Annotated in this window: 52 protein-coding genes and 1 tRNA gene; 28 read left to right on the plus strand and 25 right to left on the minus strand. The window is 59.0% G+C overall.

What is annotated here, in order from left to right:
- Positions 1-226 precede the first annotated feature (226 nt).
- Together LEPTO7104_RS33600 and LEPTO7104_RS0111735 are read right to left on the minus strand one after the other, a co-directional pair.
- The gene (locus LEPTO7104_RS33600) at positions 227-526 is read right to left on the minus strand and encodes a hypothetical protein (protein WP_017298767.1); all 300 of its coding nucleotides are present in this window, start codon (positions 524-526) and stop codon (positions 227-229) included.
- Positions 527-586: 60 nt separating this feature from the next.
- Positions 587-2833 (minus strand): glycoside hydrolase family 10-like protein, encoded by a 2247-nt coding sequence (locus LEPTO7104_RS0111735; protein ID WP_017298769.1) that lies wholly within the window; start codon positions 2831-2833, stop codon positions 587-589.
- A 317-nt stretch (positions 2834-3150) separates the two neighbouring features.
- Here LEPTO7104_RS0111735 and LEPTO7104_RS0111740 point away from each other — a divergent pair, with 317 nt between their 5' ends.
- Both LEPTO7104_RS0111740 and LEPTO7104_RS0111745 read left to right on the plus strand, forming a co-directional pair.
- A complete protein-coding gene (locus LEPTO7104_RS0111740; RefSeq protein WP_026072614.1) occupies positions 3151-3402 on the plus strand; it encodes an AbrB/MazE/SpoVT family DNA-binding domain-containing protein in 252 nt (83 codons plus the stop codon).
- Between the two features lie 15 nt (positions 3403-3417).
- Positions 3418-3759 (plus strand): type II toxin-antitoxin system PemK/MazF family toxin, encoded by a 342-nt coding sequence (locus LEPTO7104_RS0111745; protein WP_017298771.1) that lies wholly within the window; start codon positions 3418-3420, stop codon positions 3757-3759.
- A gap of 206 nt (positions 3760-3965) precedes the next feature.
- Here LEPTO7104_RS0111745 and LEPTO7104_RS0111750 read toward each other — a convergent pair whose 3' ends face one another.
- Positions 3966-5201: a PAS domain-containing sensor histidine kinase gene (locus LEPTO7104_RS0111750; protein ID WP_017298772.1), complete on the minus strand. Its 1236-nt coding sequence runs from the start codon at positions 5199-5201 to the stop codon at positions 3966-3968.
- Positions 5202-5607: 406 nt separating this feature from the next.
- Here LEPTO7104_RS0111750 and LEPTO7104_RS0111755 point away from each other — a divergent pair, with 406 nt between their 5' ends.
- From LEPTO7104_RS0111755 to LEPTO7104_RS0111790, 6 genes are all read left to right on the plus strand, one after another.
- Positions 5608-6417, plus strand: coding sequence for a response regulator transcription factor (locus tag LEPTO7104_RS0111755; protein WP_017298773.1), 810 nt, complete (start codon positions 5608-5610; stop codon positions 6415-6417).
- 157 nt (positions 6418-6574) lie between these two features.
- Positions 6575-8209 carry an ABC transporter substrate-binding protein gene (locus LEPTO7104_RS0111760; RefSeq protein ID WP_026072615.1) on the plus strand — a complete coding sequence of 545 codons (1635 nt, stop codon included), beginning with the start codon at positions 6575-6577 and terminating at the stop codon, positions 8207-8209.
- A gap of 95 nt (positions 8210-8304) precedes the next feature.
- Positions 8305-9144: a nitrate ABC transporter permease gene (gene ntrB, locus LEPTO7104_RS0111765; protein WP_017298775.1), complete on the plus strand. Its 840-nt coding sequence runs from the start codon at positions 8305-8307 to the stop codon at positions 9142-9144.
- Positions 9141-10025, plus strand: coding sequence for an ABC transporter ATP-binding protein (locus tag LEPTO7104_RS0111770; protein WP_026072616.1), 885 nt, complete (start codon positions 9141-9143; stop codon positions 10023-10025). The genes ntrB and LEPTO7104_RS0111770 overlap by 4 nt, the downstream gene beginning before the upstream one ends.
- 236 nt (positions 10026-10261) lie before the next feature.
- The gene (gene cynS, locus LEPTO7104_RS0111780; protein WP_017298778.1) at positions 10262-10705 is read left to right on the plus strand and encodes a cyanase; all 444 of its coding nucleotides are present in this window, start codon (positions 10262-10264) and stop codon (positions 10703-10705) included.
- Between the two features lie 208 nt (positions 10706-10913).
- Positions 10914-11381 carry a nuclear transport factor 2 family protein gene (locus LEPTO7104_RS0111790; protein ID WP_017298780.1) on the plus strand — a complete coding sequence of 156 codons (468 nt, stop codon included), beginning with the start codon at positions 10914-10916 and terminating at the stop codon, positions 11379-11381.
- Positions 11382-11400: 19 nt separating this feature from the next.
- On the opposite strand, the gene LEPTO7104_RS0111795 is transcribed toward LEPTO7104_RS0111790, so the two are convergent.
- The 3 genes from LEPTO7104_RS0111795 to LEPTO7104_RS0111800 all read right to left on the minus strand — a co-directional run bounded on the left by LEPTO7104_RS0111795 (position 11401) and on the right by LEPTO7104_RS0111800 (position 12796).
- Complete coding sequence (locus LEPTO7104_RS0111795; RefSeq protein WP_225886969.1) at positions 11401-11760, minus strand: DUF5615 family PIN-like protein; 360 nt, start codon at positions 11758-11760, stop codon at positions 11401-11403.
- Positions 11738-12121: a hypothetical protein gene (locus tag LEPTO7104_RS38195; RefSeq protein WP_071527224.1), complete on the minus strand. Its 384-nt coding sequence runs from the start codon at positions 12119-12121 to the stop codon at positions 11738-11740. The genes LEPTO7104_RS0111795 and LEPTO7104_RS38195 overlap by 23 nt, the downstream gene beginning before the upstream one ends.
- Positions 12122-12193: 72 nt before the next feature.
- Complete coding sequence (locus LEPTO7104_RS0111800) at positions 12194-12796, minus strand: Uma2 family endonuclease (RefSeq protein WP_017298782.1); 603 nt, start codon at positions 12794-12796, stop codon at positions 12194-12196.
- 147 nt (positions 12797-12943) lie between these two features.
- On the opposite strand from LEPTO7104_RS0111800, the gene LEPTO7104_RS0111805 reads away from it, so the two are divergent.
- A complete protein-coding gene (locus LEPTO7104_RS0111805) occupies positions 12944-13849 on the plus strand; it encodes a M48 family metalloprotease (protein ID WP_040696554.1) in 906 nt (301 codons plus the stop codon).
- Positions 13850-14084: 235 nt separating this feature from the next.
- Here the strand turns inward: LEPTO7104_RS0111805 and LEPTO7104_RS0111810 are convergent, their stop codons facing one another.
- The 5 genes from LEPTO7104_RS0111810 to LEPTO7104_RS0111830 all read right to left on the minus strand — a co-directional run bounded on the left by LEPTO7104_RS0111810 (position 14085) and on the right by LEPTO7104_RS0111830 (position 19765).
- Positions 14085-15893, minus strand: coding sequence for a hypothetical protein (locus LEPTO7104_RS0111810; RefSeq protein WP_017298784.1), 1809 nt, complete (start codon positions 15891-15893; stop codon positions 14085-14087).
- 309 nt (positions 15894-16202) lie between these two features.
- Positions 16203-16276: transfer RNA gene (locus LEPTO7104_RS0111815), tRNA-Val, on the minus strand.
- A gap of 59 nt (positions 16277-16335) precedes the next feature.
- Entirely contained in the window at positions 16336-17553 is a 1218-nt protein-coding gene (locus tag LEPTO7104_RS0111820; protein WP_017298785.1) for a SpoIID/LytB domain-containing protein, read from the minus strand.
- 172 nt (positions 17554-17725) lie between these two features.
- A complete protein-coding gene (tftA, locus tag LEPTO7104_RS0111825) occupies positions 17726-19084 on the minus strand; it encodes a hormogonium tapered terminus morphoprotein TftA (RefSeq protein WP_017298786.1) in 1359 nt (452 codons plus the stop codon).
- A 183-nt stretch (positions 19085-19267) separates the two neighbouring features.
- Complete coding sequence (locus LEPTO7104_RS0111830) at positions 19268-19765, minus strand: GNAT family N-acetyltransferase (protein ID WP_017298787.1); 498 nt, start codon at positions 19763-19765, stop codon at positions 19268-19270.
- A gap of 125 nt (positions 19766-19890) precedes the next feature.
- Here LEPTO7104_RS0111830 and LEPTO7104_RS0111835 point away from each other — a divergent pair, with 125 nt between their 5' ends.
- Entirely contained in the window at positions 19891-21417 is a 1527-nt protein-coding gene (locus LEPTO7104_RS0111835) for a DNA recombination protein RmuC (RefSeq protein ID WP_017298788.1), read from the plus strand.
- 314 nt (positions 21418-21731) lie between these two features.
- Positions 21732-24569, plus strand: a complete 2838-nt coding sequence (locus LEPTO7104_RS0111840) for a tetratricopeptide repeat protein (RefSeq protein ID WP_225886970.1) — start codon at positions 21732-21734, stop codon at positions 24567-24569.
- A gap of 535 nt (positions 24570-25104) precedes the next feature.
- On the opposite strand, the gene LEPTO7104_RS0111845 is transcribed toward LEPTO7104_RS0111840, so the two are convergent.
- A complete protein-coding gene (locus LEPTO7104_RS0111845; protein ID WP_026072620.1) occupies positions 25105-25482 on the minus strand; it encodes an endonuclease domain-containing protein in 378 nt (125 codons plus the stop codon).
- 440 nt (positions 25483-25922) lie between these two features.
- On the opposite strand from LEPTO7104_RS0111845, the gene LEPTO7104_RS0111850 reads away from it, so the two are divergent.
- The 5 genes from LEPTO7104_RS0111850 to LEPTO7104_RS0111870 all read left to right on the plus strand — a co-directional run bounded on the left by LEPTO7104_RS0111850 (position 25923) and on the right by LEPTO7104_RS0111870 (position 30935).
- Positions 25923-26162, plus strand: coding sequence for a hypothetical protein (locus LEPTO7104_RS0111850; RefSeq protein WP_017298791.1), 240 nt, complete (start codon positions 25923-25925; stop codon positions 26160-26162).
- Between the two features lie 663 nt (positions 26163-26825).
- Entirely contained in the window at positions 26826-28304 is a 1479-nt protein-coding gene (locus LEPTO7104_RS0111855; RefSeq protein ID WP_026072621.1) for an alpha-amylase, read from the plus strand.
- 140 nt (positions 28305-28444) lie between these two features.
- Positions 28445-29614 (plus strand): acyl-CoA dehydrogenase family protein, encoded by a 1170-nt coding sequence (locus LEPTO7104_RS0111860; RefSeq protein WP_225886971.1) that lies wholly within the window; start codon positions 28445-28447, stop codon positions 29612-29614.
- Positions 29608-30357, plus strand: a complete 750-nt coding sequence (locus tag LEPTO7104_RS0111865) for a PIG-L deacetylase family protein (protein ID WP_017298794.1) — start codon at positions 29608-29610, stop codon at positions 30355-30357. The genes LEPTO7104_RS0111860 and LEPTO7104_RS0111865 overlap by 7 nt, the downstream gene beginning before the upstream one ends.
- Positions 30354-30935: an SAM-dependent methyltransferase gene (locus LEPTO7104_RS0111870; RefSeq protein WP_017298795.1), complete on the plus strand. Its 582-nt coding sequence runs from the start codon at positions 30354-30356 to the stop codon at positions 30933-30935. Before LEPTO7104_RS0111865 ends, LEPTO7104_RS0111870 begins: the two co-directional genes overlap by 4 nt.
- Here the strand turns inward: LEPTO7104_RS0111870 and LEPTO7104_RS0111875 are convergent.
- From LEPTO7104_RS0111875 to LEPTO7104_RS33605, 4 genes are all read right to left on the minus strand, one after another.
- Entirely contained in the window at positions 30932-32107 is a 1176-nt protein-coding gene (locus tag LEPTO7104_RS0111875; RefSeq protein WP_017298796.1) for a glycosyltransferase family 2 protein, read from the minus strand. The genes LEPTO7104_RS0111870 and LEPTO7104_RS0111875 overlap by 4 nt on opposite strands.
- 419 nt (positions 32108-32526) lie before the next feature.
- On the minus strand, positions 32527-33414 hold the full coding sequence (gene truB, locus LEPTO7104_RS0111880) for a tRNA pseudouridine(55) synthase TruB (protein ID WP_026072623.1): 888 nt from the start codon (positions 33412-33414) through the stop codon (positions 32527-32529).
- A 131-nt stretch (positions 33415-33545) separates the two neighbouring features.
- Positions 33546-34211 (minus strand): peptide-methionine (S)-S-oxide reductase MsrA, encoded by a 666-nt coding sequence (msrA, locus tag LEPTO7104_RS0111885; protein ID WP_083887173.1) that lies wholly within the window; start codon positions 34209-34211, stop codon positions 33546-33548.
- A 94-nt stretch (positions 34212-34305) separates the two neighbouring features.
- Positions 34306-36354 carry a DUF4347 domain-containing protein gene (locus LEPTO7104_RS33605; protein WP_083887057.1) on the minus strand — a complete coding sequence of 683 codons (2049 nt, stop codon included), beginning with the start codon at positions 36352-36354 and terminating at the stop codon, positions 34306-34308.
- Positions 36355-36598: 244 nt separating this feature from the next.
- Between LEPTO7104_RS33605 and LEPTO7104_RS0111895 the strand changes: the two genes are divergently transcribed.
- Both LEPTO7104_RS0111895 and LEPTO7104_RS0111900 read left to right on the plus strand, forming a co-directional pair.
- Complete coding sequence (locus LEPTO7104_RS0111895) at positions 36599-37306, plus strand: GntR family transcriptional regulator (protein WP_017298800.1); 708 nt, start codon at positions 36599-36601, stop codon at positions 37304-37306.
- Between the two features lie 86 nt (positions 37307-37392).
- Positions 37393-37680 carry a small RNA NsiR4-regulated ssr1528 family protein gene (locus LEPTO7104_RS0111900; RefSeq protein ID WP_017298801.1) on the plus strand — a complete coding sequence of 96 codons (288 nt, stop codon included), beginning with the start codon at positions 37393-37395 and terminating at the stop codon, positions 37678-37680.
- Between the two features lie 158 nt (positions 37681-37838).
- Here LEPTO7104_RS0111900 and LEPTO7104_RS0111905 read toward each other — a convergent pair whose 3' ends face one another.
- The 5 genes from LEPTO7104_RS0111905 to LEPTO7104_RS0111925 form a co-directional block, all read right to left on the minus strand.
- Positions 37839-38732 carry an ion channel gene (locus LEPTO7104_RS0111905; RefSeq protein WP_017298802.1) on the minus strand — a complete coding sequence of 298 codons (894 nt, stop codon included), beginning with the start codon at positions 38730-38732 and terminating at the stop codon, positions 37839-37841.
- 339 nt (positions 38733-39071) lie between these two features.
- Positions 39072-39815: an SDR family oxidoreductase gene (locus LEPTO7104_RS0111910; protein ID WP_017298803.1), complete on the minus strand. Its 744-nt coding sequence runs from the start codon at positions 39813-39815 to the stop codon at positions 39072-39074.
- Positions 39816-40007: 192 nt separating this feature from the next.
- Complete coding sequence (locus LEPTO7104_RS0111915; RefSeq protein ID WP_017298804.1) at positions 40008-40661, minus strand: glutathione S-transferase N-terminal domain-containing protein; 654 nt, start codon at positions 40659-40661, stop codon at positions 40008-40010.
- 105 nt (positions 40662-40766) lie between these two features.
- Positions 40767-41534 carry a phosphoadenosine phosphosulfate reductase gene (gene cysH, locus LEPTO7104_RS0111920; protein WP_017298805.1) on the minus strand — a complete coding sequence of 256 codons (768 nt, stop codon included), beginning with the start codon at positions 41532-41534 and terminating at the stop codon, positions 40767-40769.
- A gap of 122 nt (positions 41535-41656) precedes the next feature.
- The gene (locus LEPTO7104_RS0111925; RefSeq protein ID WP_017298806.1) at positions 41657-42544 is read right to left on the minus strand and encodes an alpha/beta fold hydrolase; all 888 of its coding nucleotides are present in this window, start codon (positions 42542-42544) and stop codon (positions 41657-41659) included.
- An 83-nt stretch (positions 42545-42627) separates the two neighbouring features.
- Here LEPTO7104_RS0111925 and LEPTO7104_RS0111930 point away from each other — a divergent pair, with 83 nt between their 5' ends.
- From LEPTO7104_RS0111930 to LEPTO7104_RS0111965, 7 genes are all read left to right on the plus strand, one after another.
- Positions 42628-43215, plus strand: a complete 588-nt coding sequence (locus LEPTO7104_RS0111930; RefSeq protein WP_017298807.1) for a TetR/AcrR family transcriptional regulator — start codon at positions 42628-42630, stop codon at positions 43213-43215.
- A gap of 253 nt (positions 43216-43468) precedes the next feature.
- Positions 43469-44056, plus strand: coding sequence for a TetR/AcrR family transcriptional regulator (locus LEPTO7104_RS0111935; RefSeq protein WP_017298808.1), 588 nt, complete (start codon positions 43469-43471; stop codon positions 44054-44056).
- A gap of 75 nt (positions 44057-44131) precedes the next feature.
- A complete protein-coding gene (locus tag LEPTO7104_RS0111940; protein ID WP_017298809.1) occupies positions 44132-45019 on the plus strand; it encodes an SDR family oxidoreductase in 888 nt (295 codons plus the stop codon).
- Positions 45009-45470: a DUF1772 domain-containing protein gene (locus LEPTO7104_RS0111945; protein WP_017298810.1), complete on the plus strand. Its 462-nt coding sequence runs from the start codon at positions 45009-45011 to the stop codon at positions 45468-45470. Before LEPTO7104_RS0111940 ends, LEPTO7104_RS0111945 begins: the two co-directional genes overlap by 11 nt.
- A 145-nt stretch (positions 45471-45615) precedes the next feature.
- Positions 45616-46353, plus strand: a complete 738-nt coding sequence (locus LEPTO7104_RS0111950) for a Uma2 family endonuclease (RefSeq protein WP_017298811.1) — start codon at positions 45616-45618, stop codon at positions 46351-46353.
- 162 nt (positions 46354-46515) lie between these two features.
- On the plus strand, positions 46516-47616 hold the full coding sequence (locus LEPTO7104_RS0111955) for a hypothetical protein (RefSeq protein WP_017298812.1): 1101 nt from the start codon (positions 46516-46518) through the stop codon (positions 47614-47616).
- A 246-nt stretch (positions 47617-47862) separates the two neighbouring features.
- On the plus strand, positions 47863-48795 hold the full coding sequence (locus tag LEPTO7104_RS0111965; protein WP_017298814.1) for a c-type heme family protein: 933 nt from the start codon (positions 47863-47865) through the stop codon (positions 48793-48795).
- Positions 48796-48918: 123 nt separating this feature from the next.
- Here the strand turns inward: LEPTO7104_RS0111965 and LEPTO7104_RS0111970 are convergent, their stop codons facing one another.
- From LEPTO7104_RS0111970 to LEPTO7104_RS0111985, 4 genes are all read right to left on the minus strand, one after another.
- Positions 48919-50955, minus strand: a complete 2037-nt coding sequence (locus tag LEPTO7104_RS0111970; RefSeq protein ID WP_155523608.1) for a DUF8082 domain-containing protein — start codon at positions 50953-50955, stop codon at positions 48919-48921.
- A 96-nt stretch (positions 50956-51051) separates the two neighbouring features.
- Entirely contained in the window at positions 51052-51213 is a 162-nt protein-coding gene (locus tag LEPTO7104_RS40045; protein WP_017298816.1) for a hypothetical protein, read from the minus strand.
- 64 nt (positions 51214-51277) lie between these two features.
- Positions 51278-52189 (minus strand): phosphate/phosphite/phosphonate ABC transporter substrate-binding protein, encoded by a 912-nt coding sequence (locus tag LEPTO7104_RS0111980; RefSeq protein WP_017298817.1) that lies wholly within the window; start codon positions 52187-52189, stop codon positions 51278-51280.
- 197 nt (positions 52190-52386) lie between these two features.
- Entirely contained in the window at positions 52387-52968 is a 582-nt protein-coding gene (locus tag LEPTO7104_RS0111985) for a thioredoxin family protein (RefSeq protein ID WP_017298818.1), read from the minus strand.
- Positions 52969-53028: 60 nt separating this feature from the next.
- Here LEPTO7104_RS0111985 and LEPTO7104_RS0111990 point away from each other — a divergent pair, with 60 nt between their 5' ends.
- The 3 genes from LEPTO7104_RS0111990 (at position 53029) to LEPTO7104_RS0112000 (ending at position 55615) form a co-directional block, all read left to right on the plus strand.
- Positions 53029-53478 (plus strand): protein tyrosine phosphatase family protein, encoded by a 450-nt coding sequence (locus LEPTO7104_RS0111990; protein ID WP_017298819.1) that lies wholly within the window; start codon positions 53029-53031, stop codon positions 53476-53478.
- A 158-nt stretch (positions 53479-53636) separates the two neighbouring features.
- The gene (locus tag LEPTO7104_RS0111995) at positions 53637-54347 is read left to right on the plus strand and encodes a J domain-containing protein (protein WP_017298820.1); all 711 of its coding nucleotides are present in this window, start codon (positions 53637-53639) and stop codon (positions 54345-54347) included.
- A gap of 299 nt (positions 54348-54646) precedes the next feature.
- The gene (locus tag LEPTO7104_RS0112000; RefSeq protein ID WP_017298821.1) at positions 54647-55615 is read left to right on the plus strand and encodes a pseudouridine synthase; all 969 of its coding nucleotides are present in this window, start codon (positions 54647-54649) and stop codon (positions 55613-55615) included.

Here is a 55615-nt window from a genome sequence, read left to right on the forward strand (position 1 = left end):
CCACGCGGGTCTTCTAGTTCAGCAAAGTGTGATTCCCACTGCTGCTGAATGGAGTTAGCATCGGTAGCCGCGCTCAAGGGTGGCTTGGTCTGACCGGCTTTAGCCGTCTCTTCATTGGGAGCAAAGCCTTGGCTCATGGGGACTCGCTAAGGGTCGCAGTGATAGCATGCCCCTAGCATGTCACAGACCTATTTTTCTTGCGCTTACCCTGCCACGGATGAACCCATTACTTTCCCATGAGCTGAGAAAACCTGAATTCATGAATTCTCTTTACTAATCTTTGTTGCGCATTTTCAAGAATATTGCGCGCCTCATTTAGTGCGTCCAGGAAATCATTGAAGAGAAATTTCGGTGAAAAACTAGTAGTAATATAATCTACCAAAATCTCTATTTCTATTAGATTATTGCCTCTATCCTTGTTGATTTGAGCAATCTGCTCTCCTTTGTACGAGATTTCAACAGTAATTTTTTCGTATCTTGAGTCACTAAAGCGAATAATTTCGAAGCCCGAATCCATAATGACCATGGCGCTGCTTACCTCTTTGATCTAGGATTTTTTGTGGCGATCGCCCAGCGCACCTCATCTCTATGGTTCAGTTCTCTCCCCGTAGGTCAGCAGCTGCTCGATCGCAGTCAGTCGGTACTGCCACGATTGCAGCCGGTAGCTGCTGTTTGCGGTATCGATCAAAATCCCCTGCTTGAGGGGGGCACGCACCCTGGCCAGGCCGACTTCGACGGTTTCTAAATGCCGCCGCGACGGCTCCTGGGCCAGGGTTTCAAACTCGCGGCCCAGATCGTTCACCGCCCCGATCCAGGGAGTCAGGGTGTCGCGGTCCATCCACAGGCGATCGTTGGCCAGCAGCCAGCTCCACTCGCGCTGGAGCGCCTGATAGCGGCTCAGGGCCATGGCGTAGGGCGTCGTAGGGCCGGGTTCTTCACGGCTCTGGGTCTGCCCCAGCACGGCGCTCAGTTCGGTGTTGAAATCGTTGGCGGCAAACAGGGCGTAGCCGGGGGTGGGCAGGTCGCGGCTGGCCTGCATTTGGTCGAGGGTGGCAGCATTCGACAGGTTTAGCAGCCGAATGGCCGGTATGAGCAGGGTTGAGCCAAAGGATTCATCCACCAGCCAGGGGGAGACGATCTGCTCAAAGCGGCTGGTGTCGCCCGCGTAGCTCATCAGCACAATCCAGTCGAGGTAGCCAGCCCTGGCCCAGGCGCCCCAGTCTTGCTGAATGCGCTGGAGGCGGTCGTGCTCGCCGATGGGAAACACCGCTGCCGACAGGATTAGGTCGGGGCGGTGCCGCCGCAGGGTGCTGGAGATGGTTTCCACAAACGAGGTCACCTGCTGCACCCGGAACCCGGTCCAGCGATCCCACAGCACCTGTTGCTGAATCTGCTGGTTGCGGTCCAATTCACCGCTGGGGCGCGGACTGAGGGTCATCGGATCGACCCCGCTAATGCTCTGGAACCGCCAGCGAGCAACTTCGCCGTAGCCGTAGGTGCGGTTGGCCCCAGGGTCCTGAAAGGGGTAGCGAATGTAGTCGAGCTGGAGACCGTCGACATCGTAGTCGGTGACAATTTCGGTCATCAGCCGGGTCAGGTAGCTGCGCACCTCGGGGTTGGCGGGGTCTAGAAAAGGTTTGTCTTGCCCGCGCGGAATGGGACTGCCGCTGTTGTCGTAGGCGGCCCAGTCGGGGTGGCGAGACAGCACCGGGCCGAGGTAGTCGGCGGGCTGGTTGAGCAGCCGGTTGTGGCGCTGGTTGCCCGCCGCAAACACCCACACCCAGGCGTGCAGGGTCATGCCCCGCGCGTGGGCCAGTTCAACGGCGGCGGCCAGGGGGTCCCAGCCGCGGGTGAGGGGGTTTTGCTCGGGGGCTACCTGGCTGGGGTAGATGGTGTAGCCCGCATTGACGGTTTCAAAGAACACGGTGTTGATGCCAGCGGCGGCCAGCTGATCAAACACGCGGCTGAGTCCCTGGGGCGACTTGGCCCCGACAATGGTGCCGCGATCGAGCCACACGGCGCGAATTTCTCCCTCATCCACGGGGCGATCGGTGGGGAAGTTGTCCCACAGGGCGGTGCGGACGGCCAGCCAGCGATCGCGCACCTCGCTGTGCTTGCCCGCCGCCAGCAGGCCATCCCACTCGTTCAACAGCTGCTGGGCCTCCCCCAGGGCGGGGTGCAAAACCGTTCCCTGGCCACCGCCAATATTGACCCGATCGGCGGCAGCGGTCAGCACGGGCTGGTGCTCAGGCAGCGTTAGCACCGTTGCCGCCTCGAGGGAACGGGCCATAATCAGGGCGCTTTCAAAGCGGCCAATCAGGTTTTTGAGCTCCTGCTCCATGGCCAAAAACACCACCGGGCTGGGGGGTCGCCCGGTGGGCGACAGCTCAATGACCGCCGGGGCAACCTGCTCGGCGGGGTCGCCTGTGGTGGGGCCGGAAGACTCTGCCCCATCGCCTGGGGCGGCAGGCTGAACTATCTGGGGCCGCTGGGAGGGCGGCGGCGGAGGAATGGCCGGCACATGGGTAGGCCGTCGACCGGGCCTGGTTTCGGGCATCGCGGCAGCCCCCGCTTCAGCGGCAGGTAGTGGCGGCACCTCACTCTCCTCAAGGGCGCGGCTGTCTTCAGGGCCAATCTCTTCAGGGGCGATAGTGAAGTCCGGCCCTTCTGAATCCACCCCCCCGGTGGGGGCATCAGTGTCGGCAGGCTGCTCAAGCGCGGGGGCGTCGGACTGGGCATAGGCCGGTAGCTGGGGCATGCCCCAGCCGCCGACTAACCCTGCGATTGTCACCAGCAAAAGGCCCTTAACCGGCTGCTGTGTCCCTGGCTGCATCACTATCTCATCCCTCCTCACACGGCGCTAATTGTGGCACAGGCCAGCTGATCTGGCGCTGAATCAGGGGGGAGGCTGGCCTCAATCTCTGACCGATATCACATCCTCCGCTGGGTTTGGGTGATGTAGTGGCTCCACACACTCTCCCTCAGTCCAGAAAATGCCCTTAGCCCCGTACCACCTCTTTAGTCAGCCCACTACGCTGACAGACTAACCATAAGGAAGCCCCTACTCCTACCCGGCTAGTGACCTAAATGGCGCCCTGCATTTGGTGAGAAATGCTAAGGTATTATACAAAGTATAACTTGGCCATCGGTATGGATATTCAACTGAAAAAGTGGGGTAACAGCTTGGGACTACGCATTCCCCATCGGTTGGCGGAGAGTTTTGGCTTGGATGAAACCTCTACGGTAGAGATACTGGAGGCCGATGGGGCGCTGTTGATTCGAAAAAAGATGGTAGCGGTCTCTTTAGAGGAGCTTTTAGCCAGTATTCCTGAAGATTTTCGTTATTCCACCGATGGGGATGACTTTACAACTAGTGGGCCACAAGGGCAGGAATTGCTCTAGGAAAGGGGATCTGGAATGCAGCTTCGTCGGGGTGAAGTGATTCGTGTCAATTTGAACCCCATCCAGGGGAGAGAGCAAATGGGCGAAGCGCGCCCCTGTTTGGTGTTGAGTCAGACAGCCTTTAATGCGGCTAGGAATGGCCTGGTGATTGTCTCGCCCATTACCAGCGTGGTTAAACCTGAAATAAAGACGCTGATTCCAATTCCGGAGGGGTTTCGGGTCAGAGGGTCGGTCATTGCTGAACAGGTTCGCACGCTGGATCTGAACCACCGCTGGTGGCGCAGTACTGAGGAATGTTTGCCATCTGCCGTGGTGGATCAGGTGGTGGCAACGCTGCATTTGCTCATTGGGGCCTAGGCCACAGATTAAGCTGTACCCTGCCATTGTTCGGTGGGCAGCCTGGCTCGTTGAACCGCAACTGGCCAATGGAAATCGGCACATTGGCAGGCAAGTTGAGCTAGCCCTGGGCTGGGCTTTGAGCTGCTGTAGGTGTTCGGGCAGGGCGCTGCTGCTTGAAAATTCATAGCGTCAGTTGTTGATGGGCGGTGCCGCCAAAATAGCCGCTACTGGCTCACGACTACCGGCAACCGCACCGTAAACGTCGTGCCCTGATCTACCCGGCTGGTAACCTTGATGGTGCCCTGCTGGAGCTGCACAAACTGCTTCACAATGCTCAGCCCCAGGCCCGTTCCCGGAATATTGCTGACGTTTTGGCCCCGATGAAACGGCTCGAACAGCAGCTTGCGATCGCCGGTCGGAATGCCAATACCCTCGTCTTGCACCTTGATAATGACCTGGCCGCGCTGCTTGGTGAGCCTGAGCCAGATCGGGTTTTGGTCTGGGGTGTAGCGAATGGCGTTGGACAGCAGGTTGCTGAGGATCGATCGCAGCAGTCGCTCATCCAGGCAGGCCAGCACCTGGCGACTGCGGCACGCCAGCTGAATCGGCACGGGTCGCCGGTAGTCGCCCTCGGCCAGCAGGTCCTGGCAAAAGGTGACCAGATCGAGGGGGCGCGGGTTCACCGCCAGCACCTTGGCCTCGATTTTGCCGATCACCAGAATGTCGTCGATCATCTGGGTCATGCGCTCGACGTTGGCGTTGATGGTGAGCAGGTAGTCGGTTTTTTCGTCGGGGCGCAGCTGGGTGTCGTAGCGGTTCAGCGAGGACACCGTCAGGGCGATATTGTTGAGCGGGTTGCGAAACTCGTGGCAGACCATGGAGACAAAGCGCGATCGCATGTCGCTCAGCTGCCGCAGCTGTTGATTTGCCGCCTGAAGCTCGGCAGTGCGCTCCTGCACCTTTTGCTCTAGCTCCTCGTTGGCCCGCTGCAAAATCTCCTCCGCCCACCGCCGCTGGGTAATGTCGCGGAAGGTCACCACCGTGCCAATCAGCTGCCCGTCCTCATCGCGCATGGGCGTGCTGATATACTCCACCGGAAAGCTGGTGCCGTCTTTGCGCCAAAACACCTCGTTGGTAATGTGCTTGATGCCGCCGTCTTGAAAGGCCGCGTAGATGGGGCAGTCCTCGCGCTGGTAGGGGCTGCCGTCGGCGAGGGAGTGGTGCAGCACCGCGTGCATCGACTGGCCGATCAGCTCCTCCATCGACCAGCCGATCATGGCAGCGGCGGCGGGGTTGACAAAGGTGACATGGCCGTCGAGATCCAGCCCGTAAATGCCCTCCCCCACCGCATTGAGAATCAGCTGGTGCTGACGGCGCAGGTGCTCTAGCTCCTGCCCCAGAGGCTCTTCGGCAGCGCTGGGGGAGGCATCTCGCTGGGGCAGCCAGTAGGTTTGGGCCATTGGGGCAGAGATAACGGCAGGTGGAGAAATTTAAGGTTGCAGCTCGGCCAACTTGGGCTAGAAGCAGAGGGTTGACCCCGGCCCCAGTTGGCACGGAATGTATTTCTGTATACAACAACCCGTCTTCTTACAGTTTACTAAGAACTATAGGGCAACGAATCACACTCAAATAGTAAGCGTTTATGGACGCCTTTTTTAGGTTGCTCTAGCTGAGGGATAGCCTCCAGATTGCAGCCGGTCTTGGGCCAGCATAACGGCGTTGGGCAATAGCTGTAACAGCTATAGATTGGCGCTATCGATCGACATTTGATCAACTTTTCTCAGCCGGGTCTAATTCCAAAGCTGAGCCATAAGACGGTGGGACGCAAGCAAATAATTTAGCACAGCAGTAGGTGCTGCCCCTGGGATGAAAACCATTTTAATCATTGAGGACGAGGCCCAAACCCGCAACCTTTTTCTAAAGTGTTTGGAGTTTGAAGGCTTTCGCGCCGTAGGGGCCAGCAACGGCACTGCGGGGGTCAGTCTGGCCCAGCAGCACAGCCCCGATCTGGTGGTCTGCGACATCATGATGCCCGATATGGACGGTTACTCGGTGCTCTCTACCCTGCGCAAATCGCACCGAACAGCGCTAATTCCCCTGATTTTTCTCACCGCCAAGGTGACCATGGCCGACCTGCGCCGGGGCATGGACCTGGGGGCCGACGACTACCTGACCAAGCCCTGCACCGTAGAGCAGTTTTTGGCCGCCATCGACGGTCGCCTCAAGCGCCAGGAGCAGCTTTCGCAGATCTACGGCACGGGCGATCGCGATCGGGAGACGCGATCGCGCCCCGGTCCCCTTCCCCAAGCGAACCCGGCCCCAGCGCCCAGCATTTTTCCGGTCTGCCCCAGGCTAGCCAGCGTGTTTCGCTATATTGAAGCCCACTACCGCCAGCCCATCAGCCTCAGCGACGTGGCCCAGGAAGCCGGATACTCGCCCGCCTACCTCACCAATCTGGTGCAGGAACTCACCGGGCGCACCATCAAACAGTGGATTATCGAGCGGCGCATGGCCCAGGCCAGAACCCTGCTGGCCACCACCACCCAGTCGGTGCGCCACATTGCCGAAACCTCAGGCTATAGCGATGCGGGCTATTTCACCCGCCAGTTTCGCCAGTTTCACAACCTTTCTCCCCAGGACTGGCGGCGACAATCTGTAGCAAAAACAACAGATTAGCCCCTATTTTGAGCACCAAAACTAACTTGCTAAAGAAAATCCTACTAGGTTCAAAAATTGATCCAATGTGGTTCTAAAGAGAGCCTGCTATGGTCCTAAATAACTAACTTGTTTGATCGCAAACAAAGCAGTTTTGTCGCATTCAGGCTGGCGGTTTATGGTCATAGCAACAGCAGCAAAGTCACTCAGTGACTGGGGTAATTTATCGAGTCATCGTTCAGCGGCGGCGCTGTTGGGGCAGCCCTGTCAAACCTGCGGCGTCGTGCATTTTTCCCGCGACCACTCGCAGTTTTTAGAAACCATGCCCCAGGACCCCGTAGACATGGTGGACGACCTGGTCAAGATGGGGCTCTACAACGGCAGTCAGCTTCGGGCGGCCAATTCGGTCAACGCCTACGAGCTGAGAAAGGCGCTGTTTCTCAAAAATGTAGGCCGCAACGACCCCAGCCGCGAGCGGCTGATTTTGGCCCTGTGCAAGCAGGCCGGGGGGCTAGAAAATGCCTTTGCTGCTGCCTTCGGCCCCCAGGCCGGGCTGTTCTTTGCCGACTCGGTGCGCAACAGCGGGGCCACCCGGCGAGAGTTTTTGCGCAACATGGCTGTGGGGGCGGCCCTGGTCAGCCTGGCGAGCTGCGCCAGCGGTCCCGCCACCGACGCCGAGGCCGAGGCTCCGGTGGAAACCGGCGATCTGGAGAAAACCGATATCCAGGTGGGCTTTATTCCCATTACCTGCGCCACGCCCATCATCATGTCGGAGCCCCTGGGCTTTTACAAGAAGTACGGCTTCAACGCCAAGGTGGTGAAAATGCCCAGCTGGGGTGCGGTGCGTGACTCTGCGATCGCGGGCGAACTCGACGCCTACCACATGCTGGCCCCCATGCCCATCGCCATGACCCTGGGCCTGGGTTCGGCGGCCTTTGGGGTCAAGCTGGCCAGCATTGAAAATATCAACGGCCAGGCGATTACCGTCGCCGAGCGCCACAAGGGCCAGGTCAACGGTCCCGAAGACTTCAAAGGCTTTGTAATTGGGGTGCCCTTCCCCTACTCGATGCACAACCTGCTGCTGCGCTACTACCTGGCCTCGGGGGGCCTCGACCCCGACGTGGACGTGCAGATTCGCCCGGTGCCCCCGCCGGACAGCATTGCCCAGCTAATTGCGGGCGACATCGACGCCATGCTGATGCCCGACCCCTTTAACCAGCGGGCCGTATACGAAGGGGCAGGCTATATCCACATGCTGACCAAAGAGCTGTGGGATGGCCATCCCTGCTGCGCCTTTGCCGCCAGCGACCAGTGGATTGGCGAAAACCCCAACACCTTCCGCGCCCTCAACAAAGCCATTATTGAGGCGGCCGCCTACGCCCAGGAGCCCACCAACCGCCCCGAAATTGCGGCGGCCATCTCCGATCGCGCCTTCCTCAACCAGCCCACGGAAGTCGTTGAGGCGGTGCTCACCGGCAAGTTCGACGACGGCAACGGCAACAGCCTCGACGTGCCCGATCGCATCGGCTTTGACCCCTACCCCTGGCAGAGCTTCGCCAAGTGGATCTCCTCACAGCTGGTGCGCTGGGACTTGCAGGGCGACGGCAAAGCCGCCCAGGAGATTACCGATGACACCTACGCCAGCGTCGGCAAAGACGTGTTTTTGACCGACCTGGCCCGCGACCTGGCCAAGGAGCTGGGCCAAAACCCGCCCACCGAAACCAACCGGGAAGAAAAACTGGCCTTTGACACCTTTGACCCCAACGCCCCCAGCGCCTACGTCAAAGCGCAGATCGACAAGTTTGGCGTGTAGGCAGAGGGCGATCGTTCCCTGGTATCTGGCCTGAGCCAGGGGCCAAGCCAGGGGAACCTGCACCGCTGCGGACGCATTAAAAGGAGGTATTCACTATGGCGGTAACCAACGCCACACCGGGTTTAGTAACCAACGAGAGGCAGGAGTCTCTGCTACAAAACGAGAACGTGCAGGCCTTTGGGCTATTCATGCTCTCCCTGGGGCTGTTTCTGCTGTTTTGGGAGGTGGGGGCCAGGGCGGGCTGGTTTGTGAAGGGCGTGCCCACCGCCAGCGAAACCCTGAAGGAGTTTTGGTGGTGGGTCACCAACCCTTTTTACAACAACGGCCCTAACGATCTGGGCATCGGCTGGAACCTGTTGATCAGCCTGCGCCGGGTGGCGATCGGCTACATTCTGGCCTCGCTGGTGGCGGTGCCCCTGGGCATTTTGATCGGCATTTCGCCGGTCGCCTACAAGGCCTTTAACCCCTACGTGCAGCTGCTCAAGCCGGTGTCGCCGCTGGCCTGGCTGCCCCTGGGCCTGTACCTGCTGCGCGACTCTGAAAAGACCGGGGTGTTCATCATCTTTATCTCCAGCATTTGGCCGACGCTGATCAACACCGCTTTTGGGGTGGCCAGCGTGGATAAAGACTACCTGGATGTGGCCAATACCCTGGGGGCCTCCCGCCTGCGCACCATCGTCAAGGTGATTATTCCGGCGGCGCTGCCCAACATTGTCTCGGGGCTGCGGATCAGCATGGGCATTGCCTGGCTGGTGATCGTGGCGGCGGAAATGCTGCTGGGCACGGGCCTGGGTTATTTCATCTGGAACGAGTGGAACAATCTGTCGATCGCCAATATTTTGGTGGCCATTTTCATCATTGGCCTGGTGGGGCTGCTGCTGGATAGCCTGTTTGCGGCCCTGGAGAAGTTTGTTGCCTTTGGTCGAAACTCATGAGACTTGCACCCGTGAATAGCGTTGCTTCCTTAGATCAACCCTCGGCCTCGTCGCAGCTGTCGGTGCGCCATGTAACCAAGGTCTTCCCCGGCAAAAAGGGCCTGTTTAACAAGCTCTCGGGCAAGACCAGCCGCGACTTTGTGGCCGTTGAGAATATCAGCTTGGACATCGAGCCCAACACCTTTGTCACCATTATTGGCCCCTCGGGCTGCGGCAAATCGACCCTGCTGAACATGATTGCGGGCCTCAGCCCGATTTCTGGCGGCGAGATTTTGCTGAACGGGGTGCCGATTACCGGGCCGGGGCCTGACCGGGGCATGGTGTTTCAAAACTACGCCCTGATGCCCTGGATGACGGTGGAGGAAAACCTGCGGTTTGCGGTAGAAACCGTGGACCCCAAGACTTCGCCCAAAAAGCGCGATCGCATCCTCAAGGAGCACATTCAGCTGGTCGGCCTCACCGGGGCCGAGCGCAAGCACCCCCACGAGCTCTCCGGCGGCATGCGCCAGCGGGTCGGCATCGCCCGCGCCCTGGCCATCAACCCCCAAATTCTGCTCATGGATGAGCCCTTCGGTGCCCTCGACGCCCTCACCCGAGGCTTCTTGCAGGACGAGATCGAGCGGATCTGGGAACAGCAGCGCAAGACCGTGATCATGATTACCCACAGCATCGAAGAGGCGCTCTTGCTGAGCGATCGCATCGTCATGATGACCCGCGGCCCCGCCGCCCGCATCGACGAAATTCTGGAGGTGCCCTTCCCCCGGCCCCGCAACCGCGAGACCATCGAGCAGCACCCCGCCTACCACGCCCTCAAGGCCGAGATGGAGAGCCACCTGTTCCGCGAAACCCGAGCGGTAGAGGCGGCGCGGGTGGGAGGATGAGGGAGACGGGGGAGATGGGGGGATGGGGGAGATGGGGAAACCCCGGACACCCCGTAGGGTGGGTTAGGCGATCGCTCAATCCTGGCTCCCTTTACACCATTTTCGCTCCGCCGTAACCCACCATCCCCCTCGCCCCAACCCCGTAGGGCGGGCATTGCCCGCCATCCCTTCCCCGGCACAAACCAACTTTTCCCAAGTCGTATCCAACCCAAGACGTATCCAAGAGGATCTGAACCATGGCTATTTCCCCCGTTACCGAAACCCTGCTGGCCGCCAAAAAAGCCGCTGGCCTCTCCTTTGCCGACCTCGAAGCCAAGGTCGGCTGCGACGAAGTCTGGATCGCGTCGGTGTTCTACCGCCAGGCCAGCGCCTCGGTGGAAGAAGCCACCAAAATCATCGAGGCGATCGGGGCCGATGCCTCTCTAATCGAGGCCCTGACCGAGTTTCCCGTCAAGGGTGGCCTCGACCCGGTGGTACCCACCGACCCGCTGATCTACCGCTTCTACGAGATCATGCAGGTCTACGGCATGCCGATCAAAGCCGTGGTGCACGAAAAATTTGGCGACGGCATTATGAGCGCCATCGACTTCACCATCGACGTCGAAAAAGAAGAAGACCCCAAGGGCGATCGCGTCAAGGTGATCATGAACGGCAAATTCCTGCCCTACAAAAAGTGGTGAGGTCGATTGCCGATTTTGGATTGGCGATTTTGGCCGGAGCCAGCCTGCGATCGCAAGCTCTATACGGTAGCAAGGTTTGGTCGGTGAACAAACTGGCCTAAAGTTTCTCTCCGCGTCCTGACTCACAACTCCTAAGGCTGTTGGCCAAGGCTGACAGCCTTTCCTATACCTTCCCCACCTTCCCCATCTCCCCCACTCATCCACCCCTATGCCCACTCCCATCGTCCCCCCGTTTACCCGAGAAACCGCGATCGCCAAAGCCCGCATGGCCGAAAACGCCTGGAACAGCCGCGACCCCGATCGCGTCGCCCTGGCCTACACCGAAGACAGCCACTGGCGCAACCGGGCCGAAATCTTCCAGGGGCGCGACGCCATTCGCGAATTTCTGCGCCGCAAGTGGGACAAAGAACTCGACTACCGCCTGGTCAAAGAAGTGTGGGCCTACGCCGACAACCGCATCGCCGTGCGCTTTCAGTACGAGTGGCACGACGACGCCGGGCAGTGGTACCGCGCCTACGGCAACGAAAACTGGGAATTCGACGAAAACGGCCTGATGCGCCGCCGCGAGGCCAGCATCAACGACAAGCCCATTGCCGAGTCAGACCGCCGCTTCTTCTGGGATACCTCCGGCCCTCGCCCAGAGGATCATCCGGGGCTAATTAACTCGCCGGTTTAATCCGCTAGCGATGAGACGCTCAATAGTTCCACTGATTTAGCACGATAAACTGATTGGCCATAGGTACTCCTGAAGCTTCGAGGTTGCCTATGGCCGCTGCGATCGCCTGATAGCTCATATTTTTATCGGGTTCAGCATCTTGATAGACAGCCAATATGCCGAAATGAGTGGTTATAGACTGATGCAAATCCAGAAAATCATTGCAGTTTCGGGTTAACAATACTCGGCGTTGCTGGGCGGCATAATCCAGTACCACATCATCCGCAGCACCTCCGATGCCAGCCTCATTAATAGTTCGAATATCATGACCTGCTGCCCTTAAAAGGTTAACCAAGAATTTCGCCTGACTATCTTCGTCAAGCAGCAGGGCTAGGCTCAAGAGAAACTCCTTTTTCCTGCATGCGGTGGCGCTCTTCTTCTGCTTCAAATCTCAGCAGATCTTGGTGAGCCTCACAGTACTGAATGGCTTCCTGGATGACCACAAGCGGTAAGTCCCAATTGTCTGCAGCTTGCTCTGGAGTCATACCGTTAGTCAGCATATCTCGCCAAATACTAGACGCCAACAGCTTACGCCCTTTAATAAAAAGTTGCTTTCGCCATGGATGGGGGCGAGCTACTAAAAATTGCCAATCTTCTGGCTGAGGCAGCCCCTGGAGCGATTGAATGATAGTGCTCACTAGCTCAAGTCGATCTTGAGCTGGCAATTGGGTAATTTGTGTTTTGAGATCTTGAAGCGACATGGACACTCCACAGAAGTTTTTATGCTCAAAGCTACGAAATATAGGACTTGTAAACCTTCAAAAGAAACTCATTCACCAAATTCTAGCCGTTTGCAATGCAAAGCCTGGCAGCTGAGGGTCTGCGGAAACGGTGTCGGGGTTCTCTAAAATTTCCGCTGCTTGATTGGGGCGGTAGAGGTGAACCTGGCGGGTTTTGCGATCGATTAACCAGCCCAGAGAGGCACCATTGGCTAGATATTCTTCCATTTTGGCCTCAAGCCTGCTGAGGGCATCGCTGGCAGACCGCAACTCCACCACAAAGTCTGGGCACAGGGGCGCAAAGGAAGACTTTTCGGCTTCCGTTAGCGCATTCCAGCGCTCTAAGCGCACCCAGGCGGCATTGGGGGAACGGGTGGCACCATTGGGCAGGGTGAATCCGGCACTGGAGTCGAAGGCTTCGCCGGTACCATCTACGTCGGCCCAGTTGGCCAACTGCTGAGCAATTTTGAGGTTGCGGTTGCCGGTGTCAGAAAAGGCAGGCGGCATGACAATCACCTCTCCTGTCGCCGATCGCTCAATCCGCAGATCGCGATTGGCCTGGCAGAACGCATAAAATTCTGCTGTTGTCATTTCAGCGCTGGTCGGGAAGTTGACCTTTAGGGGTACGCTTTCAGTCTGAATCAGCAGCGTGGTCATCGGTCGCCCCAGTCTCTGCAATGGGCCAATCATAGCCTAACCGCATGGGCCGTCGGTTTGTGCAGCTTTTCTTTCCCTGGATAGACCTCAGCGGTGCCAACCTCTGGGATGCTAGAGGGCAAACATCGCACACGGTGGGGATTTTCTATGGCGGCAATGAATCAGTTCAGAACCTTAGCACTGCTGGCGCTACTCAGCGGGCTGATCGTGCTGGCGGGCTACCTGCTGGTGGGCGATGAAACCGGCCTCTACTACGGGCTGGGCTTTGCCGCCGTGAGCAGCTTTGGCTCGTGGTACTACTCCGACAAGGCAGCGCTGGCGGCATTTAAGGCCCAGCCCACGCCGCGAGAAGAGGCCCCAGAGCTGTTTGAGCGACTAGAGCGGCTGAGCGATCGCGCCGGCATTCCCACCCCGACTCTGTATCTGGTGCCGTCGGAGTCGCCCAACGCCTTTGCCACTGGGCGCGACCCCAACCACGCCGCGATCGCCCTCACCAAAGGCATCGTTGACCTCTTGCCTGACGACGAGCTAGACGCCGTTATTGCCCACGAACTCACCCACGTGCGCAACCGCGACACCCTGACCCAGGCGGTGGCGGGCACCCTGGCCGGGTCGCTGACCTTTTTGGGCCGCATTCTCACCCTGGGGGCACTGTACTTTCCCATGGCGCGGGCGGGCGGCAGGCGCGGCAACAACCCCATCGCGATTCTCTTTCTACTGGTGGTGGGGCCATTTGCCGCCGGGCTAATTCGCATGGCTATTTCACGGACGCGGGAGTACGCCGCCGATGCCGGGGCCGCCGAAATTACCGGCAACCCCCTGGCCCTGGTGCGCGCCTTAGAAAGACTGGAGGAGATGGGGCAGAAGGTGCCCATTCACGGCAACCCCGCCTTTGCGCCGCTGTTCATCATCAACCCGCTCTCTAAGGATGGAATGATGACGCTGTTTATGACCCACCCCTCCACGGACGATCGCGTTCAGCGCCTGAAGGCAATGGCCGCTGAAATCGCTGGCAGCACCGCCAATACTAAAGAGCTAAGCTCAAGTGTTTAGATGACCCAGGAGATAGGATAGCGTGCACTGTACATCAGCCACGGCATCGAGTATGAGGGATGTTCACTGCCCCAAGCTGCACAGATTGCTGGTCAGACCAGCACACGTATGGTGGCAGAAACCTACGGACACATGCTAAATCAACCTAGATTACCCAAATTCTAAACAAAAGACTATTTTCTTGGTTAGTAAAGACTCAACGGGTTAGGAAAAGAGTCGCAGATGTATTCCATCACTAATCAACCTGATTTTCTAAATCAATCCCATACAAATTTTGAACCCTTACTCTATTGATATTGCTATCTTTTGCAAATAATTTAAGGGCAGATTTAAGGTTTTCAAGAATAAGCCTGTATTTTGCATTAGTATCATTATCCTGACCTTTGCTACGAAAGTAGGTCAGAGCATCATATAGTTTCACAACAAATAGTTGTTCCTCGATATTTACATCTTCACCTGAATACTGCGCATTCATCCTATTTATCCAATCCAAAATATCAGATGGACTCAGAGAACAGAGAAAATCTATTTGTTCTATACGGTGGCTTTGTTTCTGTGTAATATGAGTCAAAACACTATCAAGGTTACTGTATTCATACATTTCGATTCGAGCGTTCTCAACCTTTTCTGAAAGAAGCTTATTCTTAATGTTGCTCCGACCGAAAGAAGGGTCAGAAGCTATGTCTTTAATAACATCTGGATTAACTTGACAATATTCTTCAATATACGAGTCTGTGTTCTCCTCTAAAAGATCTAGCAATGTCATTAACTTTGAAAAGTCACTAAAGAATATTTTCTGTAGTCCTATAGCCAAAAGATCATGAGATGCTTGCACTATTTCTTTCTGGTTATCACGTAGGGAGTATTGATACATTTCGAATACATTCTTGACACGCTGCCTGTATTGGTATTTCTTTTCCTTTTCGTTCTCTTCCGATATGTTTTTAATAAAATCGTCTTCATCCAATAAGTATCCGTATTGAATGAGATTAATGATATTTTCATCATACTTAGCTTCACTTATCGGCAGATTGAGGAGGACTTCATCCAGCCAACGCTTTTCGTGTTCCGTATACCCAGAGTCATCTGGGTCTTTATATATATTTGCTAGCATGTAACCATGCGAGCCTAAACTTTGTTTCACAAATGGCAGAGATAGTTGTTGGTCAGACTCAAGAAAAGCCCACGAATAAAGAGCTAGATGAGCTGCCATCTCTACCTTTACAGCATCTTCACAAGGATTCGTGTATTCCTGAATGTGCTCTATCGCCCACTTGAATCGCTTAAAAATCCTGATATTAACAGAGCCTAGACACTTAAAAATTTGCAGTATTCTCTCAAAGTAAAGCTCTTCTCCAGAAAAAACTTTTAGGATATTTTCTTGTATGCTCGGTGAATATCTAACTTCAACATCAGCAGTTTTTTCTCTATATTTTTTGAAGTCAATAGCATTCTCTTCGTCTAATTTTTCTTCGTTTAGAATGACAACGACTTTGCACTTCCTCTGAAGGCTTAATTCATTGATTAGCCCCATCACTTGACCAACTTCTAAATCATTTTGCTTCCGCTCGAAATCGTCAATACAAACAAGGTAGTCAAAGATGAGGCTTTCTCTATATTGCCCGTAGAATTCCGAAATAAACCCTAATTGAAGACCTCCCCATCTCGCACCATTTAATACTTTTATAATAGTCGCAAGTTTGGATTCTAGTTGCCTCGCTTTTTTCCCATATAGGAGCTGAAATACCTGGTTCTGCTCGTTTGCAAATTCTTCTATTTTCTTTATTGATGATCCACTGTTATCTATGATTTTGGCGGAACTCTGAATCCTTTCTCTCAACTGGTTTATATTAGACACTCCAAATAAAGAGACGTATGAATAAGCTAGATTTTCGACTTCTTTTTGATTTAACTTTTCGCTGATATAGCTTTCCCAAAAATAGGTTTTCCCTATCCCCCATTCACCTCTCATGAATAAAACATTCGTCGTTTCATTTTTTAGAAATGAGTTTAATGTTTTCTCTATTTTATCTGTTTCACTCATGATTTGAATTTGCTCTGATTTCTGTTTTTTGCCATCTTGTCGATTGGCTGCACAATAAGATCAATCGCATTAATGACTAATTGAAGTCCTATTCTCAGGGCTAATGCAAGATATTGGCTAGTTATAAAGGAGACGGCGTCGAATAGAAAGCCACCTTTTCACTTGCAGGCTGGTCACTACCTAGATAGCCTGCTTTGTCCCATGCACACAATCTGCACACAAAAAACTATCTCAAGAAGCTCCACCAAGTATAAGCAAGACTACATAGAAGTTGCCTGAAAGCTTGGATATAAAGGCTATAAGCCTTAATGGACGTAACTGGACTCGAACCAGTGACCCCCACGATGTCAACGTGGTGCTCTAACCAACTGAGCTATACGTCCTTGCAGAGGATGAATTTAGCACATCCCCGGGCGCGATCGCAACCTGCGATCGCGTTTTGCTAATGGGCTAGGGCGGGCTGAACCCCGATGGGGTTTAGCAGCAGCGGCCCATCCTGCTTTTGCGCCGTGGTCACCTGCAGGGCCGCCAGAGCCGTGCCCTGGTAGTAGTAGGTCAAAATCTGCTGGTAGGGTCGGCCCTGGAGCGCCAGCGCCCGCGCGCCCCATTGGCTCATGCCCAGGCCGTGGCCATAGCCGCGCCCGTTAACTTGCAGGGTGTCGCCCGCCAGGGAGACCGAGCACAGCGCGCTGCGTAGCCCCAAGGCCTGACGAAACTCGGTGCCGGTCAGGGTGCGGGTGCCCTGGCTGCCCTGGAGCCGAATGGACATAATCCGACCATGGGGAGTGGCCCGCTCGGTAGCGACGCTTTGCAGGCGGCCAATGCCGGAAATGCGCTGACCAATCTGCTGGGTGGAGAACGTCGCCGACCAGTGAAACGTCGGGGCATCTTGATCAAAGTCGGGCACGGCGCGCAGGTAGGGGGTAGGGCGCTGCCAGACATCCTCAGAATTTTCGGTATAGCCGCCAGAGGAGGAATGAAACACCGCCTCAATGATTTGCCCGCCGTAGGTCAGCACCTGGCCCTGGGTCGCGTTGACGGCAGCCTGCACCGCCGGGGTTTCGCCCGCCAGCCCCTCGTACACCTGGCTGGCGGTGGTGCTGGCAACATCAAACAGATCGCCCTGGGTGCGATCGCGGCGGTACAGCGCGTAGGAGCGGGCCGCCACCGCCTGGGCCTTCAGAGCCTCCTGGGGCCAGCTGGCAGGCATTTCACCACCGACTACACCGTAGAGGTAGGCCTCCAGATCGACCCAGTTGACGGCCGTAACCTTGCCGTCGGTGGGCACCACCAGCACCCGACCCCGATACCATTTGTCATTGATAAAGACATAGCCGCCGCCGGTTGGCTCCACCCAAAAGGCCTGACCTTGCCAGTCGGCCAGGCGCAGCCCGCCCCCGCCGGGGGTAATGGTAACCGCGCGCCCCTGGGGAATTTGGCCCACCCCCTGGCCCGATGCATTTTTGATTACCGCCGGGGTAGAGCTGCCGACCACCGCCTGGTTCAGGTGATCGCCAATGGCCACCCGCATTTCGACGATCGCCTGAGCGGGCAGGGCCGCCAGCCACCACACCACCGACAGGCCGAGGCCGTGGGCTAAAAAGCCTCGGGTGCGGTTGACCAGCGGCCTAAAGAAAGAGGGTTGGCGAAGTAGGGTCATCGGCGGAGGCAGAACGTAGAAGAACTCGTGCGGACGTGGAACAGCCGGACATCGGACAACGTTTTTTACGGTATCATCGATGCCTGGGCCTGGCACAACAGGATCCAATACCTGCCTATGACGGCGCTGCCGCTGGTGGGTTGCCGCCCTAAGGCCACTTTTACCGCTGGCCCTAGGGCGGCACGATAGAGTCGTAGAGCCGCCGCAAAAAGGCCAGGATTTTGCGCCCATACTCCGGGTCGGCGCTCCAGCGACCGCTGAGCTGATCCACCAAGGGCGCTACCCCCCGCACCACGAACAAAAAGCGGGGGTCTACCTGGCGCTGCACCAGCGGGTCGAGGCTGGCGTAGGCCTTGAGGTGCTGAATTTGGGCGCGCGTCCCCACCCGCGCGCTGGGAAAGGACGACCCCTCCGGCCCGCCCGTGGGCGAGCCGATACCGCCAAAGTTGTTTTGGGCCGGATTCAGGCTGCCGCCAAAGTTGAGGGAGTTGGTCTCCACCAGCATTTGGCAGAAGGCGATGTCGTGGTTGACCCCTTCGATCGCGGCCTCTTCGCGATACAGCTTGGGCAGATCGCCGTAGGTGTTGACGGCGGCGGGGTTGACGCTTTGCAGAAACAACTTCAGCTGCGTCTCCGAGGTGCTGCCAATGCCCATGATGCGATCGATCGAGCCGGGGCAAAACTGGGCGCCCGTGCGCGATCGCAGCCGCAGCGTGCGGGTGGCCGCATCCCAGGTCACCGATACGTTGTAGGCTTGCAGGTCGACCGCCTTCATGTAGACCACGTTGGCGTAGCGAATGCGGTTAATGTTGGGGGATGTGGCCGCATCGACGCCCAGCAGGTCGGCGATATCGATGGGAATGTAGGAATTGTTGTTGACGATAATGCCGGTTTCGGGATAAATGCCGCCGTTGAGATTGATTCTAAATTCGGGCAGGTTGCCCCCCGGCGCGGTGGGAATGTCGTTACCCACGGCCCGGCTCCAGGAGGCCAGCCCGTCGGCAATGCCCAGGGCCACATCGCGCCGCTGCCGCTGAATAATGGCCAAATCTTGAGGGTTACTCAGGTAGCCCACCTCCATCAGCAGCGAGGGGCAGCCCAGGTTGCGGCAAAAGGGCAGCATGCCCGTGGGCGATTCGGTGTCGGGCTTTACGCCCCGGCTGGGCAGCTGCGTCACCCGCCGAATCAGGGCCAGCAGCACCAGCTCGGCATGGGTGCGGCGCACGTCGTTTTTGGCAATGTAAAACACCGCCGCACCCCGCACCCCTGGGTCGCTAAAGGCCCCGGCGTGAATTTCGAGAGCCACATCTTCGGGGCGGCAGCGGGCGTTGATCCAGCTCAGGGTTTGGGCGGCACTGAGGTCGTCGGGCACAGAGAGCACCGAAAAACTGCGCGACCTGAGCTCAGCCACCACCAGGTCGCGAATCTGAATCATCTCCGCCGCCTCGGTAGTGTTGGGCAGCACAGCACCGGGGTCCACCACCCCATCCTCAAAGCCCCCGTGACCCGCCGAGATAAAAATCTGTGCCATATAGAACCGAATGCTTAGACGCTCTGGGCAGAATCATACCTAGGAAATGGGGAAGTGGCGTGGGTAGTGAGGGAGGGGAAGGTGGGGAGGATGGGGAAGATGAGGAAAGCAGGGGGCTGTTCTCCCCTCATCCCCTCATCCCCTCATCCCCTCATCCCCTCATCCCCTCATCCCCTCACCCCCTCACCCCTCCATTCCCCCAAACGCCTCCAACGCCTCCCCCGCCACCCGGCAGATCTGCCACTCGGGCTTAATCTCAGCGCCCATGCTCTGGTAAAACTCGATCGCGGGGGTGTTCCAGTCCAGCACGTTCCATTCCAGGCGGCCACAGCCTCGCTCCAGGGCCAGTTTGCCCAGGTACACCAGCAGCGCTTTGCCAATGCCCTGGCGGCGGTAGTCGGGGTAGACAAACAGGTCTTCGAGATAAATGCCCGGCTTCATTAAAAAGGTTGAAAAGTTGTGGAAGAACAGGGCCAGGCCTGCGGGCTTGCCGTCGACCCAGGCCAGTACCGCCTCGACGTAGGGGCGATCGCCAAACAGAGCCGCCGCCAGATCGTCGGGGCTGCCGGTGACTTCGTGGGCCAGCTTTTCGTAGTCGGCTAGGGCTTTGATCAGCGCTACCAGGGCGGGCAGGTCGGCGGGGGTAGCGGGGCGGATGGCGAGGGTGGATGGGGTAGGCATGGTGGAGATGGGTGGGCGAGTGGGTGGGTAGGCGGGTGGATGGGTGGATGGGTGTAGTATACGTGTACCTTGATGGGGCAGTGGCCTGGGATGGGTGGGGCGGAGTTTAGTTTAGGAGAATGGGGATGCCAGCGGCAATCGGCATAATTTTAGGACTGGTGCTCGGCGCTGGCGTTGCGGGTTTACTGTTGGCCAGCCGTCTGCAAACCGTGCGGGAGCGGACCAGGGCCGAAATGGCGGGCGATCGCGCCAGCCTGATCGAGCGGCTGCACCACAAAGACCAGCACATTGAAGAACTGCGGACGGTGCAGCGAGACCTCCAGGGCCAGCTCGACTACAGCCGCCACGAGCTGCGCGACGAAGCCAGCCGCCGCGCCACTGCTGAGGCCCAGATGGGTCGACTGGGGGAGCTGGAGCAGGCGCTGGGCGATCGCGCCACCCAGCTATCCCACACCCAGCAGGAAAATTCGCTGCTGCGGGCCAAGCTGGCCGAGCTGCAAACCCAGCTGGCCCACGCCCACAGCGCCACTCAGGAAAAAGTCGCCCTGCTCGACCAGGCCCAGCAGCGGCTGGCCCATACGTTCCAGGCGCTGTCTGCCGATGCCCTGGCACGCAACAACCAGTCATTTTTGGAGCTGGCCCAAGCGACACTATCGAGCTTTCAGTCCCAGGCGGAGGGCAGTTTGAATCTGCGCCAGCAGGCGATCGACTCGCTGGTGGGGCCGCTGAGGGATTCTTTGGAAAAGGTGGATGGCAAGCTGCAATCGCTGGAGCGCGATCGCGTCTCGGCCTACGCCAGCCTCACCGAGCAGGTCAAATCGCTGGCCATTAGCCAAAACCAGCTCCAGGGCGAAACCGCCAACCTGGTCAAGGCGCTGCGAGCCCCCCAGGTGCGGGGCCGCTGGGGTGAAATGCAGCTGCGCCGCGTGGTCGAAATGGCGGGCATGATCGAGTACTGCGACTTTGTCGAGCAGCCCACGGTGGAGGCCGAGGGCGGGCGGCTACGCCCCGATATGGTGATCAAGCTGCCCAACGGACGGCAGATTATTGTTGACTCAAAAGCGCCTTTGCAGGGGTATTTGGAATCGCTGGAAGCGACCGATGAGGCAACCCGGCGCGATCGCCTCGCCGCCCACGCCCGCCAGGTGCGCACCCACCTCACCCAGCTGGGGGCCAAAGCCTACTGGGACCAGTTCGACGATTCGCCGGAGTTTGCGGTGCTGTTTTTGCCGGGCGAAACCTTCTTTAGCGCCGCCCTGGAGCACGACCCGCAGCTGATCGAGTACGGCGTCAGCCAGAGCGTAATTTTGGCCACGCCGACCACGCTAATTGCCCTGCTGAAGGCGATCGCCTACGGCTGGCGGCACGAAAAAATGGCCGAAAACGCCCAGATGGTCAGCGCCCTGGGCCGCGAACTGTACGATCGCATGGCCATTCTCACCAATCACATGGTGAAGCTGCGCCGGGGGCTGGATGCCTCGGTCAAGGCCTTTAACCAGACGGCGGGCTGCCTGGAGAGCCGGGTGCTGGTGACGACGCGCAAGTTCAAAGAGCTGGGGGCGGCTGGGGGCGAGGCGATTGAAACGCTGGAAGGGTGCGATCGCATCCCCCGCCGCCTATCGGGGGAACCCGCTGACGCCGAAGACGCATAACTTTTCAACCGTTGTAGGGTGAGCACTGCTCACCATTCCCCTAGGTATGTCAGTAGGGTGCATTCGCGGCCTAAAGCAAACCCTGCAATATGCAACGCTCTTTGCCCTGACCGCAATGCACCGCCAGCGTCAAGCGAGAGGCCCGACATTGTGAGCGGTGCATTGCGGCCTGAAAGCTCAATCTTGGGGGGGCCATCCTCACCACTCACAAGGATGCGGTGCGATCGCGCCTAGGTTGCCTTTCTGGTAGTCAAGGCTAGAATCTGAATGATTTGCCCTATAAAAAAACCTCTAGCCCCCTTTGTGCGTTTGGCATGGATGAAACCGACCTATTTGAGAGGGCTACCGCAATACTCAAGACAGCGTGGGAAAATCCCGACTGGTTTATTTATGGGCTGACGGTGCTCTCGGCGTCTGGGTTTGCTGCTTGGCGGTGGCTACTACCTCGATTAAAGTCATCTACACCGCCAGCACCTATCGACCCATCATTTCCCTTTGAGGTGATTAAGCCCAGGAGCGAGGGTGTCTTAAAAAGACTGATGGGTTCAGAGCAGGCCGATGGTGACCCTTTAGCCGATTTCAACATTCCCTACCAGCAGCGGCGGCCAGAACTGTCGATACAGCAACAACTCGAAGGATTGTTAGAGGTGCACCGCTGGCTGCTGATCTTGGGTCGCACGGGGCTAGGCAAAACCCGCGAAGCAGGTGAACTAGCCACACGCCTCAATAGCGAAGGCTGGACGGTGCTCAAACTCAAGAACCACGAACAACTGACGGTGCCAACCCAGTTTCCGGCAGAGGTGGTGGGCCACCAACCCAAACTAATCTTTTTTCTCGATAATCTGAACCAGGCCATGAACCTGGGCGCTGAGGCCAGTCGTGACGCTCAAGGCAACTTGCCCAGTGCCCTGAAGCAGCCTCTACAAGAGCGCCTGCAAGAAACCCTAGAATTTTTTGAGCGCAGTTGCGGCAATGACCGCATTCGAGTGGTTGCCACAGCCCGTGATGAGACTATTGCCGAAAAGCCGGGACAACCCAGCGAGTGGGATAAGTTAGCGATCGAAAAATATCCTCAATTCTGGAGCCAGTTTTGCCAACATCCACTGCCAGTGCCTGCGGAAACCGCCATTGAGGCGGTGCTGGCCCAAACTACTGAGCGGGCCAGCTTGTCTGCCAAAGTCGAAGACTTTGCCCCCATCGCCCAACGCAACGATGGCACCTTTAGAAACGTCGTCGAAAACCTGGAGCGAGCCAAAAGCCGCAGCTTGGTCGTTTCTACCGCCACCTACAAAGAGACCCTGAGAGGAACCTGGCAAAGCCGCTATCAAGCAGCCACTAGCCGCGATAAAACCGCAGGGTGTATTTACGATGCCGTTGATCTACTGCGCCAGTGCAATGTGGAGCTGCAAGATATAACGGTACTGCCCACCGCAGCCCTGCTGGCCCAGAAAACTAGGCTATGGCAGTTTTGGCCTCGCTACAAAATTCGTCAGGGTTTGCAGCGTCTAAAGGATACAGAGCGTATTTTGCAGCCCAGAGATGGGCAAATAGAAGCCAAGGGCTACACAGTTGCGGTGAACGAAAACTTAGCCAGCCTTGGCAAGCTGCTAATTGACCTCTCAAGACGATACCCAAATCAGCTAGAGAATGCTTTGACAGGTTTTGTGGTAGCTGCTGTAGGGTTGGAGCGGTACAAAACAGCATTACTTGCCAATAGTCGGTTGACTAAACTTCAGCCCCAAAGCGACGTTGTTTGGTACAACCAGGCCTGGCTAAAAAACTCAATCGGCCAAAAAGAAGCGGCGATCGCCTGCTGTGACGCAGCCCTGGCGATCAAACCCGACTATCACGAAGCGCTCTACAACAAAGGGGTAGCGCTGTCTGCCTTGGGCCGAAAGCAGGAGGCCATTGCCAGCTACGACGCGGCCCTGGCGATCAAACCCGACCTTCACGAAGCGCTCAACAACAAAGGGACTGCGCTGTCTGCCTTGGGCCGAAAGGAGGAGGCCATTGCCAGCTACGACGCGGCCCTGGCGATCAAACCCGACTATCACACAGCGCTCAACAACAAAGGGACTGCGCTGTCTGACTTGGGCCGACAGGAGGAGGCCATTGCCAGCTACGACGCGGCCTTGGCGATCAAACCCGACTATCACGAAGCGCTCTACAACAAAGGGAATGCGCTGTCTGCCTCGGGCCGAAAGGAGGAGGCCATTGCCAGCTACGACGCGGCCTTGGCGATCAAACCCGACTATCACGAAGCGCTCTACAACAAAGGGGTAGCGCTGTCTGACTTGGGCCGAAAGCAGGAGGCCATTGCCAGCTACGACGCGGCCCTGGCGATCAAACCCGACCTTCACGAAGCGCTCAACAACAAAGGGACTGCGCTGTCTGCCTCGGGCCGAAAGGAGGAGGCCATTGCCAGCTACGACGCGGCCCTGGCGATCAAACCCGACTTGCACGACGCGCTCAACAACAAAGGGACTGCGCTGTCTGCCTTGGGCCGACAGGAGGAGGCCATTGCCAGCTACGACGCGGCCCTAGCGATCAAACCCGACAAGCACGACGCGCTCAACAACAAAGGGACTGCGCTGTCTGCCTTGGGCCGAAAGGAGGAGGCCATTGCCAGCTACGACGCGGCCTTGGCGATCAAACCCGACTTGCACGAAGCGCTCAACAACAAAGGGAATGCGCTGGATGACTTGGGCCGAAAGGAGGAGGCCATTGCCAGCTACGACGCGGCCCTGGCGATCAAACCCGACTATCACGACGCGCTCAACAACAAAGGGTTAGCGCTGTCTGCCTTGGGCCGATACGAAGAGGCGATCGAATGTTGTGACCAGATTCTCTCAGCCAACTCTGACTATTTCTCAGCCTGGGGAATTCGAGGAATGGCATTAGCTAGCCTTGGTCGTTTTGAAGAAGCTCTTTCTAGCTACGACAAAGCTTTGTCAATTCAACCCGATAGCAGCTACGCCATTTATAAAAAAGCCTGTTGCTACGGTCTCCAGGGCAATGCCGACAACGCGCTCCCCGCTTTGCAAGCTGCCATTGCCCTAAACCCCAAATACCGCGATATGGCCAAAACTGACACCGACTTCGACCCCATCCGCCCCAACGCGCGGTTTCAAGCGTTGTTGGAGGGGGCGTAAGCGTTAGTACCCCTTGCTGATTGGGAAAAACGTAGTTATCCAGCCTCGCCAAATCGCTGCCATGGGGTGGGGGACGGCATGGAAAAACGAGTTCTATCGTGCCAACGCTCTAGCGTTGATACCATTTCCCCAGATGCTCCTGCATCTACTGAATACGGGACGCAGGAGCGCTATCGTGGGCATTCCAAAGCCACTCGCATACCCACCCCTGCCCCTCCCAGGAGGGGATCTGCGCCACCATCCCCTCCTGGGAGGGATGCCCGCAGGGCGGGGTGGGTCAGTCTCAGCCATAAGAGAAGTTTCCCGCATCAAAAGCCACTCGCAGACCCACCCCTGCCCCTCCCTGGAGGGGATTTTCGCCATCATCCCCTCCCAGGGAGGGGTGCCCGCAGGGCGGGGTGGGCCAGTCTCAGCCATGCGAGAAGTTTCCCGCATCAAAAGCCACTCGTAGACCCACCCCTACCCCTCCCAAGAGGGGATTTGCGCCATCATCCCCTTTTGGGAGGGGTGCCCGCAGGGCGGGGTGGGTCCAGTTTCAGTTATGAGGAGGATTCGTCACCCATGCTGCGATCGCCTGAAGCACAGCCTCCGTCTGATAAATAACCTCATCATCGCGGAATCTTAAAAATCTGATGCCGTAGGCTTCTAGCCTAGCCTGGCGGTACTGGTCTTGCTCCTGGGCTTCTTCGCTGTCATGGGAGGAACCGTCGATTTCAATGGCTAGCCATAGCTTCTTGCAGTAGAAGTCAACGATGTACTCATCAATGGGCTTCTGGCGATCGAAGTCAAAGCCATGCATTTGCTTGCCTTTCAAGTGTTGCCACAAAATCACTTCCGAACGGGTCATGTTTTGCCGCAGTTGGCGGGCAATTTGCTTTAACTGTCGGTTGTAGGGCAAAAAGTTAGGGAACATGATGCAAATGACTTGTTCTGCACTGAAAATGCCCAAAATGCCCCACCCCTGCATCTCCTTGAAAGGGGTCTATAACAGTGGGACGGGCGGCTGTGGGGCCTCACCCTGGGGCTCATTGGCACCGCCTGGACGGCCTCTTCGCGGCCTCGGCGGTAGTCATCACCCGCATTTTGTCGGCGGGCAATTAGCAATCCATTCTCCTTGCGCCTGTACGGTTGTTCTACAAGAGCACTTGCTGTACCGTATCTTTGCGGGGAATGTAATCTAGGACGGGCGTAGGGGAAGCAGCAACTTCCCCTGCGCCCTAAGACATCCCAGCTTAAACCGGGTAAGTGAGATGCCCTAGGTGCATTCTAGGAGCTAGCGTCTTCGTTTACCGTTCTTTGGGACAGCGCTAGAGCGTTCCCCGTTTTCCTTCACCCGAAAACGGAGACAACCGCATGACTTTTCAACCCTTGGGGCAGCCCGGCCTGCCCGCCTCGTTTGCCCTGCCCGCCCATCGGCCCGATCGCCTCACGCACATACTGCTGGGCGACTACGCCGCCGTCATCGAAGCCATCAACCGCATGGAAGTGCTGCGCTACTGCGATCGCGTGGCATGGATTGAGCCCATCCCCACCGGCCGCAGCGGCGAATACATCAGCGTGATGACCCGCCGCCTGGTAACCCCAGACGACTAGGAAATCTCGTAGGCTGGGTGAAACGAAGCGGAACCCAACAAGGGTCATCGATGTTGGGTTCCGCTAGCGCTTCACCCAACCTACCGTCGGCAAAAAATAGGCTGGTCTCACGTTTAGCGAAGCCAGCCTATAAAGAGTTTTCAGTTTACAGACATTTGAGTAGTGCTCCCTAACGGTTGACTCTCCTGAATTGCCCAAATCCCTAGGCCATTCTCACGCGGTAAAAGAAGGTGCTTTAAGGCGTTCTACTTCAGGATTAAAACCGTTCCGATCCCCCCGGCTCCCCTTAAAAAGGGGGGTGATGTCTATTCAAAGTCTCCCTTTTCAAGGGGGATTTAGTAGGGTGGGCACTGCCCACCATTCTCCTCAGCGACCAGCCGAAATCCTCAATCGGTCTTTCCTAGCCCTGGCCATAGCCCAACCGTCATCAGGCTACACCTCTGCGGCGCTTCTTGGCTTGGCCTAATAGCGTTTTTAGGTGGCTTTTAGAATAGAGGACGTGATTTAGAAGAAAAGCGGTTAAATGCGGAGGAAAAAGGATTTAGTGGTGATCAGCGCCCACCCTACTTACCTTGAAATATGCCGCAAGGTAGACCGAGAAATCTGAGAAAATCTGCCATAATCCCGGAGCCACCATTATTTTTCCAAAAGGAACCTACGGGTATGTCAGAGCCTAACGGCGTGATGATGCAGTATTTTCATTGGTACATTGAGCCCGATGGAAAGCTTTGGCAAGAGTTTGCCGAAAACGTCAAAGATCTGGCCGATGCTGGTATTACGTCTGTATGGTTACCGCCCGCCTACAAAGGCAATGCTGGCGGTTTCGACGTGGGCTACAGCGTTTACGACCTGTACGATTTGGGCGAATTTGACCAGAAAGGCAGCGTTCGCACCAAATATGGCACTAAAGACGAGTATATTCAGGCCGTAAAAGCGGCTAAAGAGGCGGGCATTCGGGTCTATGCCGATGTGGTATTCAACCACATGGTCGGCGGTGATGAAACCGAAGAGGTGGAAGCTACCCCCCTCAACCCCGACAACCGCAACGAAGCCATTGACGAAAATCGCACCGTCAAAGTTTGGACGCACTTTAAGTTTCCCGGTCGCCAGGGCAAATATTCCGATATGGAATGGCACTGGTGGCATTTTGATGCCGTGGATTACGACGAATACAACCCCGATTACAACGCCGTTTACTTGTTTAAAGGCAAGTCCTTTGACGAGAATGTTGACCTCGAAAAAGGGGCCTTTGACTACCTGATGGGCTGCGACCTCGATATGGAATTCGACGAGGTGCGCGACGCGCTGAAAGCCTGGGGAGCCTGGTATACCGACATCACTCAGGTCGATGGTTTTCGCTTTGATGCCGTGAAGCACGTGCGGGCGGGCTTTTTTCCCCACTGGCTTCAGCACTGCCGGAAGGAGGCGGGGCGCAGGCTGTTTGCGGTGGGTGAGTACTGGTCTTACGAAATTGAGGCGCTGCACCACTTTATCGATGTCACCGGGGGCGATGTGCACCTGTTTGATGCCCCGCTGCACTACAACTTCAGCGAGGCCAGCAAAGCAGGCGGCGACTACGATCTCACCACCATTTTCGACAACACCCTGGTGAAAGAGCAGCCCGCCCTGGCCGTTACCCTGGTTGACAACCACGACTCCCAGCCGCTGCAATCGCTGGAATCGGTAGTAGAACCCTGGTTTAAGCCCCTGGCCTACGCGCTAATTCTGCTGCGGCAGGATGGCTACCCCTGCATTTTCTACGCCGACTACTACGGCGCTCACTACAAAGACAACGGCAACGACGGCGGCGAATACGAGATCTGGCTCGACAGCCACAAATGGCTGATTGACAAGTTCTTGCACGTGCGCCGCACCTACGCCTTTGGCGACCAGTACGACTACTTCGACCACCCCAGCACCATTGGCTGGACCCGGCTGGGCAGCGAAGAGAACCCCGGCGGCATGGCGGTGGTGCTAACTAACGGCGACGATGGCCGCAAGTGGATGGAGGTGGGCCAGCCCAACCGCACCTACTACGACATCACCGAGCATGTGAGTGAGCCGGTTACCACCAACGACGAGGGCTGGGCTGAGTTTAGCTGCCAGGCCGGGTCGGTCTCGGTGTGGGTGCCGAAGGAGTAGTGAGGTGAAACTCGACTCACCCCCATCCATCGACAATTTATGACCAATTTGTAGAGGCATTGCGCTGCGATGTCTCTGCAAACTGGAGTTATCCAGACAGGTTTTTCTGTCGATATAGGTCTTGGCCTAACGAAATGTTTATGCTCCAGACTCTCGCAACCTCTACGACGACCTTTGTGCAGCGAGCGGCCCAGATGGCCGATACGTTTGCCCAGGAAGCTGCTTGCACTGACTACCCCGGTGGGTTTCCGGTAGAGGCGTTTGAGCGGCTGGCCGAGGAAGGGTTTCTGGTGGCTCCGCTGCGTCAGGCGCTGGGGGGGTGCGGGTTGGGAATTGAGGCGGCGTCAACCCACGACCTGCTGCGATCGCTCAAGCACATTGGCCGGGGCAATCTGGCGGTGGGGCGGGTGTATGAGGGCCATGTCAACGCTCTGCAGCTGGTGCAAACCTTTGGCACCGCAGAGCAGGTTGAGCGCTACGGGCGAGAGGTGCGCGATCGCCACAAGCTGTTTGGCGTATGGAACGCTGAAGATGCCGAAGGCTTGACGCTAGTTCCCCTGGGGGATGGTTGCTACCGGCTGGAGGGCGCTAAAACGTTCTGCTCTGGCGCGGGCTATGTGGAGCGGCCCTTTGTCAACGGCAAGCTGCCCGATGGCCGCTGGCAGATGGCGATTGTGCCCATGGATGAGGTCAGCACCCGGTGGGATCGCGACTGGTGGCAGCCGATGGGGATGCGGGCGACCGCCAGCTACAAAATCGACTTTACCGGCGTCGAGATCGGGGCGAAAGACTTGATTGGCCAGCCCGGCGACTATCTGCGGCAGCCCTGGCTGAGCGCCGGAGTGGTGCGGTTTGCGGCGGTTCAGCTGGGCGGGGCTGAGGCGATTTTTGACCTGACGCGGCAGTACCTGCAAGCCGAGCAGCGCACCGAGCACCCCTACCAGCAGGAGCGGCTGGGGCAAATGGCGATCGCCCTGGAGGCGGGCCAGCTCTGGCTGCGCGGGGCGGCAGACCACATTGCCGCCTACGACGCTCAGTTTGGCGGCAGTCCGCAGGTGGTTCATCCCCACCAGGCAAAGCTTCTGGCCTACGCCAACATGATGCGCACCGCAATCGAGCAAATTTGCATGGAGACGATGCAGCTCTGCCAGCGATCGGTGGGTACGCGGGGGCTGCTGCCCAGCCACGCCATCGAGCGGGTGATTCGCGATTTGACCCTGTACCTGCGTCAGCCCGCCTACGATGCCGCGATCGCAGGCGTGGGGGCCTACGTGCTGGCCCAAACCACCCCGGCAGATAGCCTATGGTAGCCGCCAGCGTCTCCCCCCTCAGCCATCCAGACATTCTGCCGCTGCGATCGCTGCCTACCGAGGCCCCAGTGCTGGTGGTCGCCCCCCACCCCGACGACGAAACCCTGGGCTGTGGCGGCGCGATCGCGGCTCTGCGCGCCCAGGGGCAGTCGGTCTCGGTGCTGGTGGTCAGCGATGGTACGCGATCGCACCCCCGCTCCCGGCTGTACCCTGCGCCCCGGCTGGCCCAGGTGCGCCAGGCCGAAACCCTGGCGGCCCTGAGTCTGCTGGGGGTGGCGACGAGCCAGGTCGTGTTTTTGGGACTGCCTGACGGCGCGGTGCCAGCGGGTGTATCGCGCGACAATCCACTGGCTCAGGTAGCCCTGGATCGATGTCAAAACTACCTGGCCCAGGTTACTCCCGGCACTGTTTTTCTGCCCTATCGCCACGACCCGCATCGCGACCATCGGGCCACCTGGAGCCTGATGCAGGCCGCGATCGCCGGTCTCCCCGAGCCGCCCCGCCAGATCGAATATCCAATCTGGGACTGGGACCCGACGCAGCGCCAGCCCCTAGAGGGTCGCTATCGGCCCTGGCGGCTGGAAATCGCCCCGTTTGTAGACCTCAAGCGCCGGGCGATCGCCTGCTACCGCTCCCAGACCACCGACCTGATTGCCGACGACCCCACCGGCTTTCGCCTGTCGCCGGAACTGATCGCCAATTTTCTCCATCCCTGGGAAATTTTCTTGGAGCCTGTCCCATGACCCAACCCTCCCTCGGCGCCGACTTTTTTGAGCAGCTCTACCGGGCCGATGCCGACCCCTGGCAGTTTGAAACCAGCCCCTACGAGGCGGCCAAATATGCCGCTACCCTGGCGGCCTTACCCCGGCCCCGCTACGCCTCAGCCTTTGAAATTGGCGGTTCCATCGGCGTGCTGACCGCCCAGCTGGCAACCCGCTGCGACTCGCTGCTGTCGGTCGATCTCTCGACGGTGGCCCAAGCCCAGGCCATTCAGCGCTGCCAGCACCTGCCCCAGGTGCGCTTTGAGATTATGAACGTGCCCCACGACTACCCCAGCGATCGCTTCGACCTGATTTTGCTGTCGGAAGTGGGCTACTACTGGAGCTGGGCCGACCTGCGTCAGGCCCAGGCGCAGATTTACAATTCCCTGCTGCCCGGCGGCCACCTGCTGCTGGTGCACTGGGTTCACGATGCGCCCAGCTACCCACTACGGGGCGACGACGTCCACGAGGCATTCAAGGACTTTGCCGCTTCCCGATTCCGCCACCTGCACGACGGGCGCACCGAAGACTATCGGCTCGATCTCTATGAGCGTCTCTAGCTCAGGCCGGCGGCGATCGGGCTCTGCTGACGCAGGCGATACAGTCGCAGGCGCAGGTCGGCGATCGCCTTGTCGATCGCAACGCTGCCCCACTGCTGTTGCCAAAGGCCGACGGTCTGCCGCTCCTGCTCGATCTGCTGATCCAGCTCCATAAAGGAGGAGGATTGCTCCACCGCCTGCTGTAGCCTCGTCAGGGGCACGGCCAGATGAGTGGCCAGAGTCGCCAAGGATGGCCCGACCAGCACGGGTCGGCCGGTCGAATAGCATCGCCAGTAGCGGCGCAGGTCGCGCCGCGCCCGCAGTTTTGCCTCCACCGCCGCCCCCGGCTCCACCAAAAATACCTGCTGCCGCTGGCTGAGATGCTGAAACTGGGCCAGGCGATCGGCGAGCCCCAGGCTGGCGCGGCCCTGCTGGCGGGCCGAGGTGGTCGCCCGCATCAAAACGCTGTGGCGAACCCTAGCTCCCAGGGCCAAGAGCGCTTTGTGAAACGCCACATCCTCACCCGTGGGCAGGGGAGGCAGCCCCCCGGCTAGGGCATACATCTGGTAGGTAACGGCGAAATTGGCCCCAAAAAACTGATAGTGCCGGGGCGGACAGTCGAACGGGTCGGGGTCTAAATGATCTTCCAGCTGCTTGATCAGGTATCGATAGCCCACAAACCGAAGGTAGGTCGCCCGCGTCTGAACATCCAGGGCATGGCGCTCGGCCCGCTGGGTCACGGTGCGGCCCCCCACGGCATCGGCCCCCCGCTCAAACTCGTAGAGCATCGCCGCGATCCACCGCTTGTCCACCGTGCTGTCGCCGTCGGTAGAAGCGATGATACCGACGGACTGCCCCACCCAGCAGCGGCGGCGATAGGCCTCATCCATCAAAATTTGGCGCACCCGACCAATGTGGGCATCTTCAGGGGACAGAGACTGCTCAATGAGATGAAGCTGGAACTCAGGATGCTGACGGGCAAACTGGCGAACAATCGCCGCCGACTCATCAGTACAGTTGTTAGCAAAAACAATCACTTCGTATTGGCTTGGGGGAATAGGATGGCCCTGAAAATCGACCTGATGGGCCAGAGCCGACAGGGTCATGCGCAGGGTTTTTGCCTCATCGCGCACGGGCACAATGACAGAAATCAGGCTCTGGGGCAGCGGCAGCCTGCGGACTAAAAGAGGCACCGAAAAAGTGGCAGTTAGATGTAATTTATTCGGCCAAAAATCAGGAATTGCTTCTTTGCAATTACTTTGCATACCAATCCTTTTCGGAAATCAATTTTAGGCGCAGCCCTAAGAACTTTTCAAAAAGCTTCTGGGCGCACTACAGGATTCCTTCAGGGTAGGTTTTGGCTATAAAATTTGTTATCTTTCTTTCGGGAGGTTTGCTGTTTTTTGCAGGATTTTCAGGTCTTCCCCAGGATATAGCCCTAGTCACATTGGTTATAATATCCAGAAACCCTATCAACGCTCAAACGCTTGAACGTTCCTAGGAGACATGGTTTAACCAGGCTGGCTACAGCTACAGATGGGCAGCAAGGCTCACTTAAATAAAACAGTAAGTTACAGTTTTTTTCTATTTCTTTAGGCCGAAAAAAACCCCACTAAAGCACCATTTTTGCCTTTAGAATTGGCCCTGTTTCCCGCTCTTCGAGTTGTGCAATGCCTAGGAACGTACCCCGATCCAGGGCAACGATTCGATAGGGCTGCTCTGGAGCTATGGGTTCGGTCGGCGGAAACTTCTGCCCCTGCTGCCAGCGCAGGGCTAAATCGGCGGGCAGGGCGATCGCGGGCAGATGCACCAGCGCGATCGCCGGGTCAACCAGCTCAAAGGCCTGCTTGTTAACCAGATCCGCCACTGTTTCTAGGCTGAGGCTGGCCGCTAGGTCAAAGCCGCCGCTGCGGGTGCGGGTGAGGTGGGCCAGGGTGGCCCCGGTGCCGAGGCGATCGCCCAAATCCCGCGCGATCGAGCGAATGTAGGTGCCGGGGCCGCAGTCGATATCGAGGGTAAGCTCGGGCTGGTCGCCGGGCCGCCAGTGCTGGGCCGTTAGCTGGTGAATGACCACTGTGCGGGTGGGCGGGGTGACGGCTCGGCCCTTGCGGGCCAGATCGTAGAGCCGCTGCCCCTGCACCTGAATGGCGCTGAAGGCGGGCGGCACCTGCTCGATCGCGCCCTCAAACTCGGGCAGTACGGCGGCGATATCCGCCGGGGTGAGGTGTTCGGCAGGACGCTGGGTGAGGGTGTCGCCTTCCAGGTCATCGGTGGTGGTGGTGAGGCCAAAGCGAATGACGGCCCGGTAGGCCTTGCCCTCGGGCAGGTAGGGCAGCAGGCGCGTCGCTCGCCCCACCGCAATGGGCAGCACCCCTTCGGCCAGGGGGTCGAGCGTACCGCCGTGGCCCACTTTTTTAATATCCAACAGCCGCCGCACCGCCCCAACGCAGTCGTGGGAACTCATGCCCTGAGGCTTATGGAGACTCAAAAATCCCTGCACGTAAATCCCCGCACGCTATTTAATCCTGCGTTGCTCCCCACTCTTTAGATTAAGGCCCTGGGCGATCGCGGTGCCCAAATACCGATGCTTGGATTTACTGGTTCTCCTAATTATCCAACGATTACCCAGCGCTAAAGATGACCAGCGGCCTCGCCCCAGACCTCCGCCAGGCGGCGATCGCGCCCGCAGGCCGTGCGATAAAACTTGTAGCGCACCGGATGAGTGAGGTAGTAGTTCTGGTGGTAGTCTTCGGCGGGGTAAAAGGTCTGGGCGGGTTCAATAGTGGTGACGATCGGATTGTCCTGGAACTGGGGTTCGGCATTCAGCGCCTGCCTAGAGGCTTCGGCGAGCTGTTGCTGCTCCTCGCCATTGACAAAGATTTTGGCCCGGTACTGGCTGCCCTTATCGCAAAACTGGCCGCGATCGTCCAAGGGGTCGATATTGCGCCAAAAAACCTGGAGCAGCGTGGCGTAGGTAACTCTGGCTGGGTCGTACACCACGTCTACCGCTTCCACGTGGCCAGTGCCCCCGGCAGAGACTTCTTCGTAGGTGGGGTTAACGGTGTCGCCGCCGGTATAGCCGGAGGTGGTAGAGAGCACCCCGTCGATCTCGTCAAAGGGTTTTTCCATGCACCAAAAGCAGCCCCCGGCAAAGATGGCGGTGGACTGATTCTCGGTGGAAATCTCGTCCGCTGCGGGCATTGAGTCAGCGGTGGCGTGGAAGGGCAGCGCATCCCAGGCCAGCCCCAGCGCGGCCACCACAAGCAATCCCAACACCAATCTGCGTATTGTCGCCATCACCACAGTCTATGTCTCTTTACGTCATGTATCAGCTTACGCCAACGGTCTGAGAATCTCCTGAACCGGGAGCCCAGGGCCTAGGGGCTGTGGGCTAGCGGTTAGGCCTAGAGGCCCCAGCGCTGAGGCTAATCACGCCGTACCAGTCGGGGTTGTCGGTGGCGGTGGCGGCGGCATCGGCGGCGTAGTTATCCATAAAGGTGGGCCACTGCCCCAGGGCGCGGGCCTGGGGAAACCTGGAAGGATTGCGGTCGGCGATTGGGCCGCCGGAGCGATCGGCAAAGGTCTCGCGCAGCGCCGCCGGAGCGGGCACAAAGAGGGCACCGCCCTTGCCCTGGCCTGGATTGGCCCCCTCGCCTGGAATCGCGCCGTTGCCCTCAAACACCGTGTTGTGCAAAATCAGCCGCCCCGCCTTGAGGAAGATCGCTCCCCCCAGGCCGCCGCCACCGCCGCCCTGGCCCACGGCCCCAGCGCCACCGCCAAAGCCACCGCTCCCCGGCTTGCCGGGGGTGCCGGGCAGGCCGTAGTAGCCGCCGTCGCCGCCCCAGCCCCCAGCCCCGCCGCCGCCGCCAAAGCCGCCGTTGCCGCCGTTGCCGCCGCCGCCGCCGTTGCCGCCCGTGGCCGTGGGTGCCTCGGCATTGCCGCCGCGCCCGCCGTTGCCCGCGTTGCCCACCCCGCCCAGGCCGCCACCGCCGCTGAAGGTGGCCACCCCCATGGTGCCCAGGTCGCCCGCCGGGCCGCTGCCGCCAAACATGCCGATACCGCCGTTGCCGCCATCGCCGCCGTTGCCGCCGTTGCCCCCTTCGGCCCCGCCGTTGCCGCCGTTGCCGCCGTTGCCCGCATTGCCCAGGCCGCCAAAGCCGCCGCCGCCCGCAAAGGCGATCGTGCCAATGCCGCCGACGCCAATGCCGTTGATGCCCGCCATCGCGCCCCGGTTGGCGTTGAAGCGATCGTCCACGGTGTCGATGGTGAAGCCTTTGGGGGTGAGGCCCTTGGGGGAAGTGGGCAGCGAGTCTTCCTGGTGGATGCCGATGCCGTTGACGCCTGCGATCGCGCCCCGATTCAGCGTATATTTCTGCTTTTCTAGCCGAATTGCGGTGTTTTCAGGCTCCTGGGGAAGAATGCTGTCGCCGCCCACCGCCTGATTATCCACAAAGCGCATGTTGGCCAGGGTGACCTTGCCGCCGTTGATCAGCAGGCCGCCCCCCATCCCGGCGCTGCCCCCGGCCCCAGCCTCCCCGTCGTCGCCAGCGGCGAGGCCATCGGCCACGGTGAAGTCGCGCAGGGTGACATCCCCCGCCTCGACCACCAGCACCCGGTGGGCCTGCTGACCGCTGAGAATGTCGTCGCCGTCGCCGACCAAAAACAGGCCGCCGCGAATGGGGGGCAGGGTGCTCTCCAGGGCAATGGTGCCCCTGATGGCTGCCAGGGAAATCAGATCGTCTTCGGGGGTTTGGTTGGCCAGTTCAATGGCCTCCCGCAGGGTGCCGGGGCCTCTATCGGCGGTGGAGGTAACGGCGACTTGCTTGAGAACTCCTGCGATCGGGGCGGATAGCCAGGGCACCGGGGTTTCGATCTGGCCAACGGTGGTTTCGAGCTGCCAGTCGCCGCCCTGATCGGGGTTGCCGCTGACGGTGGTCGAGGCCGCAATATCGGCGCTGGTTGCCTGCTGAAGCTGCTGCAAAAAGGCTTGCCCGATCGCTCCCTGACCCACCTCACAGCCGTAGAGCAGGACATCGGCCCCGGCTGGCAGGGACGTTTGCCAGCGGGCCAGATCGTGGCGGTAGGCGGCCAAATTGGCCATATTCAGCGTGGCATGCCCCAGGGTCAACTGCCCGGGGCTGCCGTGGCTGACCAGGTGCAGGGCGGTGGGATGGTAGTGGGCCAGGGCTCGGGTGATGGGGGCAAGGCCCTGGCGATCGCCGACAATCACTAAATGCTGATGGGGGGACAGGCGCGATCGCCAGGCGGCCGCGCCTGCCTCAGCCACGAGAGCCTGGTCCACGGCCACAATCTCAGACGGCGCAGGTGGCGCGATCGCCCCCATCCAACCCAGCGCGACAGCTAATGCTGCGGCCAGCCACAGCCCCTGCCAAGGCCGTTTATCTGCGTTGACTGCCCCTGCCCGCCCATGCTTACCCATAGATTGAGGAAAAAAACATCCCTAACGGTAAAAATACTGATCTGCCGTCGCTAAGGAAAGGCTAACTTGAGCAATTCTTTAGCGATCGCAGATTTATTCCGGTATTTCTTCAGCTTGAGAACTTTCTCAGCCCGCTTTAAGGACCAACTTTGTATGATTAGGAAATGTCGCCGTCGCGGCAGTACCCTGCGTCACCTGAGTTCCATGGGCCCATGTTCCCCCTGCCCCAGAGGTTAAGCCCCCTGTGATTTTATCGTCTCCGCCTACCATTAACCGCAGCAAGTCTCTGTATGAGCAGGTGTACCACGCGCTGCGATCGGCTATTTTAACCGGCGCGCTTTCCCCCGGCGATCGCCTGGTAGAAACCCAGCTGGCCGAGTGGCTCCAGGTCAGCCGCACCCCCCTGCGCGAGGCCCTGCGCCAGCTCCAGCAGGACGGCCTGGTCACCGCCGATGTCAGCGGCGGGCTGCGGGTGACCACCATTACCGCCGCCGATGCCGAAGAACTCTACGACTGCCGGCTGGCCCTGGAGGCGCTGGCGGTAGCCGGGGCCTGCGCCTACGCCACCGACGCTCAGCTGGAGGCGATCGAGGCCTGTGTGGCCAAGGCCGAAGGGGCCACCGCCAACAGCCACGGCAGCCTCTCCCACGAAAGCCTGCTCGATGTCGACTACCAGTTCCACCACCTCATTGCCGAAAGCTCGGGCAATCGGCGGCTGGTGTCGCTGCTCGACACGCTGTTTGACGCCATGGCCCTGCTGCGAATCCAGACCCTCCAGCAAAACCCCAACGTGCTGGATATTCGCCTGGAGCATCGCCAGATCTACGAGGCCATTCTCGATCGCGATCGCGACGGGGCGGTGGCGGCCATTACCCAACACCTGCGCGCCAGCAAAACCCGCGTGATCAAAGAAATTGAAGGCCTCGTCCCGGCGGCGGCGGTCAAACCCTAAGGGGGGTCTTTTGCGCCCCCCATCGGCAGCGGGGATCGCACTCTGGTACGATTTTGAGGCCCCTACACTGAGCAGGAACAGCCGCTATGTCTGAGCCTTTAACCACCGGAGCTGATGCCGTCGATGCCGCGATCGCGCGCGGCATTGACCTCGACGGCACCCCCATTCCCGCCGCCAAGCTCGATCTCTACCACACCGTCATGGGCAAAGAAGCCGGGCGGCAGCGCAGCGGTGTCTCTAACTCGATGCGATCGCGCATCGTCCGCATCGGGGCCAAGCACTTTTCCCAGGATGACCTCAACGCCATGCTGCAAGAGGCCGATTTTGCTCCCCTTAAGGACAAAGAGATCGCCTATTTCTACGGCGGTAAGTAATGCGGGTTTCTTTGGGCAGGGCTATTTGGGAGTGGGGGAGTACGGGAGTGGGGGCGAGGTCAGTAGCTGGGATCGAGGGAATTGGGGCTGGGACATCGGTTCAGAACCCGGTTCCTGGGCCGGAAGGTGTGGCGCAATGGCCTGTCCAGCAGTTCCTATCAGTCGGTCAACTGCTCTACCTGGTGAAAGTTGCCGTAGTCGATCGATCGCCGCCCGTCGGGGGTTTGGCCCAAAATATCGGCAAACCGATGATCCCAGAGAATTTCGCTCGCCAGAAACGAGTGGCGGGCGTGGATGGTCTGGGATCTGGTTTCATCCATGCCGGTGAGAATAATGATGATCTCACCGTTGACCTCCCCCAGGGAGGCTGATGTTTCGCCGTAGAGCGGGCTTTCGGGGGTAATGGCGTGCATGGCCGTCCAGCTGAGGGCAAACAGCGGCGTTTGGGCTCGCACCAGGGGCAAGTCGTAGAACCGACGAAAAAACTCGCCCTCGGCAGTGGTTTCGTCGCGCACCAGAGTCACCCACAGGCGGGCTTCGAGGATGCGGTTGCGGCGCTGGTTGGCGGTGCGAAACATCAGGGTTGGGGTGCCGTTGTGGGGCGCGATCACCGCATAGTTGCTGAACAAAATCCGAGCGGTGGGCAATGAGAACCGGGCAAAGCAGAGGCCCGTGGCCATGGCCAGCCAAATTAGCCCAACCAGGGCCTCTAGCACCACCAGCCAGTTGGCGTAGTTGGTCTGGGGGTACATGGCCCCGTAGCCAATGGAGGCCATGGTCTGCACGCTAAAGAACAGCGCATCGACAAAGGAGCCGGGGTGGGCGTGGGCGATATCCCCGGCATGGGCCAGGTAGGCCAGGGCAAAGGCGGTGTTAATGGCCAGATACGAGAGGGCCAGCATCGCTATAAATGCTGGCCACGAAAGCTTGAGCAGGTGGTGATAGAGGTCTCGCCAGGGCGATCGCACCTCCCCCAAAATGACAATGTTGGGGGTCTCACCATCGCGCGCAACGAAGCGTGGGGGGGAACGCCGTTTGGGCTTCAGCAGCATGGCAACTAGCGGTTGGAGAAATGGCTCCGGCACCTATCAGCATACCTCCCACAATGAAGCCCCAGGTTCTGCCGTCGGGAAGCCAGACGCCTGGGCTACCGAACAGAGAACTCTGAGACCTCTACAGAATTGGCTGGCCCCGTGCAGTACAGCCCAATGCTTGCAGCCCAAAGGCTTTAGGGCAAACGGTGTATAGCCATAATTATGCTGGTTAGTACATCCACAAACCCCATGAACGTTCAAACGTTTAAACGTTCATAACAGATCTGTCTTAACCAGATTGACTACAGCCATACCCCACCAGCGGCAAAACCGCAGTACCCGCATGCCAGCGATCGCCTAGCCTTCCGCCGAGCTGGCTTCGACCACGTTGGCGGCAAAGCTGGCGTAGGCGGCGCCCACTTGTTTTGCCACCGTGTCGGGAAAGAGGTGAAATTTGCCGTCCTTCAGCGCCGTCACGACCCCCTCGCCAACTAAAGACGGCGGCTCGGCGATTTCACCCAGCCCGGCGTCGTTGGCCATATCGGTGGCAATGGGGCCGGGGTGCACGCTGACCACAGTAGTCCCCTGATCGGCCAGCTTGTCGCGCAGGGCCTGGGTAATCGAGTAGGCCGCTGCCTTGGAAGCGCTATAGGTGGCAAAGTCGGCAAAAGTTCTGAGCGAGGCCACCGAGTTGAGCTGCACAAAAGCGCCGCCGCCGTTGGCTTTCAGCACCTGGGCAAAGGCCTGGGCCATGCGCAGCAGGCCAAACACGTTCATCTCAATTTCGAATTGCAGCGCCTCGATCGCGTCCTCGGCCAGGGGGCCAGCGTTGCGCAGCACCCCGGCGTTGTTGACCACCAGTTCCACATCGGTCGCGGTTTGGGCCGCCTGGGCAATGGTGTCGGGCTGAGCCAGATCGAAGGGAATGGGGACGACGCGATCGCCGTAGGCCTCCACTAGGGCCTGGGCCGAATCGAGATTACGCACGGCAGCGTAGAGCTTGGTGGCCCCGTGCTGGAGGAGAGATTCTGCGATCGCTTTACCAATGCCACGGTTGGCCCCGGTTACCAGAGCGACTTTACCGCTTACGTCAAATGTCATGGGATTACCTTCAGAGGGAAAAAGAACAGTACCTGACAGAAGAAATCTAAAGCTTGGGCCTGAAAATGCGCTGAAGAAGCTTAAAACGAGCTGAGAATGTCAGGGGTTGGCCTGCTGCTGTGCGGAGATCAGGTGGGCAACGCCCACCCTATGGAACTACGGATCGGCTGTTTAGAGCATCACGGCCCAGGTTTAGCCCTGGGCTACGGTGCCAAACTGGCTCTGGAAGTCTGCACCCAGCAGATTCATGCCAACTTGCACGGCGGGGCGGGCCGCGATCGCATCCACCCAGCGCTGCACGTTAGGGAACTCGTCGAAGGTCAGCCCCATGTAGGGCGTGGTGGCCGCACTCACCCAGGGATAGGTGGCGATGTCGGCAATGGAGTAGTCGCCCGCCAGGTAGGGGGTTTTAGCCAGCTGGTCCTCCATCACGCCCAGCAGCCGCTGCACTTCTTTTTCGTAGCGATTGATGGCGTAGGGCAGCTTTTCGGGGGCAAAGTTGCGAAAGTGACCAAGTTGGCCAAACATGGGGCCAACGCTCGCCATCTGGAACATCAGCCACTCAATTGTTTTAATCCGCGCCGCTGTTTCCGTCGGCAGCAGCTTGCCGCCCTTCTCGGCCAGGTAGATCAAAATTGCCCCGGACTCAAAGACCGCCAGATCGTCATGGTCGCGATCGACAATGGCCGGAATTTTGTTGTTGGGGCTAATGGCCAAAAACTCGGGGGCAAACTGTTCGTCTTTAGTAATGTTCACCGAGTGAATGGTGTAGGGCATTTGCAATTCTTCCAGCAGAATGGCGGGCTTGCGCCCGTTGGGGGTCGTAAACGTATACAGATCAATCATTGGGATACCTCCAGAATGGTGTTGCTTGTAGGGGTAAACAGTTGTTTGCCCCTGTCTAGGTCATGCCGAATTTCAAAAACATCCAGACGCCTCAAGTAGCCGTCATTACGCTAGGTGAATGCCGCACTCCTGCTTCAGCCCGTGGAAGCGGGTGTCGCGCTCATCCAGGTCGCTGGCCATAAGGGGGCGGCTCGAATGCCAGTCGCCCACGGTGACATAGCCCTGGTCAAAGAAGGGGTGGTAGGGCAGGTCGTGGGCTTGCAGGTAGTCGTAGATATCCTTCGAAGTCCAGTGCAATATCGGCAGAATTTTGTGGATACCGTACTGATGGCCCACAATATCGAGGGTTTTGCGGTGGTCGGTCTGCTGCGATCGCAGCCCCGCCAGCCAGGCCGTCGCCCCCAGTTCCCGCAGCGCCCGCTGCATCGGCTCGACCTTGCGAATTTGGTCGTACTGGTTGAGGGCTTCCACGCTTTCTTCAGCCCACAGCTTGCCGTATAAGGCCTCCATATGGGCCGGGCTGAGGAGCGATTGGTAGACCTTCAGGTTCAGCCCCAGCCGCCGGGTCAGCGCGTCGGCAAAGCGGTAGGTTTCCTCGGGCAGGTAGCCCGTATCAACCCAGATGACGGGGATATTGGGCACCGCCTGGGTGGCCAGGTGCAGCATTACCGCCGCCTGAATGCCAAAGCTGGTGCTCATCACCAGGCCCGAGCCAAAGGTGTCGGCGGCCCAGGCCACAATGGCGGCGGCGGTTTTGGGCGTGGCCTCAGCGGCGGGCGGCTGCACCCAGCTCAAATTTTGGCCGGAGTTCAAGGCGCGAACCCCGCTGGGCAAGAGGTCTGCGTCGGGGGATGGGGCAAGGGTAGCAAGCATGCAAGCGCCTCCTCAAAAGGCTGAAATTCTAGGGTGTGCCGGGCACAACCTGTATAGAACGGTCTGTCTATGTTGATTATGTAGACAGGTCTGTCTATTGTCAATCCTCTCTCAGCAACTTCTTAGCTGCGCGGCTGGGCAAAAAACTCCAAAACCGCCTGGCAAAAGGCCTCCGGGGCGTCCTGCTGCACCCAGTGGGAGACTCCCGCCAGGCCGTGGAAGTGGGCGGTGGGAATTTCGCTGGCGAGGCGCTGGCCGTCCTCGGCCTTTTGCCAGGGGTCGTCCAGGCCCCAGAGCACCAGGGTGGGGGCGGTAATGCTGCCGTGGCGATCGACCAGGGCCATGGTCTGGTTGGCGTTGAGGGCGGCAGCATTGCGAATCAGGCTGAGCTTGCCCTCTTCATCGGCCCAGGGAGCAATGATCCCGGCCCGAAATTCAGGGGTGAGCTGAGCTGGATTCGACAGACCCGCCGCCAGGGTTTCCTCCAGGGCCGCCACCAAATCCGCCACCGGGCGGCCCTTCCAGCGCAGGGGATGGCCAAAGTCGAGCATATCGTCGTCAAAGCGGTCGTAGCAGACCGAGTTCGTGATTACCAGCCGCCGAACTAGACTTGCGTGCTCGATCGCCAAAATCAGCGCCACCGCGCCGCCCGTATCGTGGCCCACCACATCCACCCGGTCTAGCCCCAGCGCGGCCAGCAGGGCCACCACCATACGGGCCTGGTCCTGGAAGGAGCGATCGAAGCGATCGCGTCGGTCGCTCCAGCCGTGGCCCAAAAAGTCGGGAGCCAGCACCCGGTAGCCCGCCTGCACCAGGGGCGGAATTACCCCATGATAGAGATAGCCCCAGGTGGGAATGCCGTGCAGCAGCAGCACCGTGCCCCGCTGGGCCGCGCCCGCGTCAATATAGCGAATGGTGACGGGGATGTGGGCCACCTGCGACAGCACAATTTCCCGCTGGGCGGCTCTAAACGCTTGCCAGGTGGACCAGGGACGGACGGTTGCGGGCATGGCAAAACTCTGTAACGCTGGGCAGACGGGCCGCCGGAGACTAGGATAGTATATAGACAGACCTGTCTATATGGTAAGTTTTCATGGCTCGTGCTTCGTCCGCTTCTCGCCCCTGCGCCCGCGATCGCATTCTGGCGGCGGCCTCTGAGCTGTTTTATAACGAGGGCGTCCACAGCGTCGGCATCGATCGCATCATTGCCGAGTCGGGGGTGGCCAAAATGTCGCTCTACAACCATTTCAAGTCCAAAGATGCGCTGATCGCCGCCTGGCTCGACGAGCAGCACCGGGGCTGGCGCCAGTGGTTTCAGGAGGCGATCGCCCGCCACGCCGAAGCCTCCGGCGAGTCGCCCCTGCTGGCCATTTTCGACGCCCTGCGCGAGTGGATCGAGAAGCCCAACTTTCGCGGCTGCGCCTTCATCAACTCAGCGGTGGAATTGGTCGATGCCGAGCACCCCGGCTACCAGATCACTTTGGATCATCAGCAGGCGATCGCCGACCACATTCTCACCCTGGTCAAAGCCGCCAACCTGCCCAACCCCGAAGACCTGGCCAAGCAGCTGCTGATTTTAATGCAGGGAGCCACCGTCGTCGCCATGATGCACGGCTGCCCCAACGCCGCCGGCCAGGCCAAAGCCGCCGCCGCCGTTTTGATTGAGACGGCTTCCCAATAACCTGGTACTGCTGGACGGAAATCAAGCCACCGCTCCAACTCCCCTGGCTCCCTAGCTCCCCTGCCTCCCTGCGATCGGCCATAGTCCAGAAACTTATGCCGCAGCCTACTAGCTATTGCCATCGAGACTAAGGCGACCCTGAAGTGCCTTATGTCCTCGTTCTTGATTAGGCAATGCTGCGCTACTTGCCAAGCTCAAATTATTTGGCTAGAATTTGGTTGTTCGGCCAACCAATAGCCTCTAAGGAGCCTGGATGAGTAAAAAAGCCGCATCGGCTGGCGCAAACAATCGATCGCTGATTGTGTCTGCGGCCTACCAACTCCTGGCTCAAGAGGGGTACGATGCGGCCACCATGAAGGAAATTGCCCAGGTAGCCGGGGTCGCCCCTGGCCTCATTCACTATTACTTCAACAGCAAAGACCAGCTCTTGCAGGAGGTACTCTATACAGCCGGAGAACGCTATGTAAACGAGGTGGAGCGGTGGTGCAGCACCCTGTCTGCCCAGCAACTGCTGGAAACGACCTTCACCGAGCCTAAGCAACGGGTGATGCGTGAGCCAGAGTGGTTTCGGCTGCGCTGCGAGCTGTTTGCCCTGGGGCTGCGCAATCCTAACTTTCACGAGGCCGTGCAGGTCATGCTCGCCACTGGGCGGCAGTGCATTACCCGGCTGGTAAAGCAAATAGCGGGAGATGCGATCGCCAATCCAGAAGCCACGGCGGCTGTATTGCTAGCCGCGTTTGACGGTCTAGCGCTGCAAAAGCTGGCAGATCCCGCGTTTGATTTAGATAGCGCCTATCAGACCTTGCTTCAAATGTTTATGGCTCAGCTGGATGAGCCGTAGCCCAGGCTATGGGCAGCTCTCTCTTTTTGATCGCTTTTGGTTGGTTGACCAACTAATTCTAAAAGGAATCTCATCATGGATGTTTTAGTGACCGGAGCAACAGGGTATATCGGCAGCGCGATCGCGCGCGCCCTACCATCAGCGGGCCATACCGTAATCGGCCTGGCGCGATCGGAAGCGGCGGCCAAAAAGCTTGAAACGCTTGGGGTACGGCCTTTGGCTGGAGATTTACATCAGCCCCAGACGCTGGCTCAGGCGGCGCACCACGCCGATGCGGTGATCCACGCAGCCTCTACTGGTGACGCGCAAATGGCCAATGCCGAGCGGTTGGCGGTCAACATCTTCCTCGACAGTCTGGCAGGGACGGGTAAGCCATTTATCTATACAACGGGAACCTGGCTGCTGGGCAACACCGGCGATCGCCTAACCGATGAGGCCGCGCCGCTTGATCCCACACCGCTGATTGCCTGGCGGGCCGAGCTGGAGGCCCAGGTTTTGGCGGCCTGCGATCGCCAGATTCGCACCATCGTCATTCGTCCAGCGCTGGTGTATGGCCGGGGCGGTGGCCTGGTGGCAATGCTAGTGGAGTCTGGGCATCAGCACGGGGTGGTGCAGTTTATCGGCTCAGGCGATAACCGCTGGACTCTGGTGCATGTCGATGATCTGGCTCGCTGTTACGTAGCCGCTCTAGAGCGGGCCTCGGCGGGTTCGCTGTTTATTGCCGCCGACAGGCAGGTCGTCACGCTGCGAGAGATTGCTGAAGCCGCCAGCTATGCCGCCAATATTCCTGGTCGCATTCAAGCCTGGCCACTGGATGAAGCGCGCCTGGCCATGGGGCCTTTTGCCGATGCCCTCGCTCTTGATCAACAGGTGAGTGGCGAAAAAGCCAGAACGGCCCTGAGCTGGCAACCGCAAGCCGTCTCATTACTCAATGATCTCAGGGAGGGATCCTATGTTAGCTGATGGGTTGCTGGGGCTGGCCATTTTGTCGGCAGGAGTGGTTTACGGTGTGGACGTGTTTTTTGCGGTGGTGGGGCGATCGGCCCTGGCGGCCAGTGAGGAGGGGGCGATCGCCAACGTGATGGCCCATTTACACCAGGTTGCCGATGCCCGCATGCCGATCTTTGGTGCGCTAGGAATGCTGACAACCGCCGCATTTGTCGTCGCTAGCGTTGTCGGGACGCCTTCAAGCTGGCTGGCACTGATGGCCCTGGCGGGCTTGCTCGTTCAGCTGGGCCTGTACCTGAGAGTGGCTAAACCCGTCAACGAAGTTATGAAGGCCGCTGTACAGCAGGGAACAATTCCCGACAATGTTCGCGCCCTGCAAAACCGATGGGATAGCGTGATTGTGGGGCGCGCCCTCGCCATGACCTGGGCGATCGGGTGTCTCCTGCTGGCAAGGGCGTTTCGCTAACTCCGAGGGAATTGGATGGGATCTCAGCAATATGCTGGGATCCCTAATTCTCTACTAGAGCCCCTCGCCAACCCTACTGTCCCGTCAGGCTCGAGTTTTCCCGGCGGGCTATCCTACAGATAAGCGCTTGTCCACGGAGGCATCCATGACCGCCCTCTGGCCCCAGGCCACCACTACCTACCCCAGCTCCGACGGTGAACCCGTGGCCGAAACCTACGCCCACCTCTACGCTCTGCTAATTACGCTGGAGGTACTGCGGCAGTATGTCGCCGGACGACGAGCAACAGTGCTGGGTAATCAGTTCATGTACTACGCCCAGGGGTTCCCCAGGCTGCGGGTAGCCCCTGATGTAATGGTGATTTTTGAGGTGGAGCCTGGGGGGCGCGACAACTACAAAATTTGGGAAGAGGGCCGGGTGCCGTCGGTCATTTTTGAAATGACTTCCGCCAGCACCCGCCAGCAGGACGAAGTGGAGAAAAAGACCCTCTACGAAGGACTGGGAGTGCAGGAATACTGGCTGTTTGACCCCAAGGGCGAATGGATCGCCGAGCAGCTCAAGGGCTACCGCCTGCGAGATGAGGTCTACGCACCAATTGCAGACGGCTGTAGCGAACCGCTGGGCCTGCGTTTGGAAATCGACGGCGGACTGATCGCCTTTTATCGTCAGGACACAGGCGAGAAGCTGCTGATCCCCGATGAGCTGGCGATCGCCCTCAGGCAAGAGGCCCTGCGCAGGCAGCAGGCCGAACAACAGGCGGCGGCGGCAGAACGAAGGGCGGCGGCGGCAGAACGAGAGTTGGAAGAGTTGAAGTCCAGGCTGCGCGATTCGCAAAGCGATCCGTCCCGGAATCGCGGCATTGACCCCGACACCCTGCTTAGCTAAATCTCTCCCTACCTCTGGCGAAAACTAACCTGACTTTCCGGAAAGCCAGCCCGTCGCGGTGAGGGACTTGGCGGCGCGGCAGCCCAGCTCAGATCTGCACCCCATGCAGCGACCTTGGGCATCCTAAACCAGACCGTCCTTATTTGATTGCGATACAACGCTATGGTGGCTCGTACCTTTGGTTGCTTTGGTTCTGCACTGGTTACCGTGGCTGGGCTAGCGGGTGCCGTTTGGGTGCTCAACCTGCCCTACCCCATGATTCGCTGGCCCGTGGCCAAGACGGCTCCCCTGATCCTGCTGCCCAGCTACATCAAGATGGACAACGACTATCGGCAGGCGGTATCGCTGGTGGCCCAGGCCGACCAGCTGGTGAACCAGGCCACCTCCGCCAGCGACATTGAGCTGGGCGAAGAAAAAGTCCATCAGGCCCAGGAGCATTTGGACGGTCTGCCCGTATGGTTTTTGGGCTATTACCCCACGGCCTACTGTGGGTTTGTCGGCTGCCGGTGGCAGTTCACCCTAGACGAGTTTGAGGCCGCCCGATCTGAAATTGGCCGCATGGAAGCGGTGGTGTTTCAGGAGCGCAACGCCCAGCATTTGCTCGAAGAAGGCACGCTGGCCGTCGATGGAGCAGAGCAGGCCTTTCAAGCTGCCCAATCGGGTACCGATCGCGCCACCGCCCTGAGCACCTGGCAGCGGGGCATGGATAAGCTCAACGAAATTCCGCCCGAAACCCTGGCCGGACGGCAGTCGGCCACCAAGCTCGAAGCCTACCAGCGCGACTACCAGCAGGTGACAGGCAGTGTTGCCGGGGGCGATCGCTCCAACACCCTGGTCGATGCCGCCAAAGCCTTTGCCTACCAGGCCGCGATCGCCGGGCAAAATCCACCCCACCCCGCCGATACCTGGGCGCGGGCGGCAGAGCTGTGGGAAACCGCGATCGCGCGCCTCAACGACATCCCCGTTCAAGACCCCGGCTACAGCGAGGCTCAAATTCTGCTGGCCCAGTATCAGGCCAACCTTGGCATTGTTCAGGAAAATGTCGCCAAGGAAGAAGCCTCCGCCAGAGCCCTGGATAACGCCACCGAAAAAAGCACTCGGATGCTGGCCCAAAACCTGGAAGGCATGGAGCGCAACCAGATCGCCAGCCTCATGCAGGACATCATCAACGATTTGGAAAAAGTACAGCCCAATACCACCAGCTACCCCAAAGCCAGCGCCATGCTCACCTCGGCCAATCAAAAGCTAGCCCAGCTCAAGTAGCGGCCAACACAGCCACAGCAAGAGCGGCATCCTTCCACTATTCCAACCGTTTAGGCAACGGTGATGAACTGTTACTGCGGTCCGTAGGGGTAGCCATTTTCACCTTAAAATCATCACCATCTGCTTCTGGAGATCGGGGCTGAGCGCGTCAGGGATGTTGTGCTTCATTGCAAACCCAGTTGGGTCTCCGGAAGTAAGCCGGGTGCAGGTGTATTTAATGTCGAAACTAACCGCGAACCCCACCCCATGCTGAAGCTCGCCGACCTGCAACTGGGCCAAAAATTTACGCTGCTGCTGCTGCTTGTGTTTTTGGGCGGCATTGTTGCCAGCAGCATCGCCCTATCCTCAGTTTTAAACCAAAACGCCCAGGCCCAGCTGACCACCAAAGCACTGATGCTGATGGAAACCATGAACTCCGTGCGCGATTACACGAGTAACCAGGTAAAACCGGAGCTTGCCGATCGCCTCAGCACCGAGTTTTTGCCCGAAACAATCCCGGCCTATTCCGCCCGCGAGGTGTTTGAAACCTTTCGCGCCAACCCCATCTACGCCGACTTTTTCTACAAAGAAGCCACCCTCAACCCCACCAACCTGAGAGATAAGGCCGATGGCTTTGAGGCTCAGCTGGTTGAGAACTTCAACCAGCAGGGCACCACCCAGGAAATCAGTGGGTTTCGCTCGACCCCAGCGGGGGACCTGTACTACATTGCCCGCCCGATTAAAATTAGCAAGCCCAGCTGTCTGGAGTGCCACAGCACCCCCGCCGCCGCCCCGGCCAGCATGATCGAGCGCTACGGCACTAACAACGGATTTGGCTGGAATCTCGATGACATTGTTGGCGCTCAGGTGATTTCTGTGCCCGCCGAAAAGGTTCTAAAAAGCGCCCGCCAGTCTCTTTTGCTCATTCTCGGCATTTTTGTGATTGCGTTTTCGGTGGCGATCGTGCTGGTCAATCTTTGGCTCAAGCGCTACGTGGTGCGCCCGCTCAACCGCATGGCCCTGGCCGCCGAAGCCGCCAGCATGGGAGACCCCGGTGCAGAGTTTATCGTCAAGTCTAAGGACGAAGTGGGCAAGCTGGCCGAAGCCTTTAACCGCATGCAGCTGAGTTTGCAGATGGCCATGCAGCGCCTCGATCGCTACCGCGAAGGGCGGCGCAATTCCGATGATTTTTCCAAATAATATAGCTGTGCCCAGTCTGGTTAAGACCTGTCTCCCAGGAACGTTCAAACGTTTGAACGTTCGTAGGGGTTCTGAAGGGCATTGTGCCGAGCGGGCCGCCCAGGGGGCAAACCCGACTGGCCCTTACTGCATCTGGTGGCGAAAATCCTCGGCCTTTTTGCGGTCGGGGATTTCGGCGGCCAGACGGGTGACGAGTTCCTGAGCGGAAAGATGGGGAAAATCGGCCAGGGTATCGTCGACTAGATACCTGGCCATGGGGCCAATGCAGCGGGTCAGGGTCTGCCGACAGCGGCTGATAAAGTCCGCGCTGGGGCGATCGCCCGTGGAAGAGTGCTGCTCAGACAGCTGGCCCGATGGCTCGGCCAAGCCCTGGGAGGCCGCTTCGGGGCCGACGGAATGATCGTCTACAGCCACCTGAATGCGGCTGATAAAGTCCGTGGCCTGCCGCCCATTCGACAGCTGGCTGGCCAAAATATCGACGAACTCCTCCGGGGTGGCCTGGGGATATTGGTCGATCATTTCTTCGACAATGACGCTGGCCATGGGGCCAATGCAGCGGGCCAGCTCGTGGCGGCAGGTCTCTATAAATGCGGAGTGGTGCAGTTCTGAGGCCGCGATGCTCGGGTCGGCAGCGGTGGGAACCTCGGCGCGATGCACGGCCTGCGTCCAAGCCGGTGCCACCATGATGGGAGAGCTGGGCGCCACGGCGGCGGCCAGGGGAGCCAGGCGCTGCACAACCTCGGCGGCCGACTGAAAGCGGGCCTTTGGCTTTTGCTGCACCAGCTGGGTGAGAATGGCTTCCAGGGTGGGGCTGAGGCTGACGTAGGATTGCCAGCGCCACTCCAGCGAGTCCTGGTCGATTAAAGCTCTCGGATAGCGGCCCGTCAGCAGCACGATCGCCGTTACCCCCAGGGCGTAGAGATCGCTGCACGGAAAACACTGGCCCAGGTGAATTTGCTCCGGCGGCGAGTAGCCAAACTTGCCCACCATGGTGGCCGGTTGACCATCGTCGGCGGGGGCCATTTCATCGGATAGCAGGGTGCTGATGGCGTCGCTGACCAGGCCAAAATCGATCAGCACGGGCAGGTTGCGATCGCGGCAGTACATGATATTGTCCGGCGAAATATCGCGGTGCACAATATTCAAGCTGTGCAGATACTCCAGCACTCGCAGCATCTGCATCAGCCACTGGATCACCTCCGCCTCAGAAAACTGGCTACTTTGCTGGCGGCGCTGCTTAATCAGCTGGGAGTAAGGCACGCCGTCAATGTATTCCTGCACAATGAACAGGCGATTTTTTTGGGTAAAGCAGGCCAAAAACTTAGGCACCTGGGGATGGTCGAGCTGGTACAGGGTTTTGGCCTCTCGCTTAAAGAGGTCCAGCGCCTTTTGCAGGTTATGGCCCGATTTTTTGGTGGGAAAAAACTCCTTCAGCACGCAGGCTTCGCCAAACCGCTGGGAGTCTTCGACCAGATACGACCGGCCAAAGCCGCCCTGGCCCAACACCCGCTGCACAACGTAGCGGCCCCCAATTTTGCTGCCCGGCGCTATGACCCTGCGATCGCCAGCTACATCTCCGGCAGGCTCAGGGGCAGTTTCAGCCGCAGGAGGTGCAGCGCTAGCCCCGTTGGCCACCTGCGGCAGCGCGTGGACATGGTAGGCCGGCACCAGATCCTGAATGTTTTTGAGCTGAAGCGGTCCGGCGTAGGTGACATCTAGATCGAGCCGTGACTTGACGACGTCGTAAACAATTTTAGAAATGCAGAGACCGCTGGGGTGCGCCTCGGTTTGCAGACGAGCGGCAATGTTGACCCCATTTCCCATCACGTCGGACTGGCTAAAAAAGACATCCCCCAGGTGAATGCCAATGCGGTGCAGTAGCGCTGGCTCCCCCTCGGCGTTGGCGTTGAGGCGGGACAGTTCTTTTTGAATTTCCAGGCCGCAGCTCACGGCCTGCACAGCGCTGGCAAAGTACATCAACAGGCCATCGCCAGTCGATTTCAGCACCTTGCCCTCAAACTGCTCGCAGAGCTTTTCCATCAGCTCCTGATCCCGCTGAAGCTGAGAGAGGGTCAACTCCTCATGCACCGACATGCGGGCGCTGAAGCCGACCGCATCGGTTAACATAATCGCGGCTAGGGTGCGATGTCCATGGTTCACACTAGTCAGCTCCAGGGAGTTCTAAGGACGTTCAGGTCGCTGACGGAGGCAGAACTTCTCCGTTAGCGCGCGGTTGGATTCATCTATTAGCTTCACCTATGGGGCGGTGATTTCCTGAAAGCAGTCCTGATGGTCGATGGCGTAGGCGTGGGCACCCCTGGGGTCTGATATTCGCTGGACCAGCGCTAGCGCATCTGTAACCACGCCTGCGATCGCGCCAGCAGCAACCAGCCCTAAATTTGATTCTATCCTACGCATCAGCCGCTAGCGGCTTGACAGCTCACTCTCCCACCGTTCTTTGTCAAGGCTTTAGCTAAGCTAATCAATTGCCCTTGGCAGCGGGCGCCCCAGGGGCACCAGACTCCAGAGTTAGCACCGCAGGCTGCTCTTTGACTCGCGACTCCAGGGGCCGCACTTTTTCGACCAGGGCAATGAGCTGGGTCAGATCGGGCGGCGATGCATTGGGCACATAGCCCGCATCGGCAGTGATGTTAGAGGGCGCGCTCTGCATAGCCTGCTCAATGTACTGCTGCTGATTGCGATCGACATTGGGGCTGATCAAAACGGCCCCCGGAGGAATGGCCCGGCTGGCATGCAAGACTCTAAACTCGCCCTCCTCAAAGGCCTTGCGCTGCTGCTGAAAGTCATCCTCTGACATAGCCCCCGCCGCCACCCGGCCATCGGCAATCCAGACCAGCATGGTCGCCGGGGTAGAGGCAAACTCAATTTTCGCCAGGGTCAGGCCGTAGAGATCGTAGAGGGGAAGATAATAGCCCGTAGCCGACCCTGCCTCGCCCAGGGCAATGGTCTGATTGGCCAGATCCCCCAGCCCTTGAAAGGAGCTATCGTCGCGCACGACCAGCACAGACTTTTGCTTGGGCGGACCCAGGGTAGGAAAAATGGGCAGATAGTTGGCTTCAGCAATGGCAATGGCCGCCAACCCCGAGGGAGCAAACACCAGCGACCAGTTATCCGCCCGAATTTCCTCAACGGCACGAATCTCGTTGAAAACAGGCTCCAGCTCCACCACAGCGTGGAGCTGCTCTGCCAAATAGGTTTGAAAACGCTGGTATTTTTCTAAAGAGCTGGCCCCGTCGTCATAGCTCACCAGCCCTACGGTGAGGCGCATTGGCTGATCGGACACCTTAGCTGTGCCGCAGCCTACCGCCTGCAACAGCAGCACCGCCACCAGGCTGGCCAGACACAGGTTGCAAAACCGACGCAGTTGCCCCATGGTCTCCACAAAATAGTTGCTCGGGGTTGCCCCTGAGGAAGTCTGATCAAGTGTTTGCAGCTTAGATCGACGGGCCTCATAAATTGGATCTTCTTCGTATTCTGTGACGTTTTTGGGACGTTTTCTGGGACGTTTTTTGGGATGTTTTGCGGCCAGGAGAAATGGGGCAGGGAACCCTGCAACCACAGCCATAGCCTCTAGCCGAAGTAGGCAGGTTCGTTGCCCGGCGTCCACTTGATATTGCAGCCAATGCTGGGTTTTTGGTCGCCGGGCATGGCTTTGGCGGCCAGCACGGCATCGAGGGCGGCTCGCAGGTCTTTGCCGGTCACGGGCACGCCGTTGCTGGGGCGGCTGTCGTCGAGCTGGCCCCGGTAGGCCAGAGTTTTGGCCTGGTCAAACACAAAGAAATCGGGGGTGCAGGCGGCGGTGTAGGCCTTGGCGACCGCCTGGCTTTCGTCAAAGCAGTAGGGAAACGTGAAACCGACGGTTTTGGCCTGGGCTTTGAGGTGTTCTGGCCCATCCTGGGGATGGGTTTGCAGGCTGTTGGCGCTGATGGCGACAATGCCCACGCCCTTGGCACCGTAGTCCTGGCCAAGGCGGGCCAGCTCCTGCTCGACATGTTTAACAAAGGGGCAGTGGCGGCAGATAAACATCACCAGCAGGGCCGGGGCATCGGCAAAGGTGCCGAGGGTAATGGTATCGCCGCTGACCACGTCGGTTAGCTCAAAGGCGGGGGCTGCGGTGCCCAGGGGCAGCATGGTAGATTCCACCATAACCATGGGTTGAGTCTCCAGGGTGAGTTTTCTTTATCGTACTGAATCGAACTGGGGGATCTGGCCATGACCGCCGCCGCACTCAACGCCATTAAAAACTATCTGCCCCTGTCGCCGACCCTGGGCACAGCGGGGCAGCCTACCGCAGAGCAGTTTGAGGCCGTGGCCCAGGCGGGCTATACGGTGGTGATCAACCTGGCCCTGTCTACCTCAGACAACGCGATCGCCAACGAGGCAGAGCTAGTCAAAAGCCTGGGCATGACCCACTTTCACATTCCGGTGGTGTGGGAAGCGCCGACCCCGGTGGACTTGGAAATATTTTTTAAGGTGATGGACCGCAATCGCGATCTCAAAACCCTGGTCCACTGCGCTCTCAACATGCGCGTTTCGGCGTTTGTCTACCTCTACCAAATCCTGCGCCTGGGGATAGATCCCTCCGTAGCCGAGGTTGACCTGCACCGCATCTGGCAGCCCAACCCCACCTGGCAAGCCTTCATCGATCAATCCCTAAGCTAACCCACCCCCACCCCATCACCCCCCACCCCATCACTCCCCACCCCATCACTCCCACCTCCCCATCTCCCCCACCCTCCCCACCTCCCCATCTCCCCACCTCCCCCATCTCCCCACCTTCCCCACTCCCCACATCCCCTCCCCTCCCTTAAAATGTCTCTATGCCATCAGAGACTCATTACCAAACCCTCGAAATTCACGAGACGGCGACCCAGGCGGAGATCAAGCGGGCCTATCGTCGTCTGGCCAAGCAGTTTCACCCCGATAGCCAGAGCACCCAGGCGTCGCACGATCGCATTGCCCGCATTAACACCGCCTACGAAGTGATTGGCGACCCGTCGCGGCGCACGGTGTACGACCAGCAGCGCCAGGGCTTTGTAGCGGCTGACCCGGTGGAGAGCGCCACCAACCGGGCCAAGCGCACCGCCGAAGCCCAGCAGGTATACCGCTACGCGCGGGAGGCCACGCAGTCTTCTGAAGCCCGAGAAGATGCCTGGCTCAAGCTGGTGTACGGCCCGGTAGACAGGCTGTTGGGCAAAATTATGTCGCCCCTGAGGGCGGAGATTCGCAAGCTGTCTGCCGACCCCTTCGACGATGAGCTGATGGAGGGGTTTATGGCCTATCTAGAGCAGGGGCGCACCTGGCTGGGGCAGGCCCAGGGCAAGTTTAATTCGATGGCGAACCCGGCCAGCACGGCGGGGGTAGCGGCGGATGTTTACCACTGCCTGGGGCTGCTGGAGGATGGGCTAGATGAGCTGGAGCGCTTCACCATGAGCTATGAGGAGAGCTACATTCACACCGGGGAAGAGCTGTTTCGGCGGGTGAAGCAGATTCGGGCCGAGGCAAAGGAGCGAGTAAAGCGGTTGGTGTAGAGTACGCCATCGTAGGGGCAAACAGTTGTTTGCCCTCATAGGTTTTTGCGACGCTCCGCTACCCTATGTTGGACATGGGTTGTTGGCTAAAGCCAAGCCTACCGCTGGGGACATTTCGATTGTCCCCAGACCCCCTCGACCAGGGCCGTGCCGCCGCCCTGGACCCAGCGGAAAGGATGTATCGATGGGCCAGTTTAAACCTCTGTTTTGCGCATTGGCCTGCTGGTAACCGTAATGGGTCTGAGCCATCAACCTGTAGGGTGCATCCGCGCAGCGATGCACCATATTTGGGGTCTGTTATGAATCAAGGGTGGGTTTACACCGATCGCATTAACAAAGCCGACACTGGTCTCTCGGTGCTCGACTTCTATAGCGATCGCTATTGTCACTCGACGCAGGCAGAATGGCGCGATCGCATTCTCTCGGGCCAAATTTGCCAGGATGGCCATCCTGTAGCTCCGGACGATCGCCTTCAGGCGGGGCAAACTTTGGCCTATCATAGGCCACCGTGGCAAGAGCCCGAGGCGCCGCTGGGGTTTAAGGTGCTGTACGAGGATGAGGATCTGGTGGCGATCGCCAAGCCCGCTGGCCTGCCCGTGCTCCCCGGCGGCAACTTTCTCACTCACACGCTGCTGCACCAGCTAAAGCTAAAGTACCCCGAGAATACCCCCATCCCTGTGCATCGGCTGGGGCGGGGCACCTCGGGGGTGATGGTGCTGGGCAGGTCGCCCCTGGCGCGATCGGTGCTCAGTCGCCAGCTGCGCGAATCTACTGCGGCGGCCTGCGATCCTCAAGCTCCCCACCCGATTCGCAAGACCTACCGCGCCCTAATTGGCCCCAGCAATTTGCCGGATACCTTTACGCTGACAACGGCGATCGGCAAGGTCAATCATCCCGTCCTGGGGTATGTGTACGCCGCCAGCCCAACCGGCCTGCCCGCCTACAGCGATGGCAAGGTGCTGCACCGCACCCCAACCTCTACCCTTCTGGAAGTCACCATTCGCACCGGGCGCCCCCACCAAATTCGCATCCACCTGGCCGCTGCCGGATTTCCCCTCTTGGGCGACCCGCTCTATGGGGTTGGTGGAGTGCCCCTAGCACTGGAAGCTTCCCCAAATGGAAAGATTCCAGTGCCAGGGGATGTTGGCTACCATCTCCATGCTTACCAATTGAACCTAGAGCATCCCAGGACTCAGAAGGCTATGGAGTTAATTAGTGAGCCTCCAAAGATTTTGCAACATCTCTATTCCACATTCCACCAGGCTTGA

This window comes from Nodosilinea nodulosa PCC 7104, assembly GCF_000309385.1.
Taxonomy (GTDB): Bacteria; Cyanobacteriota; Cyanobacteriia; order Phormidesmidales; family Phormidesmidaceae; genus Nodosilinea; species Nodosilinea nodulosa.

Excerpts from the sequence above, each read along its gene's own strand:
- LEPTO7104_RS0111950 (WP_017298811.1), top strand. The coding sequence starts at position 45,616 with ATGACCGCCCTCTGGCCCCAGGCCACCACTACCTACCCCAGCTCCGAC.
- LEPTO7104_RS0111990 (WP_017298819.1), top strand. The coding sequence starts at position 53,029 with ATGACCGCCGCCGCACTCAACGCCATTAAAAACTATCTGCCCCTGTCG.
- LEPTO7104_RS0111955 (WP_017298812.1), top strand. The coding sequence starts at position 46,516 with ATGGTGGCTCGTACCTTTGGTTGCTTTGGTTCTGCACTGGTTACCGTG.
- LEPTO7104_RS0111820 (WP_017298785.1), bottom strand. The coding sequence starts at position 17,553 with ATGACCCTACTTCGCCAACCCTCTTTCTTTAGGCCGCTGGTCAACCGC.
- LEPTO7104_RS0111805 (WP_040696554.1), top strand. The coding sequence starts at position 12,944 with ATGGCGGCAATGAATCAGTTCAGAACCTTAGCACTGCTGGCGCTACTC.
- msrA (WP_083887173.1), bottom strand. The coding sequence starts at position 34,211 with ATGGCGACAATACGCAGATTGGTGTTGGGATTGCTTGTGGTGGCCGCG.
- LEPTO7104_RS0111790 (WP_017298780.1), top strand. The coding sequence starts at position 10,914 with ATGCCCACTCCCATCGTCCCCCCGTTTACCCGAGAAACCGCGATCGCC.
- LEPTO7104_RS33605 (WP_083887057.1), bottom strand. The coding sequence starts at position 36,354 with ATGGGTAAGCATGGGCGGGCAGGGGCAGTCAACGCAGATAAACGGCCT.
- LEPTO7104_RS0111905 (WP_017298802.1), bottom strand. The coding sequence starts at position 38,732 with ATGCTGCTGAAGCCCAAACGGCGTTCCCCCCCACGCTTCGTTGCGCGC.
- LEPTO7104_RS0111910 (WP_017298803.1), bottom strand. The coding sequence starts at position 39,815 with ATGACATTTGACGTAAGCGGTAAAGTCGCTCTGGTAACCGGGGCCAAC.
- LEPTO7104_RS0111800 (WP_017298782.1), bottom strand. The coding sequence starts at position 12,796 with ATGACCACGCTGCTGATTCAGACTGAAAGCGTACCCCTAAAGGTCAAC.
- LEPTO7104_RS0111980 (WP_017298817.1), bottom strand. The coding sequence starts at position 52,189 with ATGGGGCAACTGCGTCGGTTTTGCAACCTGTGTCTGGCCAGCCTGGTG.
- LEPTO7104_RS40045 (WP_017298816.1), bottom strand. The coding sequence starts at position 51,213 with ATGCGTAGGATAGAATCAAATTTAGGGCTGGTTGCTGCTGGCGCGATC.
- LEPTO7104_RS0111755 (WP_017298773.1), top strand. The coding sequence starts at position 5,608 with ATGAAAACCATTTTAATCATTGAGGACGAGGCCCAAACCCGCAACCTT.
- LEPTO7104_RS0111850 (WP_017298791.1), top strand. The coding sequence starts at position 25,923 with ATGACTTTTCAACCCTTGGGGCAGCCCGGCCTGCCCGCCTCGTTTGCC.
- LEPTO7104_RS0111760 (WP_026072615.1), top strand. The coding sequence starts at position 6,575 with ATGGTCATAGCAACAGCAGCAAAGTCACTCAGTGACTGGGGTAATTTA.
- LEPTO7104_RS0111745 (WP_017298771.1), top strand. The coding sequence starts at position 3,418 with ATGCAGCTTCGTCGGGGTGAAGTGATTCGTGTCAATTTGAACCCCATC.
- LEPTO7104_RS0112000 (WP_017298821.1), top strand. The coding sequence starts at position 54,647 with ATGAATCAAGGGTGGGTTTACACCGATCGCATTAACAAAGCCGACACT.
- tftA (WP_017298786.1), bottom strand. The coding sequence starts at position 19,084 with ATGGCACAGATTTTTATCTCGGCGGGTCACGGGGGCTTTGAGGATGGG.
- LEPTO7104_RS0111865 (WP_017298794.1), top strand. The coding sequence starts at position 29,608 with ATGGTAGCCGCCAGCGTCTCCCCCCTCAGCCATCCAGACATTCTGCCG.
- LEPTO7104_RS0111925 (WP_017298806.1), bottom strand. The coding sequence starts at position 42,544 with ATGCCCGCAACCGTCCGTCCCTGGTCCACCTGGCAAGCGTTTAGAGCC.
- LEPTO7104_RS0111845 (WP_026072620.1), bottom strand. The coding sequence starts at position 25,482 with ATGTTCCCTAACTTTTTGCCCTACAACCGACAGTTAAAGCAAATTGCC.
- LEPTO7104_RS0111740 (WP_026072614.1), top strand. The coding sequence starts at position 3,151 with ATGGATATTCAACTGAAAAAGTGGGGTAACAGCTTGGGACTACGCATT.
- ntrB (WP_017298775.1), top strand. The coding sequence starts at position 8,305 with ATGGCGGTAACCAACGCCACACCGGGTTTAGTAACCAACGAGAGGCAG.
- LEPTO7104_RS0111945 (WP_017298810.1), top strand. The coding sequence starts at position 45,009 with ATGTTAGCTGATGGGTTGCTGGGGCTGGCCATTTTGTCGGCAGGAGTG.
- LEPTO7104_RS0111770 (WP_026072616.1), top strand. The coding sequence starts at position 9,141 with ATGAGACTTGCACCCGTGAATAGCGTTGCTTCCTTAGATCAACCCTCG.
- LEPTO7104_RS0111810 (WP_017298784.1), bottom strand. The coding sequence starts at position 15,893 with ATGAGTGAAACAGATAAAATAGAGAAAACATTAAACTCATTTCTAAAA.
- LEPTO7104_RS0111870 (WP_017298795.1), top strand. The coding sequence starts at position 30,354 with ATGACCCAACCCTCCCTCGGCGCCGACTTTTTTGAGCAGCTCTACCGG.
- LEPTO7104_RS0111835 (WP_017298788.1), top strand. The coding sequence starts at position 19,891 with ATGCCAGCGGCAATCGGCATAATTTTAGGACTGGTGCTCGGCGCTGGC.
- cynS (WP_017298778.1), top strand. The coding sequence starts at position 10,262 with ATGGCTATTTCCCCCGTTACCGAAACCCTGCTGGCCGCCAAAAAAGCC.
- LEPTO7104_RS0111840 (WP_225886970.1), top strand. The coding sequence starts at position 21,732 with ATGGATGAAACCGACCTATTTGAGAGGGCTACCGCAATACTCAAGACA.
- LEPTO7104_RS0111855 (WP_026072621.1), top strand. The coding sequence starts at position 26,826 with ATGTCAGAGCCTAACGGCGTGATGATGCAGTATTTTCATTGGTACATT.
- LEPTO7104_RS0111995 (WP_017298820.1), top strand. The coding sequence starts at position 53,637 with ATGCCATCAGAGACTCATTACCAAACCCTCGAAATTCACGAGACGGCG.
- LEPTO7104_RS0111900 (WP_017298801.1), top strand. The coding sequence starts at position 37,393 with ATGTCTGAGCCTTTAACCACCGGAGCTGATGCCGTCGATGCCGCGATC.
- LEPTO7104_RS0111750 (WP_017298772.1), bottom strand. The coding sequence starts at position 5,201 with ATGGCCCAAACCTACTGGCTGCCCCAGCGAGATGCCTCCCCCAGCGCT.
- LEPTO7104_RS0111915 (WP_017298804.1), bottom strand. The coding sequence starts at position 40,661 with ATGATTGATCTGTATACGTTTACGACCCCCAACGGGCGCAAGCCCGCC.
- cysH (WP_017298805.1), bottom strand. The coding sequence starts at position 41,534 with ATGCTTGCTACCCTTGCCCCATCCCCCGACGCAGACCTCTTGCCCAGC.
- LEPTO7104_RS38195 (WP_071527224.1), bottom strand. The coding sequence starts at position 12,121 with ATGTCGCTTCAAGATCTCAAAACACAAATTACCCAATTGCCAGCTCAA.
- LEPTO7104_RS0111830 (WP_017298787.1), bottom strand. The coding sequence starts at position 19,765 with ATGCCTACCCCATCCACCCTCGCCATCCGCCCCGCTACCCCCGCCGAC.
- LEPTO7104_RS0111930 (WP_017298807.1), top strand. The coding sequence starts at position 42,628 with ATGGCTCGTGCTTCGTCCGCTTCTCGCCCCTGCGCCCGCGATCGCATT.
- LEPTO7104_RS0111985 (WP_017298818.1), bottom strand. The coding sequence starts at position 52,968 with ATGGTTATGGTGGAATCTACCATGCTGCCCCTGGGCACCGCAGCCCCC.
- LEPTO7104_RS0111940 (WP_017298809.1), top strand. The coding sequence starts at position 44,132 with ATGGATGTTTTAGTGACCGGAGCAACAGGGTATATCGGCAGCGCGATC.
- LEPTO7104_RS0111935 (WP_017298808.1), top strand. The coding sequence starts at position 43,469 with ATGAGTAAAAAAGCCGCATCGGCTGGCGCAAACAATCGATCGCTGATT.
- LEPTO7104_RS0111965 (WP_017298814.1), top strand. The coding sequence starts at position 47,863 with ATGCTGAAGCTCGCCGACCTGCAACTGGGCCAAAAATTTACGCTGCTG.
- LEPTO7104_RS0111860 (WP_225886971.1), top strand. The coding sequence starts at position 28,445 with ATGCTCCAGACTCTCGCAACCTCTACGACGACCTTTGTGCAGCGAGCG.
- LEPTO7104_RS33600 (WP_017298767.1), bottom strand. The coding sequence starts at position 526 with ATGGTCATTATGGATTCGGGCTTCGAAATTATTCGCTTTAGTGACTCA.
- LEPTO7104_RS0111735 (WP_017298769.1), bottom strand. The coding sequence starts at position 2,833 with ATGCAGCCAGGGACACAGCAGCCGGTTAAGGGCCTTTTGCTGGTGACA.